The organism is Geomonas subterranea (assembly GCF_019063845.1).
In the GTDB taxonomy this organism is placed as follows: Bacteria; Desulfobacterota; Desulfuromonadia; order Geobacterales; family Geobacteraceae; genus Geomonas; species Geomonas subterranea.
On the sequence record NZ_CP077683.1, the window covers coordinates 2,782,501 to 2,840,171 of the forward strand.

The 57,671-nt window shown below is 58.1% G+C and carries 50 protein-coding genes and 1 tRNA gene (1 of these 51 running past the window's edge); 24 read left to right on the top strand and 27 right to left on the bottom strand.

The genetic code is table 11. The features are described from left to right. Positions 1-223: 223 nt before the first annotated feature. Positions 224-1,096 (top strand): EamA family transporter, encoded by an 873-nt coding sequence (locus tag KP001_RS12085; protein WP_217285893.1) that lies wholly within the window; start codon positions 224-226, stop codon positions 1,094-1,096. Positions 1,097-1,170: 74 nt separating this feature from the next. On the opposite strand, the gene KP001_RS12090 is transcribed toward KP001_RS12085, so the two are convergent. After that, positions 1,171-1,425 (bottom strand): YtxH domain-containing protein, encoded by a 255-nt coding sequence (locus KP001_RS12090; protein ID WP_239027766.1) that lies wholly within the window; start codon positions 1,423-1,425, stop codon positions 1,171-1,173. Between the two features lie 238 nt (positions 1,426-1,663). Between KP001_RS12090 and KP001_RS12095 the strand changes: the two genes are divergently transcribed. Continuing rightward, positions 1,664-1,879 carry a hypothetical protein gene (locus KP001_RS12095; protein ID WP_217285894.1) on the top strand — a complete coding sequence of 72 codons (216 nt, stop codon included), beginning with the start codon at positions 1,664-1,666 and terminating at the stop codon, positions 1,877-1,879. A gap of 86 nt (positions 1,880-1,965) precedes the next feature. Here the strand turns inward: KP001_RS12095 and KP001_RS12100 are convergent, their stop codons facing one another. Then, positions 1,966-3,402 (bottom strand): aminotransferase-like domain-containing protein, encoded by a 1,437-nt coding sequence (locus KP001_RS12100; RefSeq protein ID WP_217285895.1) that lies wholly within the window; start codon positions 3,400-3,402, stop codon positions 1,966-1,968. Positions 3,403-3,784: 382 nt separating this feature from the next. On the opposite strand from KP001_RS12100, the gene KP001_RS12105 reads away from it, so the two are divergent. Continuing rightward, the gene (locus tag KP001_RS12105; RefSeq protein WP_217285896.1) at positions 3,785-4,804 is read left to right on the top strand and encodes a glycosyltransferase; all 1,020 of its coding nucleotides are present in this window, start codon (positions 3,785-3,787) and stop codon (positions 4,802-4,804) included. Positions 4,805-4,818: 14 nt separating this feature from the next. On the opposite strand, the gene KP001_RS12110 is transcribed toward KP001_RS12105, so the two are convergent. From KP001_RS12110 to KP001_RS12135, 6 genes are all read right to left on the bottom strand, one after another. Then, entirely contained in the window at positions 4,819-5,352 is a 534-nt protein-coding gene (locus tag KP001_RS12110; RefSeq protein WP_217285897.1) for a DUF1003 domain-containing protein, read from the bottom strand. Positions 5,353-5,479: 127 nt separating this feature from the next. Beyond that, positions 5,480-10,669 (bottom strand): S8 family serine peptidase, encoded by a 5,190-nt coding sequence (locus KP001_RS12115; protein WP_217285898.1) that lies wholly within the window; start codon positions 10,667-10,669, stop codon positions 5,480-5,482. Between the two features lie 299 nt (positions 10,670-10,968). Then, entirely contained in the window at positions 10,969-11,673 is a 705-nt protein-coding gene (locus KP001_RS12120; RefSeq protein ID WP_217285899.1) for a helix-turn-helix transcriptional regulator, read from the bottom strand. 166 nt (positions 11,674-11,839) lie between these two features. Further along, entirely contained in the window at positions 11,840-12,217 is a 378-nt protein-coding gene (locus tag KP001_RS12125; protein WP_224961153.1) for a helix-turn-helix transcriptional regulator, read from the bottom strand. Positions 12,218-12,246: 29 nt separating this feature from the next. Beyond that, entirely contained in the window at positions 12,247-12,777 is a 531-nt protein-coding gene (locus KP001_RS12130) for a permease (protein WP_224961155.1), read from the bottom strand. Next, on the bottom strand, positions 12,774-13,244 hold the full coding sequence (locus KP001_RS12135) for a permease (protein ID WP_239027767.1): 471 nt from the start codon (positions 13,242-13,244) through the stop codon (positions 12,774-12,776). Before KP001_RS12135 ends, KP001_RS12130 begins: the two co-directional genes overlap by 4 nt. Positions 13,245-13,457: 213 nt before the next feature. On the opposite strand from KP001_RS12135, the gene KP001_RS12140 reads away from it, so the two are divergent. Then, positions 13,458-15,083, top strand: a complete 1,626-nt coding sequence (locus KP001_RS12140) for a HAMP domain-containing methyl-accepting chemotaxis protein (protein ID WP_217285901.1) — start codon at positions 13,458-13,460, stop codon at positions 15,081-15,083. A gap of 116 nt (positions 15,084-15,199) precedes the next feature. On the opposite strand, the gene KP001_RS12145 is transcribed toward KP001_RS12140, so the two are convergent. From KP001_RS12145 to KP001_RS12155, 3 genes are all read right to left on the bottom strand, one after another. Then, positions 15,200-18,850, bottom strand: a complete 3,651-nt coding sequence (locus tag KP001_RS12145; RefSeq protein ID WP_217285902.1) for a fibronectin type III domain-containing protein — start codon at positions 18,848-18,850, stop codon at positions 15,200-15,202. Positions 18,851-19,060: 210 nt separating this feature from the next. Then, positions 19,061-19,522, bottom strand: coding sequence for a hypothetical protein (locus KP001_RS12150; RefSeq protein ID WP_217285903.1), 462 nt, complete (start codon positions 19,520-19,522; stop codon positions 19,061-19,063). Between the two features lie 219 nt (positions 19,523-19,741). Next, positions 19,742-20,173 carry a GSU0071 family protein gene (locus KP001_RS12155; protein WP_217285904.1) on the bottom strand — a complete coding sequence of 144 codons (432 nt, stop codon included), beginning with the start codon at positions 20,171-20,173 and terminating at the stop codon, positions 19,742-19,744. Positions 20,174-20,657: 484 nt separating this feature from the next. On the opposite strand from KP001_RS12155, the gene KP001_RS12160 reads away from it, so the two are divergent. After that, on the top strand, positions 20,658-20,942 hold the full coding sequence (locus tag KP001_RS12160) for a hypothetical protein (RefSeq protein ID WP_217285905.1): 285 nt from the start codon (positions 20,658-20,660) through the stop codon (positions 20,940-20,942). A gap of 127 nt (positions 20,943-21,069) precedes the next feature. On the opposite strand, the gene KP001_RS12165 is transcribed toward KP001_RS12160, so the two are convergent. Further along, positions 21,070-22,116 (bottom strand): acyl-CoA thioesterase, encoded by a 1,047-nt coding sequence (locus tag KP001_RS12165; protein ID WP_217285906.1) that lies wholly within the window; start codon positions 22,114-22,116, stop codon positions 21,070-21,072. A 279-nt stretch (positions 22,117-22,395) separates the two neighbouring features. After that, on the bottom strand, positions 22,396-23,271 hold the full coding sequence (locus KP001_RS12170) for an OmpA family protein (protein WP_217285907.1): 876 nt from the start codon (positions 23,269-23,271) through the stop codon (positions 22,396-22,398). Positions 23,272-23,448: 177 nt separating this feature from the next. On the opposite strand from KP001_RS12170, the gene KP001_RS12175 reads away from it, so the two are divergent. Next, positions 23,449-23,634, top strand: a complete 186-nt coding sequence (locus tag KP001_RS12175; RefSeq protein ID WP_217285908.1) for a hypothetical protein — start codon at positions 23,449-23,451, stop codon at positions 23,632-23,634. 106 nt (positions 23,635-23,740) lie between these two features. Here the strand turns inward: KP001_RS12175 and KP001_RS12180 are convergent, their stop codons facing one another. Then, entirely contained in the window at positions 23,741-24,922 is a 1,182-nt protein-coding gene (locus KP001_RS12180; protein WP_217285909.1) for an MFS transporter, read from the bottom strand. Between the two features lie 280 nt (positions 24,923-25,202). Here KP001_RS12180 and KP001_RS12185 point away from each other — a divergent pair, with 280 nt between their 5' ends. Then, the gene (locus KP001_RS12185; protein ID WP_217285910.1) at positions 25,203-25,661 is read left to right on the top strand and encodes a hypothetical protein; all 459 of its coding nucleotides are present in this window, start codon (positions 25,203-25,205) and stop codon (positions 25,659-25,661) included. Positions 25,662-25,875: 214 nt separating this feature from the next. Here the strand turns inward: KP001_RS12185 and KP001_RS12190 are convergent, their stop codons facing one another. Then, positions 25,876-26,505, bottom strand: coding sequence for an acetate uptake transporter (locus tag KP001_RS12190; protein ID WP_217285911.1), 630 nt, complete (start codon positions 26,503-26,505; stop codon positions 25,876-25,878). A 444-nt stretch (positions 26,506-26,949) separates the two neighbouring features. Between KP001_RS12190 and KP001_RS12195 the strand changes: the two genes are divergently transcribed. From KP001_RS12195 to KP001_RS12205, 3 genes are all read left to right on the top strand, one after another. Beyond that, positions 26,950-29,226, top strand: coding sequence for a protease pro-enzyme activation domain-containing protein (locus KP001_RS12195; RefSeq protein WP_217285912.1), 2,277 nt, complete (start codon positions 26,950-26,952; stop codon positions 29,224-29,226). A 395-nt stretch (positions 29,227-29,621) separates the two neighbouring features. After that, entirely contained in the window at positions 29,622-32,168 is a 2,547-nt protein-coding gene (gene mgtA / locus KP001_RS12200) for a magnesium-translocating P-type ATPase (RefSeq protein ID WP_217285913.1), read from the top strand. 438 nt (positions 32,169-32,606) lie between these two features. Then, positions 32,607-34,112 carry a B12-binding domain-containing radical SAM protein gene (locus KP001_RS12205; RefSeq protein ID WP_217285914.1) on the top strand — a complete coding sequence of 502 codons (1,506 nt, stop codon included), beginning with the start codon at positions 32,607-32,609 and terminating at the stop codon, positions 34,110-34,112. A 594-nt stretch (positions 34,113-34,706) separates the two neighbouring features. Here KP001_RS12205 and KP001_RS12210 read toward each other — a convergent pair. Then, on the bottom strand, positions 34,707-35,378 hold the full coding sequence (locus KP001_RS12210) for a fibronectin type III domain-containing protein (RefSeq protein WP_217285915.1): 672 nt from the start codon (positions 35,376-35,378) through the stop codon (positions 34,707-34,709). A gap of 271 nt (positions 35,379-35,649) precedes the next feature. Between KP001_RS12210 and KP001_RS12215 the strand changes: the two genes are divergently transcribed. The 7 genes from KP001_RS12215 to KP001_RS12245 all read left to right on the top strand — a co-directional run bounded on the left by KP001_RS12215 (position 35,650) and on the right by KP001_RS12245 (position 41,700). Further along, on the top strand, positions 35,650-35,817 hold the full coding sequence (locus tag KP001_RS12215) for a hypothetical protein (protein ID WP_217285916.1): 168 nt from the start codon (positions 35,650-35,652) through the stop codon (positions 35,815-35,817). An 18-nt stretch (positions 35,818-35,835) separates the two neighbouring features. Then, positions 35,836-36,309: a TIGR02594 family protein gene (locus tag KP001_RS12220; protein ID WP_217285917.1), complete on the top strand. Its 474-nt coding sequence runs from the start codon at positions 35,836-35,838 to the stop codon at positions 36,307-36,309. A 23-nt stretch (positions 36,310-36,332) separates the two neighbouring features. Continuing rightward, positions 36,333-36,839 carry a hypothetical protein gene (locus KP001_RS12225; protein WP_217285918.1) on the top strand — a complete coding sequence of 169 codons (507 nt, stop codon included), beginning with the start codon at positions 36,333-36,335 and terminating at the stop codon, positions 36,837-36,839. A gap of 55 nt (positions 36,840-36,894) precedes the next feature. Continuing rightward, positions 36,895-37,575 carry a M15 family metallopeptidase gene (locus KP001_RS12230; RefSeq protein ID WP_217285919.1) on the top strand — a complete coding sequence of 227 codons (681 nt, stop codon included), beginning with the start codon at positions 36,895-36,897 and terminating at the stop codon, positions 37,573-37,575. Continuing rightward, positions 37,572-38,339, top strand: coding sequence for a hypothetical protein (locus tag KP001_RS12235; protein WP_217285920.1), 768 nt, complete (start codon positions 37,572-37,574; stop codon positions 38,337-38,339). The genes KP001_RS12230 and KP001_RS12235 overlap by 4 nt, the downstream gene beginning before the upstream one ends. 177 nt (positions 38,340-38,516) lie before the next feature. Next, a complete protein-coding gene (locus KP001_RS12240; RefSeq protein WP_217285921.1) occupies positions 38,517-39,491 on the top strand; it encodes an HNH endonuclease in 975 nt (324 codons plus the stop codon). 208 nt (positions 39,492-39,699) lie between these two features. Next, a complete protein-coding gene (locus KP001_RS12245; RefSeq protein ID WP_217285922.1) occupies positions 39,700-41,700 on the top strand; it encodes a DUF2075 domain-containing protein in 2,001 nt (666 codons plus the stop codon). A 196-nt stretch (positions 41,701-41,896) separates the two neighbouring features. On the opposite strand, the gene KP001_RS12250 is transcribed toward KP001_RS12245, so the two are convergent. After that, on the bottom strand, positions 41,897-42,559 hold the full coding sequence (locus KP001_RS12250; protein ID WP_217285923.1) for a DUF2845 domain-containing protein: 663 nt from the start codon (positions 42,557-42,559) through the stop codon (positions 41,897-41,899). 419 nt (positions 42,560-42,978) lie between these two features. Between KP001_RS12250 and KP001_RS12255 the strand changes: the two genes are divergently transcribed. Then, positions 42,979-43,245: a DksA/TraR family C4-type zinc finger protein gene (locus KP001_RS12255; protein WP_217285924.1), complete on the top strand. Its 267-nt coding sequence runs from the start codon at positions 42,979-42,981 to the stop codon at positions 43,243-43,245. A gap of 121 nt (positions 43,246-43,366) precedes the next feature. Here KP001_RS12255 and KP001_RS12260 read toward each other — a convergent pair whose 3' ends face one another. Both KP001_RS12260 and KP001_RS12265 read right to left on the bottom strand, forming a co-directional pair. Then, a complete protein-coding gene (locus KP001_RS12260; protein ID WP_217285925.1) occupies positions 43,367-44,167 on the bottom strand; it encodes a DJ-1/PfpI family protein in 801 nt (266 codons plus the stop codon). A gap of 20 nt (positions 44,168-44,187) precedes the next feature. Further along, positions 44,188-45,201, bottom strand: a complete 1,014-nt coding sequence (locus KP001_RS12265) for a GlxA family transcriptional regulator (protein ID WP_217285926.1) — start codon at positions 45,199-45,201, stop codon at positions 44,188-44,190. A gap of 251 nt (positions 45,202-45,452) precedes the next feature. Here KP001_RS12265 and KP001_RS12270 point away from each other — a divergent pair, with 251 nt between their 5' ends. Then, positions 45,453-45,899, top strand: coding sequence for a hypothetical protein (locus KP001_RS12270; protein WP_217285927.1), 447 nt, complete (start codon positions 45,453-45,455; stop codon positions 45,897-45,899). Between the two features lie 116 nt (positions 45,900-46,015). On the opposite strand, the gene KP001_RS12275 is transcribed toward KP001_RS12270, so the two are convergent. From KP001_RS12275 to KP001_RS12285, 3 genes are all read right to left on the bottom strand, one after another. Next, entirely contained in the window at positions 46,016-47,296 is a 1,281-nt protein-coding gene (locus KP001_RS12275; protein ID WP_217285928.1) for an Hsp70 family protein, read from the bottom strand. A 176-nt stretch (positions 47,297-47,472) separates the two neighbouring features. Further along, complete coding sequence (locus KP001_RS12280; protein ID WP_217285929.1) at positions 47,473-47,727, bottom strand: DUF2442 domain-containing protein; 255 nt, start codon at positions 47,725-47,727, stop codon at positions 47,473-47,475. Further along, positions 47,728-47,997 carry a DUF4160 domain-containing protein gene (locus tag KP001_RS12285; protein ID WP_217285930.1) on the bottom strand — a complete coding sequence of 90 codons (270 nt, stop codon included), beginning with the start codon at positions 47,995-47,997 and terminating at the stop codon, positions 47,728-47,730. It lies immediately after the preceding gene. Between the two features lie 254 nt (positions 47,998-48,251). On the opposite strand from KP001_RS12285, the gene KP001_RS12290 reads away from it, so the two are divergent. Together KP001_RS12290 and KP001_RS12295 are read left to right on the top strand one after the other, a co-directional pair. After that, the gene (locus KP001_RS12290; RefSeq protein WP_217285931.1) at positions 48,252-48,923 is read left to right on the top strand and encodes an NlpC/P60 family protein; all 672 of its coding nucleotides are present in this window, start codon (positions 48,252-48,254) and stop codon (positions 48,921-48,923) included. 9 nt (positions 48,924-48,932) lie between these two features. Then, positions 48,933-49,367, top strand: a complete 435-nt coding sequence (locus KP001_RS12295) for a hypothetical protein (protein ID WP_217285932.1) — start codon at positions 48,933-48,935, stop codon at positions 49,365-49,367. Between the two features lie 482 nt (positions 49,368-49,849). Here the strand turns inward: KP001_RS12295 and KP001_RS12300 are convergent, their stop codons facing one another. Continuing rightward, positions 49,850-50,098 carry a helix-turn-helix domain-containing protein gene (locus tag KP001_RS12300; protein WP_217285933.1) on the bottom strand — a complete coding sequence of 83 codons (249 nt, stop codon included), beginning with the start codon at positions 50,096-50,098 and terminating at the stop codon, positions 49,850-49,852. Between the two features lie 357 nt (positions 50,099-50,455). Between KP001_RS12300 and KP001_RS12305 the strand changes: the two genes are divergently transcribed. Next, on the top strand, positions 50,456-51,910 hold the full coding sequence (locus KP001_RS12305) for an ATP-binding protein (RefSeq protein WP_217285934.1): 1,455 nt from the start codon (positions 50,456-50,458) through the stop codon (positions 51,908-51,910). Between the two features lie 711 nt (positions 51,911-52,621). On the opposite strand, the gene KP001_RS12315 is transcribed toward KP001_RS12305, so the two are convergent. Next, the gene (locus KP001_RS12315) at positions 52,622-53,461 is read right to left on the bottom strand and encodes a TIR domain-containing protein (protein WP_217285936.1); all 840 of its coding nucleotides are present in this window, start codon (positions 53,459-53,461) and stop codon (positions 52,622-52,624) included. A gap of 473 nt (positions 53,462-53,934) precedes the next feature. Between KP001_RS12315 and KP001_RS12320 the strand changes: the two genes are divergently transcribed. Both KP001_RS12320 and KP001_RS12325 read left to right on the top strand, forming a co-directional pair. Further along, positions 53,935-55,209, top strand: coding sequence for a replication initiation factor domain-containing protein (locus tag KP001_RS12320; RefSeq protein ID WP_239027768.1), 1,275 nt, complete (start codon positions 53,935-53,937; stop codon positions 55,207-55,209). 408 nt (positions 55,210-55,617) lie between these two features. Next, positions 55,618-56,925, top strand: coding sequence for an Arm DNA-binding domain-containing protein (locus tag KP001_RS12325; protein WP_217285937.1), 1,308 nt, complete (start codon positions 55,618-55,620; stop codon positions 56,923-56,925). 7 nt (positions 56,926-56,932) lie between these two features. Here the strand turns inward: KP001_RS12325 and KP001_RS12330 are convergent. From KP001_RS12330 to KP001_RS12340, 3 genes are all read right to left on the bottom strand, one after another. Further along, positions 56,933-57,007, bottom strand: a tRNA-Gly gene (locus KP001_RS12330). A 272-nt stretch (positions 57,008-57,279) separates the two neighbouring features. Further along, entirely contained in the window at positions 57,280-57,570 is a 291-nt protein-coding gene (gene flgM, locus KP001_RS12335) for a flagellar biosynthesis anti-sigma factor FlgM (RefSeq protein WP_217285938.1), read from the bottom strand. Between the two features lie 68 nt (positions 57,571-57,638). Beyond that, positions 57,639-57,671, bottom strand: the 3' portion of a protein-coding gene (locus tag KP001_RS12340) for an HAD family hydrolase (RefSeq protein ID WP_217285939.1). It continues 648 nt past the right edge of the window; only the last 33 of its 681 coding nucleotides appear in the window; its start codon lies beyond the right edge, outside the window — the gene reads right to left on this strand; its stop codon occupies positions 57,639-57,641.

Below are 57,671 nucleotides of genomic sequence, written 5' to 3' on the forward strand. Positions count from 1 at the left end.
TAAGATCGCACCCGAATGGCTGCCAGAACACCGCGAGGTGCTACTGTGGCCCTTCTTCCTGCCGGTTCATCTATTCGGTTGCAAAGAACGTCGTTGCTGCGGAGTCCAGCTTTATAGCAAAGGGCACCTTCGCCGTCAACGATTTAATGAGTAAATTTCTCTAATCTTATACGGCGGTCGAAAGGGTTATACTTTAACCGTCCACCTCGGTTATACTCCGCCCATGTCAAACCTCGCCTTCGCCCTTATCATCTTCTCCGCCGTCATGCACGCCACATGGAACACACTGGTTAAACAGAGCCGGCACAAGACGGTATTCATCTGGTGGATGTTCATCGCCTCGATGTTTCCCTTCACCGCCATTATCGCGATAGTCGACGAACCGTTCCACTGGCCCGGGCTCCACACCCTGACCATGATCTCGATCGGCTCCGTCAGTTTCGTGCTGTACCACCTGTTGAACGGCCGTGCCTATCGCGACGGCGACCTTTCCATCATCTACCCTCTCTCCCAGACCTCCATGGTGTATGTCCCAATCTGGGGGGTCCTCCTCCTTCGCGAGCGTCTTTCCCCCACCGGCGTCTGTGGCATACTCCTGGTCATCTTCGGGACCTTCTGCGTTCAGATGCGGAGCCTTTCACTGAGCGAGCTGACCCGTCCCCTCCGCGATCTCAAGAGCACCTCGGTCCGCGCCGCCCTCCTGGCCGGATTCATCTATTCCATCGGCTCCATCGCTGAAAAGACCGGCGTCAGGGACTACCCCCCCGTCTTCTTCACCTATTTCCTGGTCATCGCCATGCTCTGCCTTATGACGCTCAACCTCTGTCGCCCGAAGTACCGCGACCTGATAGCCCAGGAGTGGCGCACCAACTGGCGCCTGATCCTTTGGAGCGGCCCCACGGTCATGCTTTCCTTCCTGAGTTTCCGCTACGGACTCAACATGGCCCGGGTCGGCTACGCCGTCCCGGTGCGGCAGGTAAGCATCATGGTGGGGGTGCTTATCGGCGTATTCTTCCTGCGCGAATCCTTCGGCAAAATGAGGCTGGTGTCGGCTGCGGTCATCGTCGCCGGTGCAGCATTGATCCGGCTTGGGTAGGACAAACAAAGGCCCGCGGCTGTCACAGCCGCGGGCCAAAATCTTTAACTGATCCGCAGAAGGGGGTTTCTGCTTTACCGCAGATGCATGAACCTGCCAGCCTTACCGCTCATGCTGGACATGCTGTCCGCCAGGTCGTCCAGCCGGTCGGAAATGTCACGCATCACACGGTCGCTCCTGTTGCTGATCGTTTTCCCCATACGCATCATTTTTTTACGGCTCTTCTCGCCTGCGCAGGGAGCGAAGAGAAGCCCCAGACCCGCACCGAGCACCCCGCCGCCAACCAGCATCATCAGGCCTGTCATCGATCTATTCATCTTTTCTGCCATGATAGCGCCTCCTTTTGGCCGGTATCTACTGATGCCTCATTTTACCGCTGATCAAAAAGGGAAGTCCACCCGTAAATATCGCTACAGTTAATGATGTTCGTGGCACTCCGGTGCTCGTGATACTGGTTATGTATTCAGGATGGACAACAAATGACCTTTGGTGTTAGAAAAAATCCCAGTTGCTATTGCATCTTTTGGTTGTATGTTTACGACATCTTCCTTCAAGGAGCGGCGCACCATGCTACTCGAACGACTCATCGAGAAGGCAAACCAGAAGCCCGAGTATGATTGGGATGCCTATTACCACTGGTTCTTCACTGAACAGGCTGGACACGAGGTAACCGGTTATACCTTCTGGGAGTGCAAAAAGTGCCTCACCATCAACGTACTCTATCTTCCCGCACGCTATGGTAAATGCCGCTGCTGCTCCCTCCTCTACATGGCAACATCATAACCTTCACCCAGTCACTGTAGCTTCCAGCACCACCTCTGTACATCCCAAATAGAGAAGCGGCACCGTGGCGTCAGCCGGTCAAAGAGCTACAGCATATCCTTGACCAGCCCGCCCAGCGTTTCGACACCACGCTCGGCCTTTTCGTCCCAGAATGCCGTAGACAACCTCATGAAGTTCCGGTACTTGCCCGAAAGGGAGAAAATCGCGCCGGGGGTGATGCTGATCCCCCGCTCAAGGGCCCGGTGAAACAGCTGCACCGAGTCCACCCGGTCCGGCATTTCCACCCAGAGCATGAAGCCGCCGCCAGGGCGGGTCATCCGCGTTCCCTCGGGAAAATGCCGCACCACAGCATCGGTCATCTGCGACGCGTTCTTCGCATACAGCCTCCGGATCGCCCGCAGATGGTGGTCGTAGCCACCGGTAGCCAGGAACTCCGCTATGCCAAGCTGGGTCGGCGAGGCGGTAGCCAGGTTGTTCATCATCTTGAGCCGTTCCATCTCCGCCTGGAACTTCCCCCCGATGGCCCAGCCGACCCGGTAACCGGGTGCGAGCGTCTTAGAAAACGACGAACAGTAGATCACCAGCCCCTTGCGGTCAAAGGACTTGGCAGCGATGGGACGCTGTTGCGCGAAAGTCAGGTCACCGTAGATGTCGTCCTCGATAAGCGGGATCTCGTGCTGCGCCAAAAGCTGAACCAGCTCCCGCTTGCGCTCGTCGGACATCAACGTCCCCAGGGGGTTGCTGAAGTTCGGGATCACCAGGCAGGCGCTGATCTTGTTGTTCTCGATGGCGTAGCTCAGGGCCTCGATGCTGATACCTTCCTTGGGCGTGGAAGGTATTTCGAGAGCTTTCAGCCCCATCTCCGCGATCAGCTGCAGGAAATTGAAATAAAAAGGGGATTCGACCGCGATGGTGTCGCCGGCCTTGCAGGTGGCGCGCAGGGCGAGCTGCACCGCCTCGACGCACCCCGAGGTCACCAGGACCTGGTCCGGGCGGACGCTGACGCCGTAGAGCAGGGAGCGCTTGGCGATCTGGGTGCGCAGCCGCTCGCTGCCGGGCGGCATCATGTAGGAGATGCTCTGGGCGCCGAAGCGCCTCATTTCCGCTGCCGTCATCCGGTTCAGCTTGTCCACCGGGAAGTGCTGCGGGTTCGGCACCGCGCTCGCGAGGGGGAGGAGTTCCGGCTTCATGAGGTTGCGGATCACCAGTTCGCACAGGTCGCTGAAGGTGACCGCAGTAGGCTGCAGCCGCTGGTTTTTCGCCAGAGGCTGCGCCGTGATTTCAGGGACCTTGGGACAGACGTAGTAGCCCGACTGCGGACGCGCCTGGATGACCCGGCGATCTTCGAGCACGGCGTAGGCCTGCATCACGGTATTGATGCTCACGTTGAGCTTCGAGCTCAGCTGCCGGATAGAGGGGAGCCGCTCCCCCACCCGGAAGGTCCCACCATCGATGAGCGATACGATCTCGCTCCCCACCCGCTCGTACAGCGGCCTGCAGTCTCTCACCGTCTCCAAGGCCATACCACCTCCACCCGTCCTCGCCTAAGGCACGCCCATGCGCCCCAGGGCTATCGTCGTCAGAAGCTGCCAACTCTTCAAAGTTACAAGCCAACTGTACCCCATAACCACCCGAGACCACAGTCACAGTTGCGCTCATTTCAAAAGGGTACAGTTATCATAAACGGCAACTGTAACCATTACAATCCACAATTCCTGGACCAGTGCCGCCGGCGAATTCGGAGAGAGTGGCTGGCGAAGCTCTTGTGCCTCTAGGTCAGGGGCAGCTGAGTAAGTCTCTCCACGAAGCGCAGTCCCCCCTCACGTCCTCCCCTTTTTCTCTTTGTCAGTCAGGCCCGACAGCTGGTAAGGTTGCGGTTAACGTCACCCAGGAAGGATCAAGCTTATGAGCATAGCGACCGCCATTCCGGCAGTCTCCATACTGATGCCGGTCAGAAACGAAGAGAAGCACCTGCCGGCGGCCCTTGCCTCGCTGTCGGCGCAGACTTTCCGTGACTGGGAGCTGGTGGTCGTGGACGACGGTTCCACCGACCGGACCCCCGCGATCCTGGCGCGTGCCGCAGCGGCAGACCCGCGCATCCGGGTGCTGGCGACAGGGGGGGAGGGGCTGGTCCCCGCGCTGAACCTGGGGCTTGCACAGTGCCGGTCGGAGCTGGTGGCGCGCATGGACGGCGACGACGTTGCCCACCCCGCCCGCCTGGAGGCGCAGATCAACTACCTCGCCCCCCACCCCGAGGTCGGGCTCGTGGCGAGCTGTTTCCAGCACTTCCCCCGGCACCGCATCGGCAGCGGCATGATCGGCTATCAGCAGTGGCAGAACTCGCTGCTCAGCCACGACGCCATTCTCGCCGACATCTTCGTGGAATCGCCATTCGTGCATCCGAGCGTCATGTTCAGGAAACAAGAAGTGCTACAGGTGGGAGGCTATCGCGACATGGGGTGGGCAGAAGACTACGACCTGTGGCTGCGCCTGGCGGCGGCAGGTACGCGTTTCGCCCGGCTCCCCGAGACGCTTTTCTTCTGGCGCGAGCGCCCGGAGCGGACCACCCGCACCAACCCCGCCTACGCGGCGCAGGCGATGAGGCTGTGCAAGCTGCACCACCTGCTGCAGGGCTTTCTCAGGGGGGAGCGGAACGTGATCCTGGCGGGAGCCGGACTCGAGGGGCGTGCCTGGTACCGGATGTTGCATGAGGTTCACATCCGTGTCGAGGCCTGGGTCGACATCGACCCGAAGAAGATCGGGCGGCAGCTGCACGGTGCACCGGTACTCTCCACCGGCGACCTTGAGCGCACCGGCACCAAGCTCCTGATGACGGTAGGGGCCCGGGGCGCCAGGGGGGTCGTAAGGCAGACCACCCGGCAGGCCGGTTTCACCGAGGGGTACGACGCCGTCTGCGTCGCATAAAAGCTTTTGGCAGCTCATTCCTCCTTGTTCTCCTGCTCGACCTGGTCCATGGTGTCCAGCACCTTCTCGGGCTGCACATCCTTGGTCAGTTCCTCGAGCTCCGGGTTCCTGGACTCATCGACGCCGAGTTTCTCTCCGATCGCGGTCAAAAGGGTGATGATCCTGGTCACCTCGTGTTCGGCAAGGAGGTCGATGTGCAGGTTCAGTTCGGCACGGCGGTCGGCCGAGGCTTGCATGCGGTTTTGGCTGATGAGGACGAAGGTGGAAAGGAAAATCGCCTCGACGGAGGCGAACATGGCGAGCATCACGAAGGTGGGGTCGAAGCGGGGGAAGATGGAGAGCCAGCCGCTGTTGACCAGGATCCATCCCCCAAAGAGGGCCAGGTGGATGTAGACGAAGGGCATGCTCCCGGTGAAAGTGGTAATGGCGTCCGCCACTCGTTCCTGCGTTCTCTTGGTGCGCTCCTCGGCCTGGCGCCGCTCCAGGAGTGCCGCGATGTTGCGGCTGACTACGGAAGCCATGGACTGATCGGAATCGGATTCTCGCATCGCTCTCCCCGCCGTGCCGGAAGCCCTCGAGCTGGGTTCAATCCCGAAACAGTATCAGTCCGTCACCGCAAGTCAACGGAGCGCCGCCGGCTCCCCAGGCCGTGCGGCGCCCCATCCCGTCGCCTCCTCAGTTAAGCGTCACGATGCAGGGAGCAGGTGACGTGGTGTAGCCGCTCTCCGCATAACCGGTCTTCATCGCCTTCACCCGGAAGCTGTAACTGCCGCCCGACGCGGTGCTGAAATAGGTGTAGCTGCCCGGCCCGCTGTAGAGTTGCGTCCAGCCTCCGCCGTCGCGGCTGTATTCCACCACGTAGGTCGCACCGGTTATGTTACTACTCCCCCAACTGACCTGGAACTTCCCGGTGCTGCTGGAAGCGGGCACGCTGATGGTTGCGGGAGCACCGCAGGCCAGGGTGACCACACAGACATTGGCCGACGTCGCGTAAGGGCTGTCGGCATACCCGCTCTTAACGGCCCTGACCCGGAAACCGTAGCTCCCGTTCTGCGTCACCTTCGGATAGGCATAGGTCGACGTGCCGCGGCTCAACTCGCTCCAGGCACCGTCGTCGCGGCGGTACTCGAGCACGTAGGTCACGCCGGAGATGTTGCTCCCCCCCCAGGATACCTGGAACTGTCCCGTGCTGTTGGTCGCCGGCACGTTGACGGCGCCCGGTACGCCACAAACGAGGGTGACCGTACAGGTGCCGGCCGACGTAACATAAGGGCTGTCGGCATAGCCGCTTCTAACCGCCTTGACCCGGAAGCCGTAGCTCCCGTTCTGCGTCATCTTGGGATAGGCGTAGGTCGACGTGCCGCGGCTCAACTCGCTCCAGGAGCCCTCGTCCTGGCGGTACTCGAGTACATAGGTCACGCCGGAGACGTTGCTTCCCCCCCAGGATACCTGGAACTGTCCCGTGCTGTTCGTGGCCGGGACGGTAATGGAGCCCGGGGCGCCGCAGACGAGGGTGACCGTACAGGTGCCGGCCGACGTCGCATAGGGGCTGTCGGCATAGCCACTTTTCACCGCCTTGACCCGGAAGCCGTAGCTCCCGTTCTGCGTCACCCTGGGATAGACGTAGGTCGACGTGCCGCGGCTCAACTCGCCCCAGGGGCCATCGCCCAGGCGGTACTCGAGGACGTAGGTCACGCCGGAGACGTTGCTCCCCCCCCAGAAAACCTGGAACTGTCCCGTGCTGTTGGTGGCCGGCACGGTGATGGCGCCCGGGGCACCGCAGACAAGGGTGACCGTGCAGGTGCCGGCCGACGTGGCATAGAGGCTGTCGGCATAGCCGCTTCTAACCGCCTTGACCCGGAAGCCGTAGCTCCCGTTCTGGGTCACCTTCGGATAGGCGTAGGTCGACGTGCCGCGGCTCAACTCGCTCCAGGAGCCCTCGTCCAGGCGGTATTCGAGGACGTAAGTCACGCCGGAGACGTTGCTCCCCCCCCAGAAGACCTGGAACTGTCCCGTGCTGTTGTTGGCCGGCACCGTGACGGCGCCGGGAGCACCGCAGACAAGGGTGACGGCACAGGTGGTGGCCGACGTGGCATAGGGGCTGTCGGCATAGCCGCTTTTCACCGCCTTGACCCGGAAGCCATAGCTCCCGTTCTGCGTCACCTTGGGATAGGCGTAGGTCGACGTGCCGCGGCTCAACTCGCCCCAGGGCCCCTCGTCCAGGCGGAACTCGAGCACGTAGGTCACCCCGGAGATATTGCTCCCCCCCCAGGAGACCTGGAACTGTCCCGTACTGTTGCTGGCTGGGACGGTGACGACTCCGGGGGCACCGCAGACGAGGTCGACGGTGCAGATGGTTGAGATGGTGTAGGGGCTGTCGGCATAGCCGCTTTTCACGACCTTGACCCTGAAGCCGTAGCTCCCATTGAGCGTGACGGTAACGTAGGTGCTGCTACCGGCGCCGCTATATACCTGGCCCCAGGCACCGCCGTTCCGGCTGGACTCCAGGATGTAGGTCACGCCGCTCACGCCGCAATCCCCCCAGTAGACCAGGAATGTCCCGGTGCTGCTTCCCGCCGGTACGGTAATGCCGGCAGGCGGTTTCAGGGGGAGCGCGGGAAGCGAGAGAGGCGTCCCCCCCCTGCAGTTGTTGGTTTCATCGGTCTCGTCGACGGTGTTGCGGTAATCGGCGCAGGCGACCAGGTAGAAAGCCCCTCCCGGCAGTGAAGCAGGAATGGTGATGTCGCTGCTGGCGCTGACACAGCTCCCCGGTGCGGGGAACGTGGCAACACTGCGGGCGCCGACAAAACGGTCCCCGGTGGAATAGCCGGCATCGGCAGAGAGGTAAAACCCCACCTCGAAAGGAGTCGGCACTCCCGTGGCGTCGTTGCAGACGGTGTCGGTTACCGTTATGATCCCCCCCTGGACGGCCGAGGCTGGCCCGGAAACCGACTGCACCAAAAGGTCGCTCTTGGCGAGCCGGGTCACCGTCATGTCCTGCCTCCGTGTGTTGCCGAGGGTATCGCTTGAAAGCACGCTGAAGATGTTCTCGCCGAGAGAGAGAGGGAGTTCGAGCGTGAAGTAGCCGTCGCTCCCCCGGTAGTTCGCCGCAGCCCCGTTGACCGTCACCGAGGACACCCCCGACGGGTCGGTGCTGGTCCCCGAGATGACCGTGGTGGCGCGGTAGGTGACGCTACCGGTGGAAGCGGTGACCAGCAGGGAGGGAGGAAGGTTCAGCGTCGCGAAGGTGGTGCTGCAGGCGGAGGAGTTGCCCGCTTCGTCGGTCGAGGTCACGGTCAGGTAGTAGCTCCTCGCCTCCTCGAGCGCGGCGAGAGTCATCTCGTGCTGGGTGATGAGCCTGGCGTCCGTGACGCGGGCGCCCAGGGCCGGAGTGAGCCCGTATTCCAGCAGGGCGCCCGCCGGCTCATCGGTGCGCCAGACGGCAGTTGCAGATGTTTCCGTCTTCGCGGTTGTCCCGAGGCCGGAGCAGACCGGCGGCACGTTTTCCACCACGGCCCCCGCCGTCACCACAGCCCCCTTTCCGGAACCGTCATCCGCGTCCGCATAACTGGCGGTGATGCTGTCGGCACTACTTACCTGCAGCACCCCGTCGGCGGGGAGGGCCGGTACCGGCGCCAGGGGAAGGGAGCCGATGAAGATCGCGCTCCCCGGGGTGGTCTCCCGCAGCCACACCTCTTCACCCGCCGGCTCACCGGAACTAGCCACACTGATCGCGACTTGCTCGACCACCAGGTGGTCGCGGTCCAACCCAGTGTCCGCAAGGCGGATCTGCAGCGTCGCGCGGGAATTGTAGTACTTGCGGTCCAGCGCCAGCGTGCCGCGCTGGCTGGCGCCGACCACACCTGTGATGGCCAGGGCGAAGGGCTGCGGCCCCTGCGGCACGTTGTAGCCGGAGACGGTCACGGTGTACATGCCGGCCCGTGGTGCCTTGATCAGCACCTGCTCCTCGACGTTCAACCGGTCGGCCGTGCCGCCTGCCACTGACTCGCCGCCGACAAAGGCGTTGCCGAAGAACCGCGTCCCGTCCGGCGCGGTCACCGTGAGGTCCAGGTCGTTAACGAGCGCCTTGGCCGCGCCCGGCGCCCCCGGGTAATCGGTCCATGCCAGGGTCACCTTCAGCGGCTCGCTTCCCGCGGCGGGGAACTCCCTGCTCCACCCCCCATCGGTTGCCACCCCGGCATCCTCGGTCACCACGGCCAGCGTCCCGGCATCGACGCCGAAAGGAAGCACCCGGTCCAGTTGCACCCTCCCCCATCCCTGCCCCGTCGAAGGGATCGGCCCGTTGGTTCCCGAGCCGGTCATGTCCTGGGCGCTGTTGATCAGCACCGCCTTGACCAGGGCACCGGAAGGAAGAAAAGCCTTGGCAGGGGTTGCCGTCCCCAGGGGATAGTACCCCTGGCTGAAGTACTGCCGCACCAGGGCCGCCGTACCGGCCACCGTGGGGGTCGCCATCGAGGTTCCGCTCATCGTCCTGGTGCCGCTGTTGAAGCTCTCTTTGAGGCCGTCCGAGTCCGCGGAGACCAGGCCCACCCCAGGTGCGGTCACCGTCGGTTTTATGCGCCCGTCGGCGGCGGGGCCCCTGCTGCTGAAGCTGGCGAGGTTCTGGTCGTCACTGCCGTTGTAGCTGGCACCCACGCTGACCACGTTCTTCGCGTTTGCGGGGCTCCCCACGGTCGAGAGCGTGGGTCCGGAGTTGCCGTTGGCGACCAGCACCAGGAACTCCTTGTGGTCCCAAAGGAAGCGGTCTGCGCTCTGGGTGAACAGGCTGTAACTGCTGTCACTGTTCCCCCAGCTGTTGCTGTGAAGGCGCGCCCCCGCCTGATAGGCGCTGCCAAAGAGCAGGCCCAGGTCATCGGGGGGAAATACGTAGCTGCTCGCCCCCGGGGTGAGGTCCTGCACAAAGAGCCTCGCCTTGGGAGCCATGCCGTTGGCGCTGTCCAGCCCGTCGACCGGGGTGCGGTCGCCGGCAAGCGTCCCGCAGACATGGGTCCCGTGTCCCGGCGAGTCGCTATCGTAGTCGTCGCCGTAGGTCGTGTCATACCCTGCCAGCTTCCGGTGCGCCCCGCCTATCGGTGTGCCGGCCGGGTCGCGGATCCAGGGGATATCGTAGTCAAGCCCCGAGTCGCCCACTCCTACGATCTCTCCCTCGCCATGTATCCCCTTGTCCCAGATGGAGAGGCTGCCGGGTACGTTACTCTGAACGACCCAGCGGGCGGTGTCGTTCAATAGTTCCATCTCGAAGTGCTCGCCGATCCAGGTGACCGCTTCCAGCGCCGCGATCCCGGCGAGGGCGCGGGCCTGAGCCCGCACCCTGACACTGTCGCGTCCCACGTCCAGCAGCGCGACTCCCTGCTGTTCCAGTTCGGCCAGGACCTGTCCCAGGGAAGAGGGGTTGTCGAGCTTCAGCTGCAACGTCATCGCCTCACCCGACGCCGGTTGCAGCGCCATCTGGCGCAACCGCCCGTTCATCTTGTATCCGGGATGAAAACGGGTCACTCCTTCGATAAACGGAAGTCCCAGCACCTGCTTCCGGGTGGCGTCATCCATACCGGCCAGGAAGGCGAACTCCGGCAGGTAATCGTGCAGGCGCGCACCCAGCCGTTCGACGGCCTCCTTTTCCCGTTCCGCGATCGGCCCCTTGAACTGCAGCACCCACAACCGGACGCCCCGCTCCGACCGCGCCTGCAGTTGCCCGAAGGCGGCGTCGCCGGCGCCCCCCACCGCCACCCCGTGTACGCTGACCTCGTGTTGTATGTCTTTGGCCCAGCATGTGGTTCCAAGCGGGCCGGTGATGGAAACAATGGAGAGGACTACGAACCAGGCAAGTACCTTCTGACCGCACATGGCATCCTCCTGTCCCTTTTGAGTTTCCCGGCGACGATGCGCTGCCGTCCCAAAACAGAGGCATATCAAGTGCTGACGACATCAAGGTTTCATGCTGTTCTTTCTTCCGGAGGCTCCCTCTGCAGTGGTGGCGACATACGCTTTTTCATCAGGTGATTCTGGAACGATTGTACATCCAGGCCTGCAGGGGATTAAATACGTGGGTTGGTGTATTTGCTGCGGTATTTCGCCCCCCCCGGGCTACTACGCAAATTGGCGTAGTCCCCGAGTATTTCCTACGCGCCGGGGGGGACAGGCTGTCAGTTCCGGTATTGCGGCAGGAATAGGGAATCGGCGGCCCAGACCGCGGCCTCGAGCCGGCTGGAGACGTTGATCTTGCGGAAGATGTTGTTGAGGTGGGTGCGGACGGTGTGGGGACTTATGAAAAGCGTGTCCGAGATGCACTTGTTGGTGGCGCCGGAGGAAAGGAGCCCCAGGATCTCCACTTCGCGATGGGTCAGGCTGTGCTGCACCATGTCGTGCGCCACGACCTTTCTGCGCCGGTGGGCGAATCCGTGCTCCAGGATCACCTCTGTCATCATCTGGCGCGAGATCCAAAGCCCCCCCTCGAATATCGCCGCCAGTCCCTTCAGCACGGTCTGCACCGAATCCTCTGCGTAGAAGATCCCCTGGACCCCGACCTCGATGGCCTGTTTCTCCATCCTGGTCTGCCGGTCGAGGTTGAAGAGCACCAGTGAAAGTTCGCAGGGGAGCTGGCGCAGGTCGAGCTGCAGTGCATCGCTCAGCGCCTTTTGTTGCTGGTGGAAGCAGTCGTAGAGGAGGGCGATGCGGCAGGGGAAGTTTTCCTGGTGACAGAGGATGAAGCTGTCCAGGCTGTCCATGATGCAGCAGCTGCAGGTGCTGTAATTCTCAATGAAAGTGGCAAGAAGGGTATTCTGAAAATGGTTCGGCCCTACGATCGCCACCCGACAGTCGGTGTTACAGGAAAGGCCGGTTTCACTCATAGGGCACCTCCTGCCAATATATGGCACCTGCCCATCACTCCCTGATCCTAAACAGCACTGGAGCTACAGGTCACCAGACTAGCAGCAGGTTGCCCACTGTCAAGAGCGACCGGCCAGATGTCGCACCGGCACATCGCCTTGAAGTACCGCAGCTCCCCGGCGCACCTTACTTTAAGCGCCTGTGGCTTCTGAGTTCCGCATATGTATCCAGGAAGTAACGCAGATTCGCCAGCCGCATTTCGATGTCCTCGCGCCAGGCATCGAGCTTTTCCCACCCCGCCTCGGTCAGCCGGTACACCCTGCGGGCCGGACCGCTGCCGCTTGTGTCCCAGTTGGAGACCACCTGGGCCTCATCTTCGAGCCGCTGCAGGGCACGGTACACCGCGGCGCTGTCCGGCTTGGAAAGCGGCATGCGCTGGGACAGCGCGCTCAGGATGGCGCCGCCATGAATCGGCTCCTCCGCCAGGGCAAGCAGGATGAAGGCGGGGAGGTGGCGGTACTGTTGCTTTTGTCTGGGAGGCATGGTGGTTCCTTTCTCCGGCACTGTTCTCTCTCCTTCCTGGAGAGGCGTATTCAGGCGTCGGCCGCCCCTGGCTCACCATCCAGCTCATGTTCCGGCAGCAGCCGCTCCATCAGGTAGCCGCAGGCGAGGATGCAGGGAACGGTGAGCGAAAGCCGCAACAGGGCGAAACGCAGGCTGATGAAGCTGCTCTCCATAAGGATCATGGGGATCTTGATGGCGCCCCAGGTGCCCAGGAAGATGACGATGTTCGCCAGGCGCGCCCCCTTTTTGCGCAGGGATACCGCGACGGGAAAGGCGGCGTACAGCGGCCCGGCGGCCGCGGTCCCCAAAAGCATGGCGACCCCCGCGCCTACCGGGCCGGAATCGGGACCAAGGTGCGCCTCGACCAGGCGACGCGGCACCCAGACGTCCAGAAGTCCCATGAGCACCATGACCGGCGGCACTATGGAGAGTACCTCGAGGAGAAACCCGGTGGAGTTGAGCGCGGCAAGCCGCGCCGTCGCCGGCTGCCACAAAAGAAAGCCGAGGTTCGCGGCGAGCACCATGAAAAAGAGACGGTAGTCGACGAGCTTCTCCTTCACAACAGCACCCCCATGGCCAGTCCGATAACGATGGCCACCACGAAGCTCAACGCCTGCCGCAGCATCGTGAAGCGCTTGCCGAAGCAGGAGATCTCCATCGGCGCGGTCATGACACCCACCATGGTGAGCGTGGTGACAAAGGTGGCAAGGCTCGCAGGGGCGGCCCCGAGCTTGAACAGCGACCCTACCAGCGCGAACGCGATCGGCGCAGGCATGGTCACGATGGAACCGATGGCGGCGACCAGCGAGAAGCCACCGAGCCCCCCGTGGCTGAAGAGTTTTCTGATCGCCTCAGGCGGAACGAGGGCGAGCACCAGGCCGACCAGGGCCACCATGCCCAGTATGCGCGGGGCCAGCCCATGGAGCGACTTCGCGCCGATCCGTAGAGCCCGCCTCGTCTTCTCGGGGTCAAGCCGCCAGGATACCAACACGGCCAACGCCGTTCCGCCGTACAACACTGCCGACATCATGACTTCCCCCCTGCCCTGTCACAGCTGCGCAATGATACTGTCAATTACAGTATGGTGTTTCAGTCTGCTAGTCAATGGGAAAATCATACTGTCAAACAATTCCCGCTTTTTCACTCAAGATGATGAAACATCGTGTCGATATCTCTCAAAGAAGACGAGATGCCACGTAACAAAGCGGTTCAGGGACCATGAACTCAGGAGGAGATGACGATGGCGCTTTCGGGAGTCAGGCTCAGCGCAAGACTTGGGGTAGCCTTTGCCCTTGTGGTGGTCCTCATGACAGTGGTCGGAGGGTACTCCATCAACAGGATGGCGCTGTTCGACGGGAAGATCCGATCACTTATCGAAGACAAATGGCCCAAGACGGTGGCCCTCAACGACCTCAAGTCGCAGGTCAACGTCGTCGCCCGCGGACTGCGCAACATGGTCATACTCCAGGACCCGCGGGATGTGCAAAAAGAAGAAAAGCGCATCGCCGAGTGCCTGCAGACCGCCGACAAACGGATCGAGGAGCTGAAGAAAACGGTGCGCAGCGACTCGGGCAGGGAGGCCCTAAAGGAGGTGATCGAGGCCAAAGCGGCGTACCAGGAGGCGCAGCGGCATGTCATCGCGACCATCAAGGAAGGGGATAAGGAAAAGGCGGGGCAGGAACTGATCGGGCCGATGCGCAAGACCCAGAGCGCCTTCTTCGCCGCCATGGACAAGATGCTATCCCACCAGGACAAGGAAATGGTGCGGGTCGGAGAGGAGTCCAAGCACATGATCGACCAGGGGCGCGTGGTGGTGATAGCTCTCCTGGTGATCGCCGTTGTCCTCTCGGTTCTCCTGGCGCTCGTGATCGTGCGCAGCATCACCGTCCCGGTCGCGGAACTCATCGCAGCCAACGACCGGCTGGCCGACAACGACCTCACCGTATCCATCACCCTCTCCGGGAACGACGAGTTGGGGCACCTCGCGGAGTCGACCCGCAAAGTGGTGGGGAATTTGCGCGAGATGCTCGGGAGGGTGTCGGAAAGCTCCAGCGAGATCGCTTCGGCCTCCCAGCAGCTCAAGGCCACGGCCGAGCAAATCGCCACCGGCGCCGAGGAACTCGCCTCACAGACGAGCTCCGTGGCCACCGCCAGCGAGGAGATGGCGGCCACCAGCGGCGACATCGCCCAGAACTGCGTCCGCGCCGCCGACGCGTCCCGCCAAAGCAGCGAGTCGGCCGCACAGGGGGGGGATGTGGTGCAGGAGACCATCGCCGGAATGGTGCGCATCGCCGAGCGGGTCAAGGACAGCGCCGGCACCGTGGAAAGCCTCGGGGCGAGATCGGAACAGATCGGTGACATCATCGCCACCATCGAGGACATCGCCGACCAGACCAACCTGCTCGCGTTGAACGCCGCCATCGAGGCGGCGCGCGCAGGAGAGCAGGGACGCGGGTTCGCGGTGGTGGCCGACGAGGTACGGGCGCTTGCCGAGCGGACCACACGGGCCACCAAGGAGATCGGCAACATGATCAAGGCCATCCAGGACGAGACCAAGACGGCGGTAAGCGTCATGGAGGAAGGGGTGGTCGAGGTGGAAAAGGGGACGGCGTCGTCGCAGCAGTCGGGCGAGGCGCTGCAGATGATCCTGCGGCAGATCGGCGAAGTCACCATGCAGATCAACCAGATCGCCACCGCCGCCGAGGAGCAGACGGCGACCACCAGCGAGATCACCATGAACGTGCAGCAGGTGACCGACGTGGTGCAGCATACCGCGCGCGGCGCCAACGAGACCGCGGCCGCCGCCGCGCAACTGGCGCTCAACGCGCAGAGTCTGGAAAGCCTGGTGCGGCAGTTCCGGCTCTAGAGGTCGAGACGACGGGCGGAAAAGGAAGGGGCCAGGCGAATAAACGCCTGGCCCCTCTTTGCTGCAACTGTTCTCCCTGCCCGGCCCTTTTCAGGGGCGGTGCCGGGGTCCTCCCGCTAGGGAGCCAGGTACTTGCACCCGGTGATGAAGCTCTTCCAGGCGCTGTCCTTGAAGCCGGTCGCGACGGCCTTCACCCGGTAGAAGTAGGTGGGGCCGGAAGTCCCGACGGTGACGCCCGCGGAGGTTTCGGTCCCGCTGTAGGCCTCGCGCAGGCCGGCGGTGAAGGTGCTGTTGGTCGCCTCCTGCACCACGTAGGTCACGCCGGTTGCCGCCGACGCGCTCCAGCTGAGGTTGATGCTAAGCCCGGAGTAGGTCGCTGGCACCGTGAGCGTGGTCAGGGTGGGAAGGATGGTTCCCGGTACCCGGCAGGGGACCGTCCCGTTTCTCCACGCGCTGTCCGCGTACTCCGGATGCACCGCCTTGATGCGGTAGTAGTAGATGCTCCCCAGCGACTTGCCGGTGAAGGGCTTGTTGATCCCCGTCACCGGGTAGTCGACGACGTTCTGGGTGAAGGCGGCGTCGGTCGCCTCCTCAAGGATATAGGTCACACCCTTGGTGGCCGAGGCGCCCCAGGAAACGGTGTAGGAACCGTCGGCGTCGGATGCGGGAACCGTGATGGTCAAAGGTGCCGCGGCCGGTACACCCGGGCCGATCACCTTGCAACCGGTCGTCTGGGTCTTCCAGGCGCCGTCCTTGTACCCGCCCAGGATCGCCTTCACACGGTAGAAGTAGCTGGAGCCGGCGCTTCTGTCGGCGATGACGGCGCCGGCCTCGCTGCCGCGGTACGCCTCACGCACACCGGCGGTGAAGGTGGAGTTGGTCGCCTCCTGCAGCACGTAGGTCACGCCGGGGACGGCGGAGGGGGTCCAGGAAACGGCGTAGCTCCCGTCGGCGTCCACCAGCGGCACGGCGAGAGTGGTGAGCGTCGGGATCACCGTGCCGGGAACGGCGCAGCCGGCCAGCGGCGCTTTCCAGTTGCTGTCGACGTACTCGGGGTGTACCGCCTTGACGCGGTAGAAGTAGGTGGTCCCCAGCATCTTGCCGGTAAAGGCCTTGTTGAGACCGGCAACCGGGTAGTCCTGCACGTTCTGGGTGAAGGCGGCGTCAGTCGCCTCCTCGAGGAGATAGCTCACCCCCTTGGTCGTCGAGGCACCCCAGGAAACGGTGTAGGCACCGTCCGCGTCCCCCAGCGGCACGGTCATGGTCGGGGGCATCGCGGCCTGAACGTCAGGGCCGATCACCTTGCACCCGGTCGTGGAACTCTTCCAGAGGCCGTCCTTGTAGCCACCCTCCACCGCCTTCACGCGGTAGAAATAGCTGGTGCCGACGTTGTGTCCGGAGACGGAGGCGCTGGCATCACTGCCGCTGTAGACTTCGTGCGCATCGGTAAAGGTGGAGGTCGTCGCCTCCTGCAGCACGTAGGTGACGCCCTGGACCGTGGAGGGGCTCCAGGAAACCGTGTAGCTGCCGTCTGCGTCCACCAGCGGCACGGTGAGGGTGGTCAGCGTCGGAATCGCGGTGCCCGGCACGGCGCAGCCGGCGGCGGCGTTTCTCCAGGCGCTGTCGACGTACTCGGAGCCACCCGCCTTGACGCGGTAGAAGTAGGTGGTCCCAAGGCTCTTGCCGGTGAAGGCCTTGCTGAGCCCGGTCACCAGGTAGTCAGTGACGTTCTGGGTGAAGTTGGCGTCCGTCGCCTCTTCAAGGAAGTAGGAGACCCCCTTGGTGGTCGAGGCGGTCCAGGAAACGGTGTAGGCGCCGTCCGGGTCGGCCGCCGGAACGGTGAGGGAAGCCGGCGCCGCGGCTGCGACATCCAGGCCGATTACGGCGCACCCGGTCGTGGAGCTCTTCCAGAGGCCGTCCTTGTACCCCCCCTCCACGGTTTTCACGCGGTAGTAATAGGTGGCGCCGGCGACGCGCCCGGTGATGGCGGCGAAGGGATCGGTGCCGCGGTACGCCTCGCGCAGGGAGGTGGTGAAGGTGGAGTTGACCGCCTCCTCGAGGATGTAGGTGACGCCCGGGGTGGCCGAAGCGCTCCAGGAGACGGTGTAGTCGCCGTCAGCGTCGACCAGCGGAACGTTGAGCGTGGTGAGGGTCGGGAGAGCCGTACCTGGAACTGCGCAACCAGCCGCCGCAGTCTTCCAACTGCTGTCGGAGTAACCCGAGGCCGTCGCCTTGACCCGGTAGAAGTAGGTGGTGCCGAGGCTCTTGCCACTGATCAGCTGGCTCACGCCGGTGGTGCTGTAGGACTGCACGTTCTCGGTGAAGCCGGCGTCGGTCGCCTCTTCGAGGAGGTAGGTCACTCCCTTGGTGGTCGAGGCGCCCCAGGAAACCGTGTAGCTTCCGTCAGGGTCGGCAGCGGGGACCGTGACGGTAGAAGGCTGTACGCAGGTGACCTCAGGCCCCTTGGTGGCGAAAATCTGGAAGACGTCCTTGTCCGTCCCATACGTTGTCGTCTCGTTAAAGAGGCCGCCGCCAAGAAGGAATCTGCCATCGGCACTGAACCACAAGGTGCCAAGGTCGCCGTCGCCCAGGTTAATGGTCATCTGCCCCGAGGGGGAAATGGTGTAACTGCAGGCGAGGGGACCGGCGATGTCAGGCTGGTCAGTAACCCCGGAGTTGGTGGTCAGATTCGCCTCGAACATGGTGCCGGTGTAGCTCATGGTGCATCCGCCAGTGGCATCAAGGACAAGCGAGCCGTTGTTGACGAAGATGCCATCGGTCACACTGCCGTTAGAGGCATAGAAGGCGGACTCCTGGTAGACAAAGTTGTACTTGCCCGCCACCGATGCAGAGGTGAAATTCCCACCTTCCTTCACGCCGACCACCTGGTCGGCACTGGAGTATGTGCCGCCGGTTGAGACATCCTGGATCGGGGATCCGCCCAGGAGCACTGTGCCGTCGGGGCTGAGCTCGAAATCCTTCCCACCGTCGGGGGTGATTATCGAGACGTGCCCGGTGCTGGAAACCGTGTAGCTGCAGGGAGTCGACGCCAGCGTATCCGGATACTCACGGACCACTCCGTCGTTTGAGGTAACTCCGGTCTCGAAGGAGGCCCCGGTGTACTCCACGGTGCAGGCGCCGCTGCCGTCGAAGGTGGCAATTACCGTGTTCCCATAGATTTCGTCGAACGCAGAGGGGAAGCCGGAGCCCGTGTCCTGCCAGAAGGCGAACTCCTGGCTAACCAAATGGAAGGTGCCGTTCAGAGAAGCGTTGGTCATGCCACTCCCCTTTTTCACGGCAACGATCTGGTTGCCCCAGTAGTCAGTGCCGTTGCCCTGCGGCTCTTTCCTGCTCCAGCCCGCGATGAGCACGTTACCGTTTTGGCTCACCTGGAAGTTGCTGGAACTGCCATCGGGGAACCTGATGGCCATCGTCCCGGCCGGCGACACTGTGTAGGTGCAGGCAGCGTTTGACGCGGTATCCGGCCACGTCTGCACCGTACCGCTCCCAATCGAGACCCCAAAGCCCTGGTCCGCGTAAGTAAGGGAGCAGGCCCCGGCACCGTTGAAGTTTATGAATCCGTTGTTGCCGTGGAAGTTATCCTCGACTCCCCCCCCGGTTGATGCGTAGAACCCGGCCGACTGCTCCATGAAGTTGTAGGTGCCGTTCACCGTGGCCACCGACATGGCCCAGACTGACGATGCAGCCAGAGTCGTCGTCACGGTTAACAGCAAAGCTGTGGTGACTCTTCCCATTCTCCTTTTCACAAAACCCTCCTCGCTGGTTTACAAGGCAAAGCGCCCCAATAAAATGGCGTTTACATTATCATGAGAATTGTGCGGAGGTTAAGAGAAAAGTTTTGTCTCTACGATTTTTCTGAGGGAGCAGCAGGCAGTAACCTTGGCGAAAATAAAAGAAAAGGCCGGGTAGAAAACCCGGCCTCTTTTTTTGAAACAGTTTTTGGGTATTATAGCCCCCTATTTGTTATGTCCCTTGCCGTGTCCTTTGCCTTTCCCCTTGCCCGGGCCGGAGTCCTCCTGTCCGCCACGCCCAATCGGTTGTCCGGTGAGACGGAGGTCCCCCCTCTTGAGCGCATGGAACTCAGCCGAGCCCGGCTTGATCCCCAGCTCCTTGGCGATGGCTCCCCACCCCTTCTTCTTGTTCGGCTGATACACCTGGTAAACCTGGTCCACGGGTTTTCCGGAGTACTGGCCCAGTTGGAACAGCATGAAAGCGTCCGCCGGTTCGGGGACCGATTGCAGCACCATCTGGACCTTGGCCGTCGGTACGCCGAACTGGGCGCTCACCTTGGCGGAGAACCCGGACATGTCCGCGCGTGCCTGGACGTTCAGGCTGGAGAGGAACGAATCCAGACTGGCGAACGCAGTCATGGGTACAACAAGAACGAGGAACAGGCTGAGAAGAATCAGGCGTTTCATGCTTCCTACCTCCATCATTGGAATGATTGCAGATCACAGGCAGGAGATACTATACCGGAAATCACAGCCGTTGAAACCTTAAAACCATTGGCCACGGAGAACTTCTGAAAAACCGGAGATAAGCGAAAGGCTTCAGGACACCGTCTGCGGTTCAAGGTTTTCTCAGATGTCCTCAGATTTTCTCCGTGGCCAACGGTTTGTTTTTTTGTTATGCAAATGTTACTGCAGCGTTTCCCGTTGCAGGAATTCCGCGAACTCCGTGAACACCGCTTCCCGCACCGAGTGCTGCTGCCAGTTCCGGATCAGCTGCCTCAGGCACTGCAGCACACCGATCAGCCCCGCCGAAGTCCCCCCCGCGATCAGTGCGCTGGTTTCGCCGGAAAACACCAGGACCAGGCTTGAGATCAGGAGCACGAAACTGGTCAGTAACAGCGGCAGCTCCACATGCTTGAACGGTGAGCGGAACATGTGATGGACCGATGAGTATACCGAAGCGTGCGCCTTTACCAGCTTCAGGTATCTCTCCAGTTCCGCACCGTTGCAGCGCGACACTGCGCGCAGGTAAAAACGTCGGCAGGCTTCCCTGCTGCTGGTAGCCATGCGGTCGCCATAGTAGTGTTCCAGTTCCGTGTCGATCGTGTAAGTGTCCATTTCATCCCTCGATTCTGCCCAGCCAGTGAAGCAGTGATAAAGTGGTATGTTCCGTCAAATAGCATAATGTATACCAGTTGAGCGGGCATACCCGAAACATGCGAGATCACACATAGCAGAGAGGACATCGCCTTGCCGCAGTGCTCATAAATGTCGCAATCTGCGCAACTTTAACACAACAAGGTGTTCCAAAACCTCTTAAGTTTTCCACAGGAATTTCCCCTAACAGAGCTCATACCTGTCCGCCGTTTCGCGAAACAGCGAAGTGCTGCTTGCACAAATGCAAAAGAAGCACTCACTCCACCCACTCCACCCAGATCACCCAGATCGCCCGGCGCCGGGGGAACCTTGCGCTGGATGGTGCCGCGTCGCCCGCTCTTTTGAATTGACAAAGCGGTGCCGGCAATGTTATTGAAAACAACATTCAATTTCTTGAAATGGAAGCGACGAGGAGCTGCCGTATACGGTTCAAGCCGGGGGATCTATGTGCATAGCGGTCGTGGGTGATGAAAAGACGGTTGGTTGGGACTGGATGACGGCGGCGGCAAGGGCGGGTTTCGACCTGCGCATGGTGCATCCGGCACTGGTGACGACCTTGGAAAGGATGGAAGGCGTGGACGCCCTGGTGATCGCGCCGTCAGGTGTCTCCGGCGAGGCGCAGGAAGAGGCTGTGCGGATCGCCTCCGCCCGGGGCATCCCCTCGATGTGCGCGAGCTGCGAAGCCGCCCCCTTCTGCCACGGAAAACCATTGGCCACGGAGAAAGTCTGAGGAAATCTGAGAAAACAAAGGCGGAACGACGGAGGGGACTGGCTCCGCTAGGTGCATGTCCCCTTTCGCAAGCCAAAGGCGACGGTCTTTCCGTCACCCCTCGGCAACGTAGAACGTAAAACGTCCGTTAAATAAGATGGATATGCTCAGACAGCGCCTTGAAACTCCGCTCCGCCTCCAGGTACCTGGCGTCCTCCGCGTAGGTCGTCGGGTAGACCGCCGGCACCGGCCTGTGCACCAGCTCACGGTCCACGTTGACGAAGGTGAACAGGCACGAGTTTGAAAGCGCCTTGCTGGTTCGGTCGCGGCTGATGCGTTCTATGTTCGCCTCCACGCAGATGTAGCTGCCGCAGGTGAACACCACCCGGCTGGTGTAGTGCAGCTTGTCCCCCATGCGGACAGGGTGGAAGAAGTTGATCCGGTTCACCGCCGCCATGACCGAACGGTTCGGCGCCACCAGTTCCGAGCAGATCGAGGAGAGCTCGTAGGCCCGCCGCACCAGGTACCCGCCGAAGATCTTCTGCGGTACGTTTTCGAACTCCGGGTACATCCTCTCCCACGAATCCGCCACCAGGCGTCCCGCCAACAGCCCCTGGAACCCGGGCTCGTCCTGCGCCTTGTGCAGCGCTGCCAGCATCCGGTACTCCTCCGGGCTCGGAGGTTGCGAGGTGAGCGCCTGCTGCTGCCGGTACTCCTCGCGGCGCACCACCGCCTTTCTCGCCCGCGCCTGCTCCCTCTCCGTCGCGTACTCGAGCGGCGGCAGGGCCACGCTCACCGCTCCCTCCCCCATCCCCGACCGTGCCACCATGGTGAAGTAGCAGGAGGCGACATGATTCGCCGGCTCCCCCGGCTGCTCCACGCGGATCCCTATGACCAGCGAGGATCTCCCCACGTGGTTGATGCGCGCCTCGCAGACGATGTCACGCGTTACGTCCGCGACGTGGCGGACGATGATGTTGTCTATGGCCGCCGTCACCACCCGCGCGTCGGGGTAGAACCGGTTCACGTACCTGAGCGCCGTCTCCTCCGCGACCTTGTCCAGTATCTCCAGGAGCATCCCGAAACGGAGGTTGCCCAAAAGATCCTCGTCCACCACCATGAAGCGGCGGCGCAGCGGCAGATCTTCGGCAAGCGAGAGGGTATGAAAAAAAGAGGTGTCCGCTGGGTTTGACATCATGAAGCTCCTTCCCTTTCCGCGTTAACGATCTCCCTTAGTTGTACCACGTCTTCAAAACCTGAAAAGCGGAACACAGAGGACACGGAGGAAACGCCACGGCGGACACAGAGTAAGTACAAGGTTATGTTTCCCCCCTGCATACGCCTTTCCTCTGTGCCCTCCGTGGCCCTTCGAGTCTTCTGTGTTAATGCTTTAGACTAAAAGGCCCGGAGTTTTCGTCTCAGGGCCCTTTAGTCTTTCTTTGCGTCTTTGCGGCTTTGCGTGAGTGCTCCGGGTTTACTCCTTCGCCACCAGCACGATCTCGATCCTGCGGTTCTTGGCGCGCCCCTCGTCGGTGTCGTTTGGCGCGACCGGCTTGAACTCGCCGTAGGCCACCGCCCCCAGAAGGGCCGGATCAAGCCCCTGCTGCTGCAGGTAGCGGGTGACGTTGATGGCGCGGGCCGCCGAGAGTTCCCAGTTGGTGGGGTAGCGCTTGGCCAGCTGCCCGACGATCTGGACGTTGTCGGTGTGCCCCTCGATCCGGACCGCCTTGTCCTTCACGTTCTTCAGGATGTCGACCACCTTCTGCAGCACCACCAGTCCCTCCGGCTTCACCTCCGCCTTCCCGGAATCAAAGAGCACCGAATCGACCATGTTCACGGTGAGCTTTCCCTTCAGCTCCGATATGGTCACCTGCCCCTTGGCGATCTCCCCCTTCATCTGCTCCAGGAGGTCACCGTAGGTCTTGCTGGTCTGCTGGACTTCCTCCTTCTGCTTTTGCAGCCGGGCCACTTCGTCCTTGAGGCGCTTGTTCTCCGCCTCGAGATCGGTGGTCTTCTGGGTCAGGTCCCCGACCTTCTGGCTCAACTCGCCGATCTTCTGGTTTTTGGCGTCGGAGGTCGATTTTAGCGTCTCCTCCAGCCCCTTCTTGTCCGTCGCGAGCGCGTTGCGCTCCCCTGTCATGGAGGCCAGCTCCGCCGTGAGCCTCTTGATGTCGTTCTTCAGCTGGTCGTTTTCACCCAAAAGGATGTTGTACTGTCCCCGCTGCTCCTGGAGACTCTTGTCCAGGTTCCGGGCCTCGAGCTCCTTCTTCTGGTAGGTACCGCTCGTTACGCAGCCCGACAGGGCGAAGCACACCAGCACCGGGAGACAAAATAACAGATTGCGCTTCATACTGTTCCTCCTCGCATCGGATTCTCGATTCATGCAGCCAGTGCACAATTATGGCGCGTAAAGCCGATCTTTCAATAAGAAAGATGCAACCGTTGTGTCACCGGCCTTCGCTATGATTCTGGGAGTTGCAGCCTCTAAGTGATATACTTGCTACCAGAGGGAAAGGAGGTGTCGGCTATGAGAGAGATGAAGACGCCGATGACGCCGAGGATGAAAGTCATGATGGAGCGGGAGCGCAGCGGCAAGAAGACCCTGGTGCCGCCCAAGCATGAGATGATGATGCGGCGCGAGCCCAACCACAACGTCCACGTCATCACCCACCATGGCAAGATCCACTCCGGTCGTAAGGGACGCACCATGTGATAGTCGCTTTCCGGCACGCCCCCCGTGGAAGCGGGGATGAAGCTGGCACCCATCCGGGTCCAGCTTTTTTCATGTCCGCCCCGTTCCCCCTTCCGTCAACCTTTTTTCAAGCCTGTCGCGGCGCGTGCCGCAGGAAAAGGATGGCGAGCAGCGGCAGGGTGACCAGGAATGCGTAGAAGAGGAGATAGAAACCGCGGCCGACGCCGCCTTGGTCCGCGAGCCTGCCCACCAGCGGGCCGGTTACCACGAAAAGGAGCCGGAACGACACCGACTGCAGCGACAGCGTGGCCGCGCGGTTCGCGCTGGCGGATTCCCGCTGGGTATGGGCCAGCATCATGGGCCCGCGCAGGCCGCGCATGCAGGTCAACAGGTAGTAGAACAAAAAGCCCCACACTCCCGCCGCGAGCCCGAGACCAAGGTACCCGATCACCACCAGGAACAAAAAGAGCAGGACCATGCCCCGGTCCCCCAGGCGGTTATGCAGACGGTGGCTTGCCAGTGCGCATACGGCGACGGTCAGGTTCGCCCCCGCCCACACCGGCCCGAACCACGCCACCGGCACCCCGGCGTGCTGCATGTAGGGCTGGATCAGCCAGACCGGGTAGAACGACGCGATCCCGAGGACCGTATTGAGCAGGATGGTGTAACGCAGGTGCCGGTTCTCGCCGAAGGCGTAGCGTGCCGTGGCGATGGCCTCGGCGAGGTGGGAGCGGACCGGGCCGTGGGCGCGCGGGGAATCCGCCAGTTGCCTGGTGACCATGAGGGCGGCGCCCCATACCGCGACCTGGAGGATGAACGGGAGTCTCGGCTCACAGGCGTAAATCACGCCGGCCAGGATCGCCCCCGCGGCCTCGCCTGCCTGCGCGAAGCCGTGCATCCTCCCCTGGTGCCGCGCGTAGGACTGCTCCTCCCCCTGCGCCCGCAGCGTCTCGAAGAGGAGGGCGCTGTCGGAGCCGCTGATGAAGGAAAGCGACATCCCAAGGATGATCTCTGCCAAAAGGACCGAGGCGAACGAGTCCGCCCAGATGTAGATGCCCCAGCCGATGATTCCGAGGACCGAGGCGATGTTGAGGGCGCAGCGGTATCCGAGCCGGTCGCTCACGTACCCCGCCGGGTAGTCGAGCGCCAGGGTCGCCACCGAGAAGATGCTCTGCAGGAGCAGGATCTGGGTCAGCGACAGCCCGGCGTGGTCCTTCCAGAAGAGCGTGATGATCGCCATGGGAAACAGCATCATCTGCAGGAAGGAGAAGAGGTACAACTTGCGGATGTTGTCGGAGAGCTTTCCCATGACAGCATCCGTACCCGCTCCCGATGTTTTTTGCAAGTCTAAAGGCGACGGTCTACCTTCTACCTCACGCAAAGCCGCAAAGGCGCCAAGATTACTCTCTTAGCATCCTTTGCGCCTTTGCGTTTAAATCAGGGTTCCTAACGCTTTTCTTCGCGTGTTTGCGGCTTTGCGTTAAAGCCTTTGTCGTCCGGATTGCCAATCGTCAATTATCAATTGTCAATTGACCTCCCCGCCTGTTACTATGTCGGCGCTTCAGAAAACCGTGGGAAACGAGGGGTCAGTGAAAGAAACGGACAGGGTCGTGGCTTCCGGGGATGACAAGAAGAGGAACTTCGTGCTGGTCCCGCTGACCGGCGTCTACCTCCTTGCCATGCTTGTTACCCTTTCCGACCTGGGCGGAGACTTCCCCTTCATGGGACAGCTCTACAAGGGGGATGAGGCGGAGCACCTGATCTTCACCAACAGTATCGCCTCGCTCTACCTCATCGTCGGGATACTTAAGCGGCAGCGGCTCACCCTGTGGCTGCTGATAGCGTACAACTTTATCGCCAGCGCGAGCGGCATGGCGAACCTCATCATGCTCCCCGTCCAGCAGGTCGTCACCGCCACAGGGGCCCTCGTCCCCGATTACGGCTACCGCATCAACGCCTTCTGCGTCTTCCTCCTGTTCCTGCTGCTCAACGTCTTCCTCTACTTCCACCGCGACCGCTTCGACAACAAGTCCATTTACCTCTGGTAGTCCCAACTACAGGATAGATCCTCCCTGCAACCCCAAAGGCGTTTACCTAACGCAAAGCCGCAGAGGCGCAAAGATTTAAAGACCCATTTTGCTTCTCTTTGCGTCTTTGCGCCTTTGCGTTAAAAATGGTCTTCCGTCTTTAGGATTTTGACTCAAAAAAAAGAGCCACGGCAATGCCATGGCTCTTCCTTTCGTTTCTCTGTATCCGAACTACTTATGCCTTAACTTTCTCCGCCGCAAGCACCGCGTCGCCGGCGGTGCTTTCCTTGATCCACGGCTCGCCGACCGGCAGGTTGATGCCGGACTCCGCGTACACCGCGACGGTCATCAGGTACAGGGCCGAGAAAGCGCAGACCAGCAGGTCGTAAGCGGCGAAGGTCCCGGCGAGAGCGCTGCCGGTGAATTCCTTCACGTCCAGCCCGATGAAGCCAAGAAGCAGGGTAAGGAAGATGAACGCGAGGGTCGCGTGGTGCTTCATGGAGGCGATGAACAGGATGAAAGTGAAGACGGTCCACGCTACCAGGTAGAAGCCGAGGTCGTTGGCGTTGAAGGCGAGGGTCGGATAGGCCTTCACCAGGTCCGCGTTCTTGCCGAAGATGATCATGAGGCAGAGCGAGATCCAGAAAGCCCCGTAGCCGGTGAAGGCGCAGAAGCCGAAGTTGTTACCGGTCTTGAACTCCATCAGACCGGCGATCATCTGTGCCGTCCCGCCGAAGCAGAGGCCGAGCCAGAGCACGGGGGCGATACCGCACCAGCCGAGGTTGTGGCATTGCAGCACGAATGTCGTCAGCCCGAAGCCAGCAAGACCGACTACCGCAGGATTCCCCAGTTTCACATTATTCATTTTTACCCTCCTGATTTGCGTTGCGATATCACGTCGCTGTTTATTCCGTATACGCAATAACCGTACCGCCACCACGCAACATCGCCCCACCAAAAGAACGTTCGATTTTAGGCAGTTACGGCACCATCATCCCGGCCGGTTTTTTTCCTTCTTTTGCAGATTTGCGAAAGAAATCCCGACGCCCAGGTGCGCCTGGCGGCAAAACCGGCGCTACTTCGATAATTTGCACGAGGCACCGCCATCTGGCGTCTTTTTTTGCAGGATTGCAAAAAATGTGACCGGTCCGGGACGTTGCGCCGCGTCCGCCAGCCGGGCAAGGATTCCGCTAACTTCGCCTGCCACAAAGATTTTCTTTTGCAGCCGCTCTAAAGTTCCGCGCAGGGATGCCGATGGTGAATCCTGCCGCACAAACTCCCCCTTTTCACCCTTGCCCGGAGGCTCGTCTTGAAAGTCGTATTGAAAAAGTTCCCCCTTTGCCTCGGACTCCTTTTCGCCGTCGCCACGGTGGCGGGAGCCCCGTCATCATGCTGGGCCGGCAACTCGGCGCAGGTCCGCCTCGCGGGACACGTCCCCGCACGGAGCGTGGCCAGCGCCAGACGGCTCGGCAGACTCCCTGCGGTGACGCAGATGAGGTTTTCCTTCACCCTGCCGCTGCGCAACCAGCAGGCGCTTGACGACCTGCTGCGGCGCATCTACGACCCCGCCGACCCGCATTACGGCCACTACCTTACCGGGGCCCAGTTCACCGAGCGCTTCGCGCCGACCGTCGCCGACTACGAGGCGGTCAAGAGCTACGCCCGGGGCCTCGGCCTGACCATCACCGGCACCCACGCCAACCGCACCGTCCTGGACATCGCCGGTCCCGCCGCCGCCGTCGAGGCCGCCTTCGACCTGCAGATGCACCAGTACCAGGCCCACAGCGGCCACAACTTCTTCGCCCCCGACCGTGAGCCCGGCGTCCCCGACGCCGTCGCCGCCCGCATCTCCGGCATGGTCGGCCTCGACAGCTCCGCCGCCTGGCACACCCACAGCCACGCCGCCCGTGCCACGGAAGTCCCCATGGCCACCCCCTACCAGGTCGGCACGGGTCCGGGGGGCGGCATGACCCCGAAGGACATCGCCGCCGCCTACAACCTCTCCTCGGTCGGCGCGACCGGGGCAGGCCAGACCCTCGCCCTGTTCCAGCTGGACGGATACACCCCCTCCGATGTCGCGGCCTACGCAGGCTACTACGGCATCTCCTCTGTTCCTCTGCAAAACGTGCTGGTGGACGGCTTCTCCGGCGCGCCCGGCTCCGGTGCCGGCGAGGTCACCCTGGACATCGAGCTGCAGATGGCGCTCGCCCCGGGCGCCAGCAAGATCATCGTCTACCAGGGCCCCAACACCGCCAAGGGGGTCCTGGACACCTACAACCGCATCGCGACGGACAACGTGGCCAAGCAGGTCAGCAGCTCCTGGGGGCTCAGCGAAGGAGAGAGCGGCTCGTCGTTTTTGAGCAGCGAGAACGCCATGTTCCAGCAGATGGCCGTCCAGGGACAGACCGTCTACGCCGCCGCCGGCGACAGCGGCGCCTACGACAACGGCAGCACCCTGAGCGTGGACGACCCGGCGTCGCAGCCCTACGTCGTGGGCGTCGGCGGCACCAGGCTCTACCTCAACAGCGGCGGCAGCTACAGCCGCGAGTCCGCCTGGAACAGTGACGGCACCGTGACCGGCGGGGCCGGCGGAGGCGGCGTGAGCGCCTTCTGGCCCACCCCCTCCTGGCAGCAGAGGCTGGGGAACGTCGCCTCATCCGTGATGAGAAACGTCCCCGACGTCGCCCTCAACTCCGACCCCGGCACCGGCTACTCCATCTACTACCAGGGAAAGTGGTGGATATACGGCGGCACGAGTTGCGCAGCCCCCCTGTGGGCCGCCTTTACCGCCCGCGTGAACCAGCAGCGTGCCGCCGGCGGCCTCGCCCCCCTGGGCTTCGCCAACCCGGTTCTGTACCAGGTAGGGACCGGCTCCGGCTACGGCTCTACCTTCCACGACGTAGCCGACAGCACCACGAACCTGTACTACCCCGCCATCACCGGCTACGACAACGCCACCGGCTGGGGTTCGTTCAACGGCGCCAACCTCTTGGCCGCCCTGGCTCCCTCAGCGTCCTCCACCCCGACCAGTACGCCCACGGTGACCGTGCCGGCGGCGCCGGCGGGGCTCAAGGCAACGGCGGGAAACGGCACCGTCGCCCTGAGCTGGAGCGCCAGCAGCGGGGCGACCGGCTACAGCGTGTACCGCGGTACCGCTCCCGGCAAGGAAGGGACCACCCCGGTGAAGACCGGCCTCACCACGACCGCCTACACCGACACCGTTGCCAACGGCACCACCTATTACTACAAAGTCTCCGCCGGCAACAGCGCCGGCAGTTCCCCCCTATCCAACGAGGCGTCCGCCACCCCGACCGCGCCGCTCGCCTTCACCTCCGGCGTGTCCGGCTCGATCGGCACGACCACCGCGCAGATCCAGTGGAAGACCAACCTCGCCTCCAATTCCGTGATCCGCTACGGCACCTCGTCCGGCAGCCTGGGCAAGTCGCTCTCCAGCAGCACGCTGGTCACCTCGCATGTCGTGAAGTTGTCCTCCCTGTCGCGGAAGACGACCTACTACTTCCAGGTCTCCTCCAGCGCGGGCAGCAGCACCGTGACCTCGGCCATCTACTATTTCAAGACGCAGTAGCGGAGGGCGTTCACGCACCGGATCCACATACGACGCAGCACGACGAGTGCCGGCTCCCTGATGTAACGGGAGCCGGCACTCCATCTTTCCACGGGGCCTCAGCTCCCCGCCGTTACCAGCGCCCTTCGCCAGCTCTGCCAGAGGCCCCCCCGATTCGAAAGCCGACACCACACTTTTAACTGCCAGCGGCAAATTGACGCCGGTTTCACTCCTCGCTCCGCAGTCCGAACTCTCACTTCGCACCCTTGATCCTGCGTCCCCACTTCAGGCAATCTTGATTGCCCGCCAACAGGGTAGATTCGATGTCCGCAGTTTCATTGCCTGAGCGTTGTTTATCGAAATTTTGGTGTACAGTTTGGTGTGCAACCTTTGAGGTCGAAAATGGGGTAGTCATCATGTCTACAGCCGTCGTTAAACCTGACTCCCGTTTCTGGCAACGCCCCGTCGCGGCGCTCTTGGAACAGTTGGCCGCAAGTCCTGACGGACTGGGCGGCGCGGAGGCGGCTCGCCGCCTGGCCCGATTCGGCTTTAACCGCATCCATGGAGAGCGCAAAAGGGCTCTGCCGCTGCAATTTCTCGCCAAGTTCCGCAATCCCCTGGTAATAATTCTCCTTACCGCCAGCGCCCTGTCCGCATTCACCGGTGACGCCACCAGCTTCTTCATCATCGGGACCATCGTCTTCATCAGCGTCACCCTCGATTTTATCCAGGAATACCGGGCCGGACAGGCGGCTGAAGGCCTGCGCCAGTCTGTGGCGGTGCGGGCACAGGTGCTGCGGGACGGCAGGGTATCGGAGATACCACTCGCGGAGATGGTTCCTGGAGATGTGGCACTCCTTGCCGCCGGCGATCTGATTCCCTGCGACGGTCGCGTGCTGGCGGCAAAGGACTTTTTCGTGAACCAGTCCCTCCTGACCGGAGAAGCGTTCCCCGTAGAAAAACTGCCGATGGAATTGCCTGAAGAGGCGGATGTTCTCGCCGCTGGCAATACGGTCCTCTTTGGAACATCGGTGATCAGCGGCACGGCCCGGGTCCTTATGTGCCGCACCGGTCAGGACACCGAGCTCGGCGCGATCGCCGACACCCTGCTTGCCAAGGCCCCGCCCACCGCCTTCGAGGAGGGGACGCGCCATTTCGGACTTCTCATCATGCGCATGACGGTGCTGCTCGTACTGTTCGTTCTGCTGGTCAACGCCTTCTTTCACCGTCCCTGGCTCGAATCCTTCCTTTTTGCAGTGGCGCTTGCCGTGGGGCTCACACCCGAGCTTCTCCCCATGGTTGTCTCCGTGACGTTGTCGCGGGGCGGACTGCGTATGGCAGCCCAAAAAGTAATCGTAAAAAGGCTCGCTTCGATCCACAACCTGGGGAGCATGGATGTCTTCTGCACCGACAAGACCGGTACCCTGACCCAGGCCCGCATCCACCTCGAACGCCACCAGAGCCCCTTGGGGAGGGAAAGCCGGCGGGTCCTGGAGCTGGCCTATTACAACAGTTTCTTTGAAACCGGTTTGAAGAGCCCTCTGGACGACGCCATCCTGGAGCACACCGAGATCGACGTGAGCGGCTGGCAGAAGATAGATGAAGTCCCGTTCGACTTCGAGAGGCGCCGGATTTCCGTGCTCCTGGACAACTCCACGACCAGGATGCTGGTCGTGAAAGGCGCTCCCGAAGACATCCTGCGGCTGTCGGAACAGTACGAGGGGGAGAGTGAAGCGGATCGGCGTCAGCTGGACTCTGCAGCACGCCGGGATATCAATGCGCAATTCGAGGCCCTCAGCAACGAGGGGTTCCGGGTACTGGGAATCGCCACCCGTCAGGTCGGCCACGACCATCCCCATGCCGTGGTAGGTGATGAATCCAACCTGATCTTTGCAGGTTTCGCCGCCTTCCTCGATCCGCCCAAAGAGAGCGCCAAGGCGGCCCTGGCCGGACTTGCCGCCGACCGGGTCGCGGTCAAGATCATCACGGGGGACAACGAACTGGTGACTCAGCACCTCTTCGCGCAACTCGCCCTTCCGGTGACCGGGGTACTGACCGGCTCGGAGATCCAGCAACTCGATGACCTGGCGCTATCCGCGCGGGTCGAGCAGGTGAACCTCTTCTGCCGCGTTGCCCCAGCGCAAAAAAACCGGGTCATCCTGGCCCTGAAACGGCGCGGCCACGTGGTCGGGTATCTCGGCGACGGTATCAACGACGCCACGTCCCTTCATTCTGCCGACGTGGGGATCTCCGTGGACGGCGCCGTTGACGTGGCCAAAGCCGCGGCGGACATGATCCTTCTGGAGCAGGACCTGGCGGTGCTCCATGCCGGTGTCCTCGAAGGACGCCGCACCTTCGGCAACATCATGAAATATATAATGATGGGCACCAGCTCCAATTTCGGCAACATGTTCAGCATGGCAGGGGCCTCGATCTTTCTCCCCTTTCTTCCCATGCTGCCGGTGCAGATCCTCCTCAACAATCTCCTTTACGACGTATCGGAACTCCCCATTCCGCTGGACCGGGTGGATGACGATTACCTGAGTCAGCCCCGGCACTGGGACATGAACTTCATCCGCAACTTCATGCTGGTTATCGGCCCGGTCAGTTCCGTCTTCGATTTCCTCACCTTCTACGTCATGCTGGCGGTTTTCCATGCCGGCGAGGCCCTGTTCCACACCGGGTGGTTCATCGAGTCCATGGCCACCCAGGTGCTGGTCATCTTCATCATCCGTACCCGGAAGTCACCGTTCAAAAGCCGCCCCAGCCCATGGCTGGTCGTCTGCTCGCTGATCGTGGTGGCGCTGGCAGGCGCGCTGCCGTTCACTCCTGCCGGCGTTCATCTTGGTTTTGTTGCCGTATCGCCGCTCTTTTTCCTGATCTTGACCGCCATATTGCTGGCCTATCTGCTGGCCGTTGAGGTCGTGAAACAATGGTTCTTCCGACGCTTTGTCACGAGGTGACGTGGCGCTGACAGAGAACGTCCTCACTCCACCGTCGCAGGTGCTCATCTACCCCCGCATTCCTTTGCTGTCAGTCAAGGCTTTCGTCCAAGGCGCTCGCCTGCCATCTGCCCCGCAGTGCATTTTGTTTTTTTCATGATATAAAAAGAACATACTTCAACGTATGCAAGCAGCCCCCCCTGGCCTGTGATGATCCTCGCGGCGAAATGGAGCCTGCTGAGGCCTGCGCCGCGACCACGACGTCGATGTGCAACGCTATCATTTCCGCCAACTTCCCCTACCTGTTCTTTCTTCCTGATAGGCCCGGGTTTCGTACTCATGTCGTTGCCTCGGCTGCATCGAGACTCGGGAAATGAGGCATGGAGAGGTTGGGCAAGAGTTTGAACGTGACCCATTTTCAGATTTGATCAGCAATCAGGAAGTCTCTCGGAGGGAATCATGAAGGTACTACTCGTCTACCCCAAGTACCCCGATACCTATTGGAGTTTCCACTATGCAATGCCTTTTATCGGGAAAAAAGCAGCCTTTCCTCCCCTGGGTCTTCTTACTGTCGCTGCGATCATCCCGGACAGCTGGAGTATGAAGCTCACCGATCTGAACGTCGAGCTTCTTTCTGATGATGACCTGCGATGGGCCGACTATGTATTCATCAGTGCCATGACGGTCCAGAGGGAGTCAGCACGGGAAGTCCTGGCGCGATGCAAAGCTCTTGGGATCAAGACCGTTGCGGGAGGCCCCCTTTTCTCGACATGCCATGACGAATTCCCCGAGGTGGACCACCTGGTTCTCGGCGAAGCAGAGGTCACGCTACCGCGTTTTCTGGCAGACCTCGACCACAAGAAGCCGGAACGCCTCTACCTCTCCGACGAGCGCCCCGACCTCTCCCGTACCCCGATCCCGCGCTGGTCGCTGATCGACATGCGCAAGTACGCGTCCATGAACGTCCAGTATTCACGGGGATGTCCTTTCGACTGCGAGTTTTGCGACATCACCGCGATGTTCGGTCACACCCCGAGAACCAAAACCACCGAACAGGTCATAGCCGAACTGGAGACGCTCTACTCCAGGGGGTGGCGCGGAGGGGTGTTTTTCGTCGACGACAACTTCATTGGAGACAAGCGGAAGCTGAAAGCCGAGGTACTTCCGGCGATGACCGCCTGGATGGAGGCGCACCGGCACCCGTTCTTCTTCTATACCGAGGCGTCCATCAACCTTGCCGACGACCCGCACCTCCTGGAGTTGATGGTCGCGGCCGGGTTCCAGGAGGTCTTCATCGGCATCGAAACCCCGGAAAAGGATTCGCTGAGGGAAACGGGCAAACTGCAAAACGACAACCGCGATCTCCTTGCCTCGGTGCGGTCGATCCAACGGGCCGGGCTCCAGGTGCAGGGGGGCTTCATCGTGGGCTTCGACAGTGACTCGCCGGCCATCTTCGACAAGCAGCTCCGCTTCATTCAGGACAGCGGCATCGTTACGGCCATGGTGGGAATACTGATGGTACTGCGGGGCACCAAGTTGCATAGCCGGCTCGCCAGCGAGGGAAGGATCATCAACACGGCCAACGGGAACAACACCGATACCGCCCTCACATTTGAACCGAAGATGAGCCCGCAGGTGCTGGTGGAAGGGTACCAGCGGCTCGTGAAGACCATATATTCCCCGGATTACTTCTACGAGCGCATCATGACCTTCCTGAAAGAGTACCAGCTCTCCGGACCATCCCCGTTTTCCACGCTGCAGTGGCGCGACCTCAAGGCATTCTTTCGATCCATGCTGTTCCTGGGGATCCTCGGCAAGGAGCGGCTGCACTACTGGAAGGTTTTCGCCTGGACGCTCCTCAGAAAGCCACGGCTACTCCCGTTGACCATAACGCTGACCATCTACGGCTTTCATTTCCGCACCGTTTCCGACCAGATCTGCCCCTACCCCGCGAGCGAGGAGTAGCCGGAACCCGAAGCTGAGAAGATCGGACTCGATCTTAAAGTTCCAAGGCCGAAGTTAAGAACTTCGGGCACGGCCATAAAATCCGGTGGACGAAGTTAACAGCTTCGGGCTTGATCTTAAAATAAGGAGGACTAAGTTAACAGCTTTGGGCTCGATCTTGAAATCCTGAGGCCGAAGTTAAGAACATCCGGTCCAATCTAAAAATCCCGAGCCAGAAGTTAACAGCTTCGGGCTTGAAGTTAAAATCCGGACGACGAAGTTAACGACTTTGGGCCCGATCTTAAAATCCGGACGACGAAGTTAACAAGATTGGGCTCGATCTTAAAATCCGGAGCACGAAGTTAACAAGATTGGGCCCGATCTTAAAATTGTGAGGACGAAGTTAACAAGATGGGGCCCGATCTTAAAATCCGGAGCACGAAGTTAACAAGATGGGGCCCGATCCTAAAATTTCGAGGCCGGCCTTGGCAGGGTTGGCTTCTGTCGTGATATTTGCAGGGTGTGGAGTAGGAGAGATGGCTAAGGAGGGATAGGTTGCAACGAGCGAAGGCCCTGATCCTGAGGATGAGGGCCTTCGGTTTTGGTGGACCGGGATCAAAGGATCCTGAGGCTGATGATGGAGGACCACTCGCTCTGGCCGCTGGGCCCCGAGCAATAGGCCTTGAAATAATACAATTGCCCGGGCTCCAGCCCGGTTAGCTCCATGTTCCGCGACTTGTGGAACGGCCCGACGGTTGACCAGGACTCCGGCAGTGAAGGATCGCCCTTGCAGATCCCCACGTAGTAGGCCATTGCCCCTGGCACCCTGTTAACGGTGATGAGGGCGACGCCCGACTTGCCGTGCTTCGCCTTCGGGTTTTGCGGGGCAGTCACCTCGATGTGGAGCGCCCCCTTGGATGCCTTCATCTTCGGGGGCAGGTCCAATTCGCTGATGAGTGTAGGCTTGTTTTCCGTCACGGACCTGTAGGCCGCCCAGTTGATCAGCATCGTCGTGTGCAGTTCGACCATCGGGCGTGAGGCGTCCCGCTCTACCTTCTTGAAACGGTTGCCGCTCTCGGCCTCCTTAGTGACGGCGAGATGGCCTGCCCCGAGACTCCTGAGTACGTCGAGTTGGCACAACGGTTTCGGGATGGCGCCCTCGCCTTGAAAGTCCTTGTGGCGGGCAAAGGCGTCCGCGAGGTTTATGGCGAAGTTGCCCAGTTCGACGTGCGACATGTCCCGGACGTTGACGTCGACAATATCGAGTAGCGGATGAAGTAGCGACATGTATTACCTCCATAGTTTGAGGGGGAGCCATGTTGCGGTTGGATTACATCCGAATGCGCAAAAAATTAAGCCACGCCAACAATTCGGAGTCAAGAAACTTTTTTAACAGGGCTAGGGGATCGACCGATGCGGGCATCCCGATTGCCTCAGGATTTCTCTCGACGTGTTCCCGTTGGGGGTAGCGTCGGCAGCATCGTTGCTAATGCGGATGTCGTGTGGCAACCTTCCCCAAGTTAGTGTGGAAGTGAACAAGCCATGGCGGAGGAGCCCCATGAGTGACCTGCTTGAGGACCTGCTGGCTTTTTTCTATGCCACCTCAGACGAGCCGGTCTCCTGTGCCCGGTGCGGCAGGAAACTGCCCGTGGGAGAGAAATACGGGGTAAATGAGAACGGAGAGCCACACTGCTTGGACTGCAGTGATCAGGAGGACGAGGAATAAACACCGGAGGGAGCAACCATGAACAGCGACAGCAAGCAATCCCCTCTTCAGCATGCCCCCTGGCTGGACATCGCCCGCAAAGAAATTGGCCAAAAGGAAGTAGTCGGCCAAGAGGACAACCTGAGAATACTTGCCTACCATGCCACGACCACCCTGAAAGCCACCGACGACGAGACACCGTGGTGTTCCTCCTTCGTCAATTGGTGCCTCAAGGAGGCCGGCATAAAAGGCACTGACTCAGCTGCTGCAAAAAGCTGGGTCCGCTGGGGGGTGCCATCGGGACCGGTGCCGGGAGCTATCACCGTCATCTGCAGCAGCAAGGCGACCGACCGCAGTTTCTCAACATCCGGCGCCCACGTCGGCTTCCTCGTCAAGGAAACCGCGACCCACTTCAGGTTGCTTGGAGGGAATCAAAGCAACAGCGTGAAGGAGTCGAGTTTTCCCAAAAAGAGCTGGACCTTGCTGGGGCGACGCTGGCCTGTGAATTGTTAACCATGAGAGTGCGAGATGGTGACATGAAGCTGATCCTCCTTGCGTGGGTAATCGTGGTGCTCCTGTCAGCACCCCCAGTTGCCGCAACCGAGCAGCAGCCACACGACGAGCAACGAGAGGAGCCTCGTCGCGCTATGCCACATCCTCCCCAGTCACCCTTGCGTTTCACGCAGGCAAGAGGGAACGAGCGGCAGTCCCTGGAAGTGACCTATATCGATCCCAAGACCATTGTGTTCAGACTGGCGAAGTCCGGAACGTGCAGTCGACACGAGCAAGGAAGGGCCAAAATCATAAGTAACTGGTGGTTAGGTGCCGAGACGGATGAAAACGAAGCAGGAGAAGCTATCGCCGTGCAGGAGTACACCTTCAGCAAAAACAGCAAATGCAACATCAACTTTCGAATCGACGAAGGGAAATGGGGCCAAGCAACAGTCCGCGAAGCCGCCGCGTGCAACGCGAAGTGTCCCGCGTCAGCAGAACCGATGCATCTTTTCACAACAAAGGAACATCCGTATTTGATAGGGAAATGAAGCCTAACAGATATGTGCATCCTGCACTGAAAATTCGTGCCTACGTGAGGTTCGTATGGTGCATCTGGTTGATTCCGTTGGCGAGGGGGGGCGAAATTACACCATCGATGTTTTACGCGTACAAATCCTACTGAAATCAAAAGGCTATACCATCCCACCTGGTCGCGGTATCTGTGGGACCGCGACCATAGCTGCAATAAAAAAGTTTCAAGCTGCATTCATGTCACAACCTACCGGCTTAATCGAGCCCCATAGCGTTAGCTTGCAAAAACTGACTGATGAAAGCCACGCAATTTATGAATGGAGCGGAGATTCTTCACAATGGTCCCAGGATAAGAAGTTAAAAAGCCTCGCTCCTGACTTACGAGGGAAGGTAGTATTCATCATCGACAAGTTAAGGAGGGATGGATTTTGCCCATCTATTTACTACGGGTGGAGATCCGTAGCCGTTCAATTGGTACTCCATTCTTCAGGCAGATCCAAGGTAAAATTCAGCTTCCACAACGCCCAACTCATCGATGGGACTCCTAATTCCTATGCTGCAGACATCATTGATTCGCGCTTTGGGTGGACCAATCAAGCCGAGATAATGGGTTTCTGGAGTGCACTGGGAAACACGGCAAAATCCCAAGGCCTGATATGGGGCGGAGATTGGAGTAGTTTTCCTGACGTTGCTCATGTTCAGTTGGTTCCCAACTCGTTGTTGCGCACGGTAAAACAGGAGAGTGGGCTATGAGATGGGTCCTGCTGTTATCCCTGATTTTTGTATCCGCGTCTGCCAACGCAGAAGAGGTATGGCTTGTTATTGGTGCAAGTGACCCAACCCCTGCCGGCATAGCACAGAAAGCGAAAAGGTCCGGCCAAGACTCCGGAATCATCATCCAAAGCAGGGACTGTGGAGACAAGAGCAACGTTTTCGTGTGGGCAGTCAAAATAGAGCCATCATCGAAGGCAGCCAAAGAAACCCTCGAAACGTTTCATTTCCCTGGTGCATATATAAAAAAGTGCCAAATAACGCAGGGAAGCCTCCTTGCCTTTAGAGAAAACGTCGTCGATCGGTCTATTGCCGACGTGCCAGCTACAACGGTTAACTGGGAAGATGCCGACCGGGTTTCGAGCATCCAGCCTCTTCAACAGACCGGTCACATAGTCATCTCCCGCTACTACAATGGCAGCGTGGATGACCCGCTCGAGGGCAGAAGAGAGCGAGTGATTTTGATCGAATCAAGTGGCGCTCGGCACCTACTGCAGCAGGAATGTGTCAATCCAGAGGACTTCACCACCACAGGAGGTTTAATCGCTTACCAATGCGTCATAGGGCAGGCTGGGGACCAGTTGCTGCACAATGTTGTGGTTTTTGCCATGGATGGGAAGAAGCTAAAGGAAATCAGAAACTGCAGGAATCCCAAATTGCCCATCAAAGGTTCTGTTGCTTGTCAAAGAGAGTCTGTAGGCGCAGACGGGGCTCTGCGCCTACAGATAATGAATCAGTTTTATTGATGCCGCCCGCCGAACCGCTGGTGATTTCGCCGACGACCAAAACTCTCAGCTGGACCTTGAAGCAGAGGCTGCATGCGTTGGAGTGGCTTCAATTAGCTTGATTCTTCCTACCCTTTAATTTAAATTGCGTCTAACCTGTGGCTCATCCATGCTGTGACGCAAAGGGCGAGAAGAGCGATGCTATCGAAATACGTCAAGCTGTTTACCTCTCTTAACCGCGCTCCGGGCCCGAGTTGGACAGAGGACACAAAACGCAAAGCCCCGCATAAGCCGATCCTGCTCTTGGCAGTGATGGACCTAATACAACGTGGTGTCATCACTGCTCCTTTCATTGATGCCTGCGGTGATTTAGTTGAGTTGAACGAGTTGTTCGGACTTTACTGGTTGCGCATCGTCCCGTTGGGGCAAACGTCCAGCATTGCCTTCCCTTTTTCCCGGCTCGACCGGGAACCGTTCTGGCACCTGCTTCCGCACCCGGGCAAGGAAATAACTCCGTCCATAATAACCAGCACCACTTCAATTACCTATCTACGGAAGCATGTCCTTGGGGCTACGATAGACGATGAGCTATTTCTGCTGATGAAATCAGCAGCAGGCCGAGAGTCGTTAAGGGAAGCTTTGTTGCTGTCATGCTTCTCACAGATGGCGCAGGTGCTGCTTCGCGAGCAGTCGATGATAAACAGCGAGGCGTACGAGTACAGCCGCATACTTGAGGAAAAGTCGCATCTTCCCATGGTGAGAGCAATTGTAGAAGCGAGGAGTTACCGTCCAGCCGCACGAGACCAAGCTTTCCGAAGGGCTGTCATCAAGGCTTATGATCATCGATGCGCCCTGTGTGGCGTCCGGATCATTACGCCCGAACAGCACACAGCTGTTGATGCCGCGCACATCGTGCCGTGGAGCAAAACCCAAAACGACGACATCCGAAACGGCATGGCCCTCTGCAAGCTTTGCCACTGGGCCTTTGACAGGGGAATGATGGGCGTCACGGACGATTACAACGTCCTCACCTCCCGTCAAATAATTGCCGACCCGAACTTTCCCGGTTTTCTGCTCACCTTGAAAGGTAGAGCAATTATTCCGCCGCAGGATCATGCTCTTTGGCCCGCCAGGCATTACCTGTCAGTACACCGGAAGCAATGGCGGTTATAATCACTTCTGACGAACAGTCTTTCTATCTTAGCCCCTCGGAAACGGCACTCTTAAGACGTAGGACTCTATTACTGTCAAGTTCGGAAAATTTTCTAGGCATCTGCTGCTACCACATGCAAGACTACGAATATCCCATACAGTGGAACACCATGGTATAAAGGTGTAGCTATTGAGCCTTTTGAAAGTGATGCTGCAGTGGAGGGGCCGATTGAAAAGATCCTACTATTCTAGTTCGATACATAGCTTCCTGGCAACGCCCACAGAAGCCATCATCGGCATTCTGAGTTCAGAAAGCAACTTCTCCGTTTTACAAACCCAACTGAAGGCCTGGCAATATCAGATCAACTTCCTCAAGGAAGTACTCAGCGAGTATAAGGGCAAGATTTTCTTTGAGTTCTCAATCCCTCGCATGGGAAAGCGAATCGACGTTGTTTTGCTCATAAAAGGGGCTGTTTTCATCCTGGAATTTAAAGTTGGAGAGCAATTATTTAACCAAAACAGCATTGATCAGGTATGGGACTACGGCCTTGATTTAAAAAACTTTCACGAGACTAGCCACAATAGATATATTTTCCCAGTACTTATTGCGACGGAAGCAAAAGCATCATTCGATGCCTCAACTCTAACTCATCAAGCAGATAAGTTATTCGCCCCAATCAAAGCTGATCCTTCTTCCATAGCAGCAGTATTTGCCTCAGCATTAACTTTAGTTGAAGGCGATGAAAATGATACAATTCTCTGGGAAAGTGGGAAGTATCGTCCTACTCCTACAATCATCGAAGCAGCAATGGCATTGTACAATAACCACTCCGTGGCCGACATAATCCGTACAGATGCGTGCGCAATAAATCTATCTAAGACAAGTGGGACATTGTCAGACATCATCACACACTCCAAACAAAATTCGATTAAGTCAATTTGCTTTGTAACCGGGGTTCCGGGAGCAGGCAAAACTCTAGTTGGTCTTGATATTGCCAATAAGCACACAGACCCAGACGACAGCCTCCATAGCGTTTTTCTTTCGGGAAATGGACCTCTGGTTGCAGTTCTTCGAGAAGCCTTAGCCCAAGACAAAGTGCATCAAGAAAAAGAAAAAGGATTCAAAGTTAAGAAAAGTACAGTCCTTGGTGAGGTTAAGGGGTTCATACAAAATGTGCATCACTTTCGCGATGATTGTTTGACCGACAAGACCCCACCTGTAGAGCATGTAGTTCTATTTGAGGAGGCACAAAGAGCATGGAATGTCGAACAGACATCAAGCTTCATGCTACGGAAAAAAGGATGTCCGGACTTCGCTCATTCTGAACCTGAATTTCTTATTTCTTGTCTCGATCGTCACACTGATTGGGCTGTTATCGTTTGCCTTGTGGGCGGAGGCCAAGAAATTAATACAGGTGAAGCAGGTATAGAGGAATGGATCGAAGCGATGATCAACCACTTCCCTCATTGGCACGTTCACATTTCGCCCAATTTGCATGATAGCGAGTACGGCGCAGGGGCGGCTCTTCACCAACTATCGTCTCACCCCTACGTCAACTACAACGAATATCTTCATCTTTGGGTCTCAATGCGGTCTTTTCGTGCAGAAGAGGTTTCTCACCTGATAAAGCTATTACTCGACCAGAACGAAGAAGATGCGCAAGTGACCCAAGCACGTTTGAGCAGCCGATACCCCATAGTTATCACACGTGATATTGAGGTGGCTAAACAGTGGGTAAAGAGGAAAGCCCGAGGTTCTGAACGGTATGGGATTGTTGTTTCTTCACAAGCAGCAAGACTAAAACCACTTGCAGTGGATGTGCGGACTCCAGTGGATCCAGTTCATTGGTTTCTAGACGATAAAGATGATGTGCGTTCTAGCTACTACTTAGAGGACGTGGCTACAGAATTTCAGGTGCAGGGCCTTGAATTAGATTGGGTTTGCGTCATTTGGGATGCAGACTTCCAGTACGCACCCTTAGGCTGGCAATACCGTTCCTTCTGCGGAAGTCGCTGGAATGAAATCCGCAAAGAAGAGCGGAAAAAGTATCTTAAAAACGCTTATCGCGTCATTTTAACGAGAGCACGACAGGGGATGGTGATAGTCGTCCCCAAAGGGGACAAAGAAGACAAAACCCGTCCCCCTCATTTCTACGACACCACATTCAATTATCTTCAACAGATCGGGTTTCAGGTTTTAGAAAATGCAGCCGGTGTAGGCGCGACATGATCCTGTCGTAAAGGGACTACAGAGAGGACCCGCGAGCGACTTTATTCCTTTACTTTTCTCATGTTGACTTGTACCCCACCACACCGGCGGGTCTAGGACACACAGGACCTCTTTCAAGAGTCTTCAGTTTTTCTTTTGAAGCCCCCCCTTCTCCAGAAACATGTTCCTGGCGTGCCTTGGGCACGAACTTCTTGTTTTAATAACCGTGGTCAAGGCTGAGAACCTTTGTCACACGACTGCTGTCAAAACAGATCCCTTGCATAAACTCGTTGGGGCCGAAGTTGTAAAGCCATATCTCGGGACAATCCCTGTTGCCGCCAAATCGACTTACGGGCTGTGCGCACTTCTCTAACACCTCTTGCTTTGAATCTCCTTTCGTTGCCAGGCCGTTATTGCACCGGCACGATTCGAACACATTCATACCTGTATGCGCCTTTGCCGCCGCGTTCATGGCAATTACAGCGAGATTAGGCGGTTGTGCGGCCTGTACAGGTACATTTACTCTCTGCGTGACTGGTTGGGACGCTAAAGGGGAAACTGCTGAATAGTCTTGCACCGGTGCTGTCTGAACAGGTGCTGATTCACTTTTTTCTCGGTGTCTAGCGGGGACAATTACCACCTCATTTCCATTTTTGTCCGTGTAATGCTCGTAACCATCCGAAGTCGCCTGTGGAACCGGCTGTTCAACTCTAACCTTTGCCGGCTGTATGGGATTCACTACAATTGGAGCAGGGCTTCCAACTCCAAAGATCAGACTGGTGAGGTTGACTTTTAAAAACGCTGAACCTGCCACCATTATGAATATTGCAATGCCTAAAACGTTCCCCAAAGCACTGCTTACCTTCGATTTATGCCTCACTGCCGTAAACCTCCCGATCTTACCTTTTGATGTGGTGCAGCACTGTGAAAAAATGCATCCTTTATAACAAATACGCGATGTTTCAGAAAGTCTTTATATTAGAACATTCTCCGTCTGCTTTAAGTCCGGCCCGCCTGCCAGATCGGCTCCCTGGTCGGGCATCTTTTGACCCAGGGGACGAAACCACTACCCGAGTGCAACTGGCCAGGGAGATATAGGTGATTGCGGATCACCTGGAGATTCACTACACGTCAGTCAGTAAGATCGTGAAGAGGAGCCTTCTTCTGGTGGGCAAGGATAAGTGGGGGGGGGAGGCGGGCTTCCCCCGAAATCACCACAAATAGGGGACGAAAGAGTATACTGAATCGAAGGCCACTTTTGGAAATCAGCTAGATAATTGAGAAGCAGAGGAACAAGCCATGGCGGTTGGATGGTCGCGAGATGGGGCGGTGCAGGAGCAGATAGATGCCACGGTGGCATCCGCAGTCGAACGGGCTAAAAGCCGTTTGCCTAAGGGCGAAAGTCTCACCCATTGCGAGGAGTGCGAGGTTCCCATTCCTGAAGCGCGTCGCAAGGCAATTCCGGGAGTTCGATACTGCGTTGCCTGCCAATCAGAACTAGAAAAGAAGGAGAAGGCAGCTGCGCTCTACAACCGGAGAGGCAGCAAAGATAGCCAGCTGAAGTGAGTACGGATCTGATCGAGGGGTAACGACTCTGATGGGGACAGTGCCTTTGCATGGGCGCAGATGGAAAAAGCCGGACAGCTTCGCTGCCCGGCTTTTTCCGTTGCTCATAGATGTGCTCCCCTCACTGCACCAACCCGGCTTTTACTGCAAACGGATCCCAGCTCGGGTCCCGATGGGCTTCGTACTCGGTTAAGCGCTCCAGCCAGGCGGCGATGTCCTTGCCGTACAGCCGACCGATGACCGCAAGGCTCATGTCCATGCCGGCGGAGATGCCGGATGAGGTGACGACCGTGCCGTCGTCCACCCACCTCGCCTTCTTGACCCACTGCACTTTCGGCCCGGGCTGGGTCGAATCCTTCCAAAACATCTTGTTGGTGGTGGCCGGACGATCATCCAATATACCGGCTGCTGCCAGCAGCGAGGCGCCGTTGCAGACGGACATGACCAGCTCTGTCTTCGCCGCCCGCTCCCGTAACCAGTTCAGGGTTTCACGGTCCTGCAACTGCGCTATCGCTCCGATACCGCCCGGCACCAGCAGGTAGTCCAGTCGCGGGGCATCGCCGAAGCCGAAATCCGCCACGGTCTTCGGCCCCTGGTTCGAGGCGACTTCGCCCCGCTTGGCCGCTATGGTGACCACGCGGACAGTCACCCTCTTCTCTTCGCCTCCCCACACGACGGCCGGGATGTGCTTGAGGTTGCCCCACATTTCCATCGGCCCGTAGGCGTCAAGCATCTCGAAACCGGGGTAGATCAGGACCCCGATGGTCTTCACTGTGCGCGCCGGGCTTGGGCGCAAATCCACCAGCGGCTCCTGGGACGCCGGCTGCTTCTTGTCGGCGGCGATGGCGGGCACCGCAGCCGCCAGGAACACCGGCAGGATGAGAAAGCGCAGCAGGATGTTTCGTATGTCGATCCTTTTCATAGATTCTCCATGGGTCTAATTTATCCGGTCTCCGACCGGAATCTCGCCCGGTACTGACCGGGGGTGATCCCGAAGCGGCGGGCAAAGGTCAGCCTTAGGTGTTCGCCGGACTGGAAGCCGCACTCCCGGGCGACGGCTTCCACTGACTGGCTGGTTTCCTCAAGGAGCTTGACTGCCGCTTCAAGCCTTATCTGTTCGATGAAGCGGGCCGGCGTGGTGCCGACCTCGCGTTTGAAGATGCGGGCGAAGTTGCGCAGGCTCATGGCCGCGTGGGCGGCCAGGGTCTCGTTGTCCAGGTCGCGCCGATAGTTCTCCTGCATCCACTGCAGCGTGGGAGCCAAGGAACCGCCTTCGCGGAACTGGGCCAGGAGCGGGGTGCTGAACTGGGACTGCCCTCCCGGCCGCTTGAAATAGAGCACCATCAGTCGGGCCACGTCGAGGGCCAGGCTCTTGCCGTGATCCTCCTCGACGAGAGCCAGCGCCAGGTCTATGCCCGCGGTTATCCCTGCTGAGGTGTAGACGGAGCCGTCCTTGGCATGGATGGCGTCCTCATCGACCTCGATCTGCGGGTGGCGGCGCCGCAGCTGTTCCGCCCTGCTCCAGTGGGTCGTGGCACGCCTGCCGTCCAAAAGTCCCGCCCGAGCCAGGATGAAGGCCCCCGTGCAGATGGAGCCGACCCGCCGCACCACTGGCGCCATCTGCCTAACCCAGTCGACCAGTTCCTCCGGCGCCTGCTCCGCCGCCGGGCCTCCCGGCACCAGGAGGGTATCGATGCCGCTGCAATCGCCCCAGGCCCGGTCGGAGAGAAGCCGGATGCCGGAGGAGGTGACGATGATGCCGTCCCCGGTCTTGGCGGCTATCTCGATGCGGTAGAGCGGTTCCGCCGCGCCACTTTCGCACTGGATATGGTTGGCAAGGGCGAAGACGTCCAACGGGCCGGTGACGTCGATTACCTCGGCCCCCTCGTAGGCGACCATGGTAATCAGGCGCAGAGTTGCGTGTTCTACAGGCGTACACGTGCTGAAACGTTTCATGCCGCCCACATTAAACGAACGCCGTGTCTGGCACAATGACAAATAACACGACTTTTCGGCCAGCGATGTGGAGTTCCTTTCGGCGGGGGAGATGGGATAAAAGCACATTGTGACATCTTCGAGTCCCCTGAATGGAGGCGTCGGGGCGTCGGTGCCAGGTCTTGAAATATAAGGCAGTACTGCTACCATTCCCCACCATGGCGCACGCGCACCTTTCCGATACTAAACTACGGTGTACAAGGAGGCTGCAAATGGGTGTTCAGGCGGTAAACACGTGGCTGACCATTGAACCTGGCGCTGATCCTGGCAAAGCGGTCCTGACGGTGGGCTATGATCTGGCGATAACTGAGAATGCCTATAAAAGCGACTGGCTAGTCCGTGTGGATGTAATGGGATATGACGCAGCTGGAGATGAGGAAGGGACGAAGGCGCCGGACATATTGTACACGTTCCAGTTCCCAGGAATCCTGAACGGCTACCTTTTCAAGGCGGATGGCCCTACCCGGAAGGAACGGAAGAGTCACACGGTGGAGCTCGCCTACCAGGCGTTAAACGAGGATCCAGGTGTCACCAGGAAAGTCGTCATGTTCCCTGGAGGCAAAAAGATCACCGTTGCCATTCCGCACACCGATGAAATAAGTTGCAGGATTTCCACTTCGAACTTTGCCTGGACCAACCAGGTGGTGCTGCGAATCTGAAAGAAAAACCATTGGCCACGGAGAAAATCTGAGGAAATCTGAGAGAGGCGAAAAGCCAAACCCACGACTTCGGGGGGGTAAAGCCCGACATCCGAGACTCCGGCGGTCACGTTGTGCTAACGGCCGCTGTAAAAGAGCGGGACGCTCGCACCGAGGCCGTGGACGACGCTGGTGAAGGCGTTGCGGTTCTCCAGCTTGTCGTGGCCGAAACGCTCTTCGAAGAGGCGCCGGATCATCGGTATCCGCGACGTGCCACCGGTGAGGAACACGGTGTCGATCTGATCGCGCCCGACTCCCGACCTGCTGATCACTTCGTCTATGCAGTTGGAGATCCGGCCCAAGTTTTCCCGGTTGATCGCTTCGAACTCCTCTCTCGTGATCCCTTCCTCTAGAACCAGACCGCGCTCCTTGAAGCTGATTTGCGTAGCGTCCTGCTGCGACAGCTCGCATTTCGCCTTCTCGATGCACTGGAACAGGAAGAACCCGTAGTTGTCGCTGATGAGATGCTCCAGGTTTTCCAGGGCCTGCCTGTCCGTGGCGGCGTTCTTGATGAGCCTGATCTGCTCCCTCGTCTTTCTCGCCCGCAGGAGCGGGATCCTGTGCCACTGGCACAGCGTGTAAATGATGCTGTGCGGGATGTCGAACAGCTCGTTCTTCCCCATCCCCTTGTATTTCACGCCGCGGCCGAAATACTTGGCCACCTTCTCCCACATGATCTGCGAATCGAACTTATCGCCGGCCGTATAGACGCCTCCGATGGAGAGGACGTCGGCACGCCGGTCGGCCCGGGCAAAGTCTCCCCCCTTCACCCGGATAACGGTGAAGTCGGAGGTTCCGCCGCCGAAGTCGCCGATGAAGACCAGCTTTTCAGCTCCGGCGGGAAGGGTCTCTTCGTAGGCGAGGGCGGCGGCTATGGGCTCGAACTGGAAATGGATGTGGCGAAAGCCGGCCTTGCGCGCCGCCTTCTCCAACCGCTGCTGCGCCAGGGCGTCCTTTTCCGGGTCTTCGGAGAAAACGACCGGGCGGCCCAGGACAACGCTGTCCACGGGAGCGCCGACGTACGCTTCCCCCTTGGCCTTGATCCTCCTCAAGATGATGGCGACCAGGTCCTCGATGCCGTACTTCTTGCCGAACACCTCCGTCCCCTCGAAGCTGCGGTTGGGGAGGAAGGTCTTTATGGACTGCATGAAACGCCCGGCAGCCCCCTCGTTGACGTAATGGCTGATTGCCTCCTGGCCGGCGAAGATCTCGTCGTCTTCGTTGAAGTAGAGGACCGAGCGCATCAGCGAGCGGTTGGCGCTTGATTCGTCGATGTCGACGACTTCGACCTTGCCGTCGCGGTAGATGGAAAGGGCGGAATTGGTGGTGCCAAAATCGATGCCGAAAACTACCTTCATGCAGACTCCAAAAAGCAAGGGCGGGTCCCTTGGGAACCCGCCCGGAGAAATAATATAGGTGAATGTTGTAGCAGAAAGGCGCGGGCGGTGGCAAGTTGTAAACACCAAAACCGTTGGCCACGGAGAAAATCTGAGGACATCTGAGAGATGCAAAAAGAGAGTTCAGCGGGAGGAAATCAGTTCGATTCGATCGCTGGCGTGACGGGTATGCCTTCCAGGTAGAGGGTGTCGGCACTTAGGTCGGCATCGTTGTCCCACGCCACGAAGTAGCCGCCGTTACGGGCGGTCTTGAAGATAGCGACATCTTCCAGCTCCCTGAACGCTTCACTTTGCAGCAACGGTCTTACATCATATTTACGCACTTCTCCGTTGGTAAAGCAGACATCAAGTGTCCAGTCTTCGTTTGTGCTGATCCAGTTAATCCTTCTCATTCACTCAAGTCCTTTTACCTTAAAGACAGTTTCACCTTCTACAGCTAATCGCCAGTCGGCCAGCAGCTCGTCTTTGTGAATTTCCATCCAAGCTTCCACGAGCTTTCGCTTTGCGGGAGGAAGCGAGCCATCAAGGATGCTGCCATCCTCAATAGCAAAAACAGCAACGTCCCCTTGGTATTCAGCGTGAAGATGGGGAAGGTGGTGCTGCTGATAGTCCCTGTAGAACATTCTGATGATAATCCCGAAGAACATAGAAATTGTCGGCATCCGTCCAACCTCCTGCCCCTAGGGATACATGCTGCCGATCACCAGACAGCCCAAAAGTAACCCATCTTGTTGAACTTTGCAAGGTCACCCCGAAATAGTTTCCTCAAGGAAGTAGGGCAAGGAACCGTACTTGCTAATGTATCAGTGGCGTGGCAACCTTCCCTTCGTGCCCTGATCCCTTGGGCAATGGTATCAGCAAAGGAATCACCCTTGACAGGCGGGCAGCAACACCACCGGCAAATGAGGGAAATAAGATGCTAGAGCTGAGGATTGGAAGTTCGGGGGCGGAAGTTATCCAGTTGCAGAATCTTCTTAACCGACATCTGCCCCACTTCCAGGTGCTTAAACCAGACGGCATATTCGGCCCCAGAACAGAAGCTGCCGTCCGGCAATTCCAATCATTTGCTGGAATCTCAGTAGACGGGACCGTTGGGATTAAGACTTGGCGGGCTCTGGATCATGGAGTAACCACTACATCTGATGTAAGTCCCGTACCTTTTCATGATGCCATCTGGCTGAAAATAGCTGCTGCTGAAGTCGGACAACGAGAGTTTCCTGGCTCACCAGCTAACCCAAGAATAATAATGTACCACGGTGCGACATCTCTCCGAGCAACAAGTGATGAGGTGGCGTGGTGTTCCGCCTTTGTCAACTGGTGCCTGAAACAGGCCGGCATAGCGGGCACCAACTCGGCGGCCGCAACAAGCTGGCTGCACTGGGGGCAGATGACATGCCCAAGACCAGGTGCTATTACGGTTGTCAGAAAAAACACGGGCCAGAACCACGTTTCCTTCTATATCTCCGAGACGAAAGACTATTACAAGTTGCTGGGTGGAAACCAGGCGGAACAAGTTAGAATCTCGAATTACTACAAGTCACATTGGCTTGCGCAGGGGCACCGATGGCCAAAGCTCCCGCATCTCTAGGAGGTACCCATGCTTGGACGCGTAATAATCATCGCCTATTTTATTGCGTTTGCTCTTGTGACCAGTGCAGAGGCAACCAGCGATGCGCAGCTTTTCTGGAACAGATTCAGGCAGGCAGTATTAAGCGGAGACAGTGCCAGCGTGGCAACAATGACGAAGTTGCCGTTATGGGTGCGCGGGCCGGATGACAATGATCCTGTAATGTACTATGGCGGACAAGACTTAGACAGAGTTTTGAGGCGGCTTCTCAATCAGGAAGTGTCCATATTGCAGGCAGGGAAAATCACGACCCGTAGCATGCGAGAAGTGATAAAGGAAAAGACCACTTTAAGTCCTAAGGACCTGCAGGTGCCAAATAGCCTATCAGTTGAGCTTTTATATTTTGAAAAAGTAGCTGGAAAATGGTTCTTAACCCGCGGGTACCTAGAAGATGGCTCATACTGAAGTTCCCTCGGTGTCACCAGGATCGAATGCGGTACTGAAGCCTTTAGAACCAATGGCAGCCGAACTGTTTTCAGATCTTCACGTTCTGCTCGGCACATCATTCTGAAGAAGCTGACCGCCCAAATCTTGCGCGTACATTGCATGTGGTGCAACGGGTAACACGAGAAAATGAAAAGGGCGTAGCCTTTATCGGCTACGCCCTTTGATTTCTTTTGGATAGATACAGCACTAGAGTTGATCGGCGATGATACGGGCTACATCTTTCCCTCCGAAGGGAAGACCCCCCATATCTCCCCTACCGTTCTCTCACGGGCAATCAACCGCAGCTACGAGGAGGGTGGAACCAGGAACGCGGGCAAGGAGGCCTTCAACGACAGCAAGAAACCGTACTTCGTCATGAAGCCGTGGTCTCCCCAGGACCTGCGCCGCACCGCCCGCACCAACATGGCCCGGGTTGGGGTGCGCCTACGTCATCAGGGAGTCTATTCTGCTTCCCACCTCTCCCTCAACTCGTCAAGGGTGGGTGGAGGTCCAGCCTTGCGAACTCGCAGTTCAAGCCCCAGGTAGTCGAGTACCCGTATCACCTTTCTGATCCCGATCTCTTGCACTATGCCGGCCTCAAGCTGGCTGATGGTGGCCCGGCTCATGCCGAGTTCACGTGCGATCTGCTCTTGCGTGAGCTTCCGGAGTTTGCGGACTCTGCGTATTTCGTGGCCAAGTTCGAATAACATGCCGTGCACTGTATTTGATACATAACTGAACTGCAACTGCGAAATGAATTACATATGAAACACTGCAGGGCATAAAGTCATATGAAATAGTGCTGAACAACCCATATGAAATGCTGTCGGAAAAAACCTGTTTGCCTTGATCAGTGGAGCGGCGGAATCTTGCAGTGGGCGACGAACGAAATCCCGGCGGAAGGCTCGGGCGGGATCGGGGTGGGAGCAAAAACGTGGCGGCCCCCTGGCTTTTTGGGACCGGCCGCGAGACGGATTAAGGCTGTCGGTTTTTTCAGTTTCAAGCTTGCTTATGCAAAATAAGTAAAGTATATATTATTTAAACCAACAAAATAAGGAGAAACACGCTTGATAGCATCCAGTGCGGAGCTTATCGCCGTCCTACGGCAATACAATCCTTGGTGGTCGGGGGGGCGGTTTCAGGATTTGCCAACCTGGCGTAGAGCTGCATTCCGAGAAGTCAATGACTGGCTCAAAGACCCACCGGCGGGACGAGCGTTGCTTCTTTCCGGAGCACGTCAAATAGGCAAGACCACCCTGCTCCTTCAAGCCATCGACGTTTTGCTCGACCAGGGGGTGCCACCTACCAACATTCTCTACGCAACCTTCGATCACCCACTGCTTAAGCTGATCGGCCTGGACGGGTTGTTACGTCTATGGCGTGAATTCGAGCCGGCTCGCGAAGGTGTCGAGTACCTGTTCCTGGATGAGATCCAGGCCACAAAGGACTGGCAGGTCTGGCTGAAGCATCAGGTGGATTTCGAGAAGAGGCGCCGGATAGCGGTTACAGGTTCGGCGACTCCCCTAGAGACCGAAGGACTGGAGTCGGGAGTCGGGCGCTGGCATACGATCAGGCTCGCCACCCTTTCCTTTTATGAATACCTTCAGATTCGTAACGATCCGGTGCCCCAGCTCCCTGCGGTCTCCACCTTCGTCGATCTCTTTGAAAAGAGCCCAAGCTGGTTTGCCCGCATAGGCGAAGATTCGAGACCGTTGACTGCCCTCTTCTACGAGTACCTGCTTCGCGGCGGCTTCCCCCAGAGCGCACTGGTCAAGAGCATTCCGATGGCTCAGAAGCTTCTGCGCGAAGACATCGTGGACAAAGTTCTGAAGCGTGACATGACCGCCCTTTTCGGTGTACGCAGGGTGCTGGAACTTGAGCAAACTTTCCTGTACCTGTGCCTGCACGACGGCGGACTCCTCGACATGCAGACGCTCTGCAAGAACCTGGAGGTTAAGAAGCCGACCGCGGTTAACTTCATCAACCTGTTGGAAGCCACGCACCTTATCTATCGCCTGCTGCCCTTCGGATACGGGAAGGAGATCTTGAGGGCAAAGGCCAAGGTGTACCTTGCTGACGCCGCTATTGCCCCAGGCGTACTGCTGAAAGGAAAAGGGTTGGTCGAGGATGCAGACGAGTTAGGAAAGGCGGTGGAAACCGCTTTCTTTAAGCACGTCTTTACCCGGTACTACCAGAGAAGCATCTCGTTTTCCTACTGGCGCGGAGGAAAGAAGGACCAAGAGGTCGACATCATCGCCGATGTGGGCGGGCGCCTTATACCTTTCGAGGTGAAGTACAAAGGCAGCAACGTGGGGAGCGGAGAGCTTAAGGGAGTGGTCGAGTTTTGCAGGGAGCACAAGGTACGTCGTGCCTATGTGATTACCAAGGATGCTGCCGACTTCGGGGTGCTGAGGCTTGCGGGAGGCGAGATCGAGGTGCTGAAGATCCCTGCCCATCTGGCATGTTACTGGCTAGGCAGGTCCGAGCTAGAAGCGACTGAACTGCAGGAGATAGATGCGTGACAAAACACTCGGCGCAGAATTCTAAACCCGCGCGATCTACAAGGCCAAGGCGCCCTACCCGCCCCCGGCCTGCCCCACAGCAACGAGAACGAAAACCGGGCTGTGTTTCTGGCCTTGCGCCCGGAGATCAAGCAGGCGCTCGACGATGGGTGGCCTATTTTCAATCATCTGGAAGACACTGCACGAGGAGGGGACGGTGACCTTCGGTTACGACTCGTTCCGGCGCTACACGAAGCATTTGATCCTGACGCCGCCCAGCCAAAATCCGAAACATCTGGAACAACCGCTGGCCCGACCAGGATGGTAAGATCCAAAACTGAAACACCCCCAATAAGCGGCTTTACCTTCAACCTAAAAAAGAAGATCTGATCCGACGGTCTACCGCCAAACTGGATACAAAAACGGATACACGAGGGCAAAATCAACGAAAAAGGGCTTAGCCGTGATTGGCTAAGCCCTTTGATTTTCTTTGGAGCGGGAAACGGGATTCGAAGGCCTCCAAAAGCAAGTAGCTGCCTCGAAGGCCACCAACAATATCATACTATTACAAGTAGTTACCCAAAACTTCAGTGTGTCAAAAGTCCATTACAGTTCAATTAAATTCAGTCGGAATTATCAGGTACAGCAACAGCTCGGGTACAGTGTGCCTCCCAACCTGGACGACTATGCACCGGGAGGAGTCTCTAGTCTTGACGTAAGCAATACCTAACCTTATTGACTTGTTTGTAATAAATCGGCGAGCAGGTCGTTTAAACTCGGAGCAGAGAGTAATTTCTCCAAACTAGGTTTATCACCTTGCGCTATAGCTACGAATAAACGTGCTAATGCTCTATACTCCAGCAACATTTCATTATATTCTCGTACGGTTTTAAGGTGATCTTGTTGCAGGTTACGGTGCTCTTCTAGGACATTAATCAGATGCTCAGACAATTGCTTTACTTTAGGTTCTGCACTTGTATTCTTATCTGACAATAATGATTCGAAATTTTTTTGCATTGTTCTAACTATGTCCAATGTTTCCTCAATGATCTCTTTTTCTATTCGTTCCGATTGAGGTTCTGTGGAGAGTTCTAGTACCTCCTGAATTTTTTTTTCTAAAGCAGGCCAGCACATTTCAAATGTGTTTTCAAGCTGGTCCTGGCTTAATTTAAAGTCTTGTGCTGAATTATTTATTGCTTCTAGCATCAATCTCAAGTCTTTTTTCTGTAATTGAGTGGACTGGAAGTGGATCAATGGGCCAGAGACATCAGTAGGGGTTATTCCACAAAGGAGAGTTAAAATCTTAGAACTTTCTAAATTTTTAGATAAGGCTCCTGCTTCGAACATGATCCATGGTTTCTCGGTATTTTCCTTTGTAAGACAAATTATGCCTATTTTTGACTCCTCAAGATTTCTGCTTATGTCGCCATTCCACTTGGCTCCTTTCTCAATGTCCTCAGGAGTAAAATATGGTTGAACAAATTGTAAGACTGATGGCAACCAAGTGCGGAATACTTCTCCTATTCTCCTGCTCTTCTCACCTGACCAGCTAATAAAAACCTTTACTTTCATTCCCTCTCCTTCTCAAAAGAATAAGCGCCCGGTTCAGTAACGGGGACGATAAAATACCCACCACAGGTACCACATTAACACTACCAAAGAAAGTTTTTTCCCTTCCCAAAACTGTATTCTATCTAAGTTCATCTGAGTACAGAGAAGCTCGCCATAGGTAACATCTCAAAATTTCAGTTTAATTCCCACATAAATAGCTTGACTCTTTTTCAATTTCACGCTACTAACACCCTAATGGATCGACCATTAAACACGCTTGCAACGATTCGGGCGCTGTTCCCTTAACAGCATAATCGTCAGTGGTTACAGCCTTATTCTATTGCTGGGACATAATTATTTTAGAAGGGCAAGGCGCATACAGAAAGCTAGGCTGTATGGACAACCTACCCCACGATTTTTCCTTACCTAGCTACCCCACCAAATTTTCAGGCCACTGACGACTTCCGGCGCTTGCGCGCCCAAGGGGGTAGCTAGTGGCTATTTTTGTATCAACCGTAGGTGATGTAATTCCATCAGAATGTCCTTCCCTGGCTGAATCAGCCGGCGGAGCGGCCACGGTTTCCGGCTCTGCCGGTTCCGCGGTTGCGGAGCAGGTTGATTCTTCCAGCATGGCGGTGCCTCTAACAGGCCATGCGCAAAACCCACCTATAACAGATTTCCTCTTTCTTTCCTGCGGTATCGACACGCTCGACCTTGGGCTGTTCGTCTCCTGGGACACCACCTGGAACACCACAAAGGAAGGCCTTGAGGATAAAAAAACTGCCGCACAAAAGACAACAGGTCTTCTCGACAAAACAGATATTGGAAGAGAATTCCTACACCATCCAAGCGGCAAAGCCCCAAATTACCGCTATCAACTGCACTTCCCTGAATACCGCATTTACATCGCCATTTCTGACAAACCAGGCAAAACCCCTAATGTCTATGTCACCATAAAGTCAGAAACCCTCTGGCACGTTGAGTTCCCTACAATCCTTGAACTCTTGGAATTAGATCTCGACAGCTTCGGTGGAACAATCGAGCGCATACAACCTAGCAGAGTTGACTTGTGCGCTGACTTCAGAATCAATCCTCCCCCCACCTTGCAATTCATACAGCAGCATCGGGTGTCGCGTAGCACCATGATACGCCCCTACCTGAGCGGCGAGACGTTGGAAACCTTCTATTCTGGCTCGCCAACCTCCCCGGTTCAAATCCGCATCTATGACAAGGGCAAGGAAATCCAGAAATCCAACAAGCAATGGTTCCTTCCCATCTGGGGAGTTGATACCGCCGAGGGTGTCTGGCGAGTTGAATTCCAGTTGCGGCGAACATTTCTCCACCAATACAGGATCAAGACCATAGAAGACCTATGGGGCAAGATAGGAACAATCTGGGAGTATCTGACAGCGGAATGGTTCTCTTTGAGATTCCCCGATAACGATAAGGCAGAACGGCGCACCATCCATCCCTGGTGGCTATCTGTTCAGGAGTGCAGTGAACGATTCGGGGGGATGATCGAGGCAAGACGCACATATACCACTGACACGGTAGAGCCAATTCAGAAGACCCTGGCTCATATCTGCGGACGGCTCGTTTCCATAGCTGCCCAAGAAGGCATTAAGGATAGGATGAAAGCGATTCTGCATCTGGAGGAACTGATTTACCAACGGATGGATGATGAAAAATTCCAAAGCGAGTACAAAAAGAAGGCAATAAAGCTCGGCTATCGCGGAGAGTTGGGAGGGACAGATTATGAAGTCTTCTGATTCTTTACCATCCCCTGCTGAAATCATGACCGTGGAACAGTTCGCCGATAGGATACAGGTATCTCGGACTACCGTCTTCGGCTGGCTGAAAACGGGGGTTCTTCATGAAGGCGTCCACTACTTCCGAATTGGCAGAATCCTCCGGTTCTGCTGGCAGGAAGGCCTCTTCTTCAACGGCCAGCAGAAGCCGCCTCTGGAGGATGAAGGCCAAGCAGCTCCGCCGCCGGTGCCGCGGAGTGAGCACGATTCACAGCGAGGCGCAGCCTCGGTCCCAGGCCCGGGGTTGACTTTCAGCAGGGGCGCAGCCCCGGCCATCAACCTTGACTATTGATTATGAAATGAAATGCCGCTATTCTCCGCCACGGACTAAGACACACTGAAGGGAGGGTAACGCCATGAGGACCTAAAATGAAAATAAAGAAAGGAAATCTCGCCATCGAAGCACCCATCAAGGAAACCGGAGTCATCAAACGGCGGAAAGGCTCCCAAAAGCTCTATGTCGATTTCTACTACTTCGGCAAGAGAATCACCCGATCAACTGAGCTTGACGACACACCGGCCAATGAGAGGAAGGTTCGCAGCTTCCTTAACAGGATCACGGAGCGGATCGAAGACGGCACTTTTAAATTTGCCGATGCTTTCCCTGGCGCCTCGGATCAGGAAAAAGCTTTCTTCACCCAAAAAGAAGGAAGGGAATATCGACCTGAACCGCATCAGGTGCTTTTCGGAGACTACGCTAAAGAGTGGATGGAAAACATCTACCCCACCTTTGGCTCTCCGACTAAGCGGAACGATTACCGCGAGGCACTGAACACCAGGATATTTCCCTACTTCAAGCACTACACCTTCTACCAGCTCACCAGCACGACACTCTTCAAGTTCACCGAATCGCTGGTGCGGCTAAAGGGGAAGGACAAAGGGAAGCCGCTTTCCACGGCACGAAAGGTAAATCTGCTTATTCCCTTCCGAGCTATCTGGAATGATGCCTGTGATCATTACCGCTGGGTGCTGAAAAGCCCCTTCGACAACCTGAAAAAGAAGCTGCCGAAGACCGAGAAGAAAGAGCACATCGTCATCAGGCTCCATGATTGGTTCAAGTTCCTTGATAACCTCGAAACGCATTACCGGCCCATTGCGGAAATCATGATCCTGACCGGCATGATCCCCTCCGAGTTGGGAGAACTGAAGCGGGAAGACATCGAAGGCGATTACATCAATGTCAGAAGCTCCTATGTCCTCGGTGAAGAAAAGAAGAGCCTCAAGACCGCTTTCAGAAAGAGGCAAATCTTCATCACCCAGGCCATCAGGGAACGGCTGCAAACCATTCTGGACCGTTCAACTTCTCCGCACGTTTTCCTTATGGAAGACGGAAAGAGATTCAACAGCAGCCGGTTCAGCAAAATATGGAAGAAGGCCATAGAAAGGGCGGGAATCCCTGAAACGACCTCCTACTCTGCCCGGCACTCCTTCGCGGCCTGGAGCCTCATTATCGGCGTCAATCCGCTACGGCTAGTAAGTCTCATGGGACACGCCAGCAAACAGATGGTCTATGAGGTCTACGGGAATTACGTGGAAGGCCTGGAGGATGACGCGGAGGAAATGCTTGATTACTTCGGGAAGGACTTCGTATCCCGAAAAAGCAAATCCCCGGTTCCGTTTAGGGACAGTACCGGGGACAGTCTTGGAAGTTCCGTTCTAACTACTGGAACCATTTAGTATTAATTGGAGCGGGAAACGGGATTCGAACCCGCGACCTTCAGCTTGGGAAGCTGACACTCTACCACTGAGTTATTCCCGCTTGGTGGAAGAAAACTTTTACCCCATCAGACGGATCTTGTCAATGGTTTTGTTGGGTTTCCGCCTTCGCGCGTTGCGCTACGGTGGACAAGTCCACCTTCGTGTCTTGTGCTATGGGTGGACAGGTCCACCTTCGTATCATGTCACGGGGGACAAGTCCACCTTCGGGGTTCACTTGGGGTGGACGAGACGGGGGCCGGTCGGGGAACGGGGGGGGGAAACGCACAGTCCACCTTTTCCCCGTTGGCGCCCAACGAGGGCTCGCCCCGGGATTTACTTCACCACGAGTTTACTGAGCATCTTCTCGGCGAGGTCCTGGCTGGTTACTTGATAGGTGCCACTCTTGATCTGCGCACGTAACTCCTCGACCCGGTCCACCCGGATGTCATCCCGCCTCTGCTTGGTGGTGGGGACCACGGGCATGTAGCTCGACAGCTCGACTTTGTCGGCGGCTGCCTGCTGCTTGGCTGCTTCCGCTTGCGCCTCGCCGGTATCGGGCTTGTCGTTGCGCACGACGGCAAGATGGGAAACGGCCGGGTTGGAATTGAGCTCTTCAAGTTTCATCTGATTGCGCCCCCAGTAGGTCAGGTAGGTTTAGGTTTACTTCCGTTTCGACACCCTTTCATATAACTTTAGCTTTTTTTCATCGCGGCCACGTTTTTTCC

Bases quoted from the DNA above. Each gene is read 5' to 3' on its own strand.
- KP001_RS12085 (WP_217285893.1), top strand. From the start codon at position 224: ATGTCAAACCTCGCCTTCGCCCTTATCATCTTCTCCGCCGTCATGCAC.
- KP001_RS12090 (WP_239027766.1), bottom strand. From the start codon at position 1,425: ATGGCAGAAAAGATGAATAGATCGATGACAGGCCTGATGATGCTGGTT.
- KP001_RS12095 (WP_217285894.1), top strand. From the start codon at position 1,664: ATGCTACTCGAACGACTCATCGAGAAGGCAAACCAGAAGCCCGAGTAT.
- KP001_RS12100 (WP_217285895.1), bottom strand. From the start codon at position 3,402: ATGGCCTTGGAGACGGTGAGAGACTGCAGGCCGCTGTACGAGCGGGTG.
- KP001_RS12105 (WP_217285896.1), top strand. From the start codon at position 3,785: ATGAGCATAGCGACCGCCATTCCGGCAGTCTCCATACTGATGCCGGTC.
- KP001_RS12110 (WP_217285897.1), bottom strand. From the start codon at position 5,352: ATGCGAGAATCCGATTCCGATCAGTCCATGGCTTCCGTAGTCAGCCGC.
- KP001_RS12115 (WP_217285898.1), bottom strand. From the start codon at position 10,669: ATGTGCGGTCAGAAGGTACTTGCCTGGTTCGTAGTCCTCTCCATTGTT.
- KP001_RS12120 (WP_217285899.1), bottom strand. From the start codon at position 11,673: ATGAGTGAAACCGGCCTTTCCTGTAACACCGACTGTCGGGTGGCGATC.
- KP001_RS12135 (WP_239027767.1), bottom strand. From the start codon at position 13,244: ATGTCGGCAGTGTTGTACGGCGGAACGGCGTTGGCCGTGTTGGTATCC.
- KP001_RS12140 (WP_217285901.1), top strand. From the start codon at position 13,458: ATGGCGCTTTCGGGAGTCAGGCTCAGCGCAAGACTTGGGGTAGCCTTT.
- KP001_RS12150 (WP_217285903.1), bottom strand. From the start codon at position 19,522: ATGAAACGCCTGATTCTTCTCAGCCTGTTCCTCGTTCTTGTTGTACCC.
- KP001_RS12155 (WP_217285904.1), bottom strand. From the start codon at position 20,173: ATGGACACTTACACGATCGACACGGAACTGGAACACTACTATGGCGAC.
- KP001_RS12160 (WP_217285905.1), top strand. From the start codon at position 20,658: ATGTGCATAGCGGTCGTGGGTGATGAAAAGACGGTTGGTTGGGACTGG.
- KP001_RS12165 (WP_217285906.1), bottom strand. From the start codon at position 22,116: ATGTCAAACCCAGCGGACACCTCTTTTTTTCATACCCTCTCGCTTGCC.
- KP001_RS12170 (WP_217285907.1), bottom strand. From the start codon at position 23,271: ATGAAGCGCAATCTGTTATTTTGTCTCCCGGTGCTGGTGTGCTTCGCC.
- KP001_RS12175 (WP_217285908.1), top strand. From the start codon at position 23,449: ATGAGAGAGATGAAGACGCCGATGACGCCGAGGATGAAAGTCATGATG.
- KP001_RS12180 (WP_217285909.1), bottom strand. From the start codon at position 24,922: ATGGGAAAGCTCTCCGACAACATCCGCAAGTTGTACCTCTTCTCCTTC.
- KP001_RS12190 (WP_217285911.1), bottom strand. From the start codon at position 26,505: ATGAATAATGTGAAACTGGGGAATCCTGCGGTAGTCGGTCTTGCTGGC.
- mgtA (WP_217285913.1), top strand. From the start codon at position 29,622: ATGTCTACAGCCGTCGTTAAACCTGACTCCCGTTTCTGGCAACGCCCC.
- KP001_RS12205 (WP_217285914.1), top strand. From the start codon at position 32,607: ATGAAGGTACTACTCGTCTACCCCAAGTACCCCGATACCTATTGGAGT.
- KP001_RS12210 (WP_217285915.1), bottom strand. From the start codon at position 35,378: ATGTCGCTACTTCATCCGCTACTCGATATTGTCGACGTCAACGTCCGG.
- KP001_RS12215 (WP_217285916.1), top strand. From the start codon at position 35,650: ATGAGTGACCTGCTTGAGGACCTGCTGGCTTTTTTCTATGCCACCTCA.
- KP001_RS12220 (WP_217285917.1), top strand. From the start codon at position 35,836: ATGAACAGCGACAGCAAGCAATCCCCTCTTCAGCATGCCCCCTGGCTG.
- KP001_RS12225 (WP_217285918.1), top strand. From the start codon at position 36,333: ATGAAGCTGATCCTCCTTGCGTGGGTAATCGTGGTGCTCCTGTCAGCA.
- KP001_RS12230 (WP_217285919.1), top strand. From the start codon at position 36,895: ATGGTGCATCTGGTTGATTCCGTTGGCGAGGGGGGGCGAAATTACACC.
- KP001_RS12235 (WP_217285920.1), top strand. From the start codon at position 37,572: ATGAGATGGGTCCTGCTGTTATCCCTGATTTTTGTATCCGCGTCTGCC.
- KP001_RS12240 (WP_217285921.1), top strand. From the start codon at position 38,517: ATGCTATCGAAATACGTCAAGCTGTTTACCTCTCTTAACCGCGCTCCG.
- KP001_RS12255 (WP_217285924.1), top strand. From the start codon at position 42,979: ATGGCGGTTGGATGGTCGCGAGATGGGGCGGTGCAGGAGCAGATAGAT.
- KP001_RS12260 (WP_217285925.1), bottom strand. From the start codon at position 44,167: ATGAAAAGGATCGACATACGAAACATCCTGCTGCGCTTTCTCATCCTG.
- KP001_RS12265 (WP_217285926.1), bottom strand. From the start codon at position 45,201: ATGAAACGTTTCAGCACGTGTACGCCTGTAGAACACGCAACTCTGCGC.
- KP001_RS12270 (WP_217285927.1), top strand. From the start codon at position 45,453: ATGGGTGTTCAGGCGGTAAACACGTGGCTGACCATTGAACCTGGCGCT.
- KP001_RS12275 (WP_217285928.1), bottom strand. From the start codon at position 47,296: ATGAAGGTAGTTTTCGGCATCGATTTTGGCACCACCAATTCCGCCCTT.
- KP001_RS12280 (WP_217285929.1), bottom strand. From the start codon at position 47,727: ATGAGAAGGATTAACTGGATCAGCACAAACGAAGACTGGACACTTGAT.
- KP001_RS12285 (WP_217285930.1), bottom strand. From the start codon at position 47,997: ATGCCGACAATTTCTATGTTCTTCGGGATTATCATCAGAATGTTCTAC.
- KP001_RS12290 (WP_217285931.1), top strand. From the start codon at position 48,252: ATGCTAGAGCTGAGGATTGGAAGTTCGGGGGCGGAAGTTATCCAGTTG.
- KP001_RS12295 (WP_217285932.1), top strand. From the start codon at position 48,933: ATGCTTGGACGCGTAATAATCATCGCCTATTTTATTGCGTTTGCTCTT.
- KP001_RS12300 (WP_217285933.1), bottom strand. From the start codon at position 50,098: ATGTTATTCGAACTTGGCCACGAAATACGCAGAGTCCGCAAACTCCGG.
- KP001_RS12315 (WP_217285936.1), bottom strand. From the start codon at position 53,461: ATGAAAGTAAAGGTTTTTATTAGCTGGTCAGGTGAGAAGAGCAGGAGA.
- KP001_RS12325 (WP_217285937.1), top strand. From the start codon at position 55,618: ATGAAAATAAAGAAAGGAAATCTCGCCATCGAAGCACCCATCAAGGAA.
- flgM (WP_217285938.1), bottom strand. From the start codon at position 57,570: ATGAAACTTGAAGAGCTCAATTCCAACCCGGCCGTTTCCCATCTTGCC.